The sequence below is a fragment of the Paraburkholderia sp. EB58 genome (assembly GCF_050436665.1).
Lineage (GTDB): Bacteria > Pseudomonadota > Gammaproteobacteria > Burkholderiales > Burkholderiaceae > Paraburkholderia.
Window position 1 is genome coordinate 172,514 of record NZ_JBNDMQ010000004.1, and the last position, 57,549, is coordinate 230,062.

At 62.4% G+C, this 57,549-nt stretch carries 50 protein-coding genes (2 of these 50 only partly in view); 26 read left to right on the forward strand and 24 right to left on the reverse strand.

Going from position 1 to position 57,549, the window contains the following annotated elements; genetic code table 11:
- On the reverse strand, positions 1-477 hold the 5' portion of the coding sequence (locus P3T40_RS07960) for a glycosyltransferase family 2 protein (RefSeq protein ID WP_429267138.1). The gene continues 273 nt to the left of window position 1, outside the view; only the first 477 of its 750 coding nucleotides appear in the window; its start codon is at positions 475-477; the stop codon falls past the left edge of the window.
- A gap of 254 nt (positions 478-731) precedes the next feature.
- Here P3T40_RS07960 and P3T40_RS07965 point away from each other — a divergent pair, with 254 nt between their 5' ends.
- On the forward strand, positions 732-1,631 hold the full coding sequence (locus tag P3T40_RS07965) for a LysR family transcriptional regulator (protein ID WP_429267139.1): 900 nt from the start codon (positions 732-734) through the stop codon (positions 1,629-1,631).
- A gap of 122 nt (positions 1,632-1,753) precedes the next feature.
- A complete protein-coding gene (locus P3T40_RS07970) occupies positions 1,754-3,007 on the forward strand; it encodes a D-amino acid dehydrogenase (protein WP_429267140.1) in 1,254 nt (417 codons plus the stop codon).
- Between the two features lie 49 nt (positions 3,008-3,056).
- Here the strand turns inward: P3T40_RS07970 and P3T40_RS07975 are convergent, their stop codons facing one another.
- On the reverse strand, positions 3,057-3,569 hold the full coding sequence (locus P3T40_RS07975; protein ID WP_429267141.1) for an N-acetyltransferase family protein: 513 nt from the start codon (positions 3,567-3,569) through the stop codon (positions 3,057-3,059).
- A gap of 13 nt (positions 3,570-3,582) precedes the next feature.
- Positions 3,583-4,872 carry an Nramp family divalent metal transporter gene (locus P3T40_RS07980; protein ID WP_429267142.1) on the reverse strand — a complete coding sequence of 430 codons (1,290 nt, stop codon included), beginning with the start codon at positions 4,870-4,872 and terminating at the stop codon, positions 3,583-3,585.
- Between the two features lie 202 nt (positions 4,873-5,074).
- Between P3T40_RS07980 and P3T40_RS07985 the strand changes: the two genes are divergently transcribed.
- A complete protein-coding gene (locus P3T40_RS07985) occupies positions 5,075-6,088 on the forward strand; it encodes a cytochrome D1 domain-containing protein (protein WP_429267143.1) in 1,014 nt (337 codons plus the stop codon).
- Between the two features lie 51 nt (positions 6,089-6,139).
- A complete protein-coding gene (locus tag P3T40_RS07990) occupies positions 6,140-7,156 on the forward strand; it encodes a sterol desaturase family protein (RefSeq protein ID WP_429267144.1) in 1,017 nt (338 codons plus the stop codon).
- 53 nt (positions 7,157-7,209) lie between these two features.
- Here P3T40_RS07990 and P3T40_RS07995 read toward each other — a convergent pair whose 3' ends face one another.
- The gene (locus P3T40_RS07995) at positions 7,210-8,424 is read right to left on the reverse strand and encodes a DUF2252 domain-containing protein (RefSeq protein WP_429267145.1); all 1,215 of its coding nucleotides are present in this window, start codon (positions 8,422-8,424) and stop codon (positions 7,210-7,212) included.
- Positions 8,425-8,851: 427 nt separating this feature from the next.
- Between P3T40_RS07995 and P3T40_RS08000 the strand changes: the two genes are divergently transcribed.
- On the forward strand, positions 8,852-11,065 hold the full coding sequence (locus P3T40_RS08000) for a DUF6600 domain-containing protein (RefSeq protein ID WP_429267146.1): 2,214 nt from the start codon (positions 8,852-8,854) through the stop codon (positions 11,063-11,065).
- Positions 11,066-11,101: 36 nt separating this feature from the next.
- Here P3T40_RS08000 and P3T40_RS08005 read toward each other — a convergent pair whose 3' ends face one another.
- The 3 genes from P3T40_RS08005 to ftrA all read right to left on the reverse strand — a co-directional run bounded on the left by P3T40_RS08005 (position 11,102) and on the right by ftrA (position 13,914).
- Complete coding sequence (locus tag P3T40_RS08005; protein WP_429267147.1) at positions 11,102-11,857, reverse strand: hypothetical protein; 756 nt, start codon at positions 11,855-11,857, stop codon at positions 11,102-11,104.
- Positions 11,858-11,901: 44 nt separating this feature from the next.
- On the reverse strand, positions 11,902-12,816 hold the full coding sequence (locus P3T40_RS08010) for a hypothetical protein (RefSeq protein WP_429267148.1): 915 nt from the start codon (positions 12,814-12,816) through the stop codon (positions 11,902-11,904).
- Positions 12,817-12,945: 129 nt separating this feature from the next.
- Positions 12,946-13,914, reverse strand: a complete 969-nt coding sequence (gene ftrA, locus P3T40_RS08015) for a transcriptional regulator FtrA (protein WP_429267149.1) — start codon at positions 13,912-13,914, stop codon at positions 12,946-12,948.
- Between the two features lie 97 nt (positions 13,915-14,011).
- Here ftrA and P3T40_RS08020 point away from each other — a divergent pair, with 97 nt between their 5' ends.
- The 5 genes from P3T40_RS08020 to P3T40_RS08040 all read left to right on the forward strand — a co-directional run bounded on the left by P3T40_RS08020 (position 14,012) and on the right by P3T40_RS08040 (position 19,239).
- Complete coding sequence (locus P3T40_RS08020; protein ID WP_429267150.1) at positions 14,012-14,431, forward strand: rhodanese-like domain-containing protein; 420 nt, start codon at positions 14,012-14,014, stop codon at positions 14,429-14,431.
- Positions 14,432-14,530: 99 nt separating this feature from the next.
- Complete coding sequence (locus tag P3T40_RS08025; protein ID WP_429267151.1) at positions 14,531-14,680, forward strand: hypothetical protein; 150 nt, start codon at positions 14,531-14,533, stop codon at positions 14,678-14,680.
- A complete protein-coding gene (cfa, locus tag P3T40_RS08030) occupies positions 14,670-15,845 on the forward strand; it encodes a cyclopropane fatty acyl phospholipid synthase (protein ID WP_429267152.1) in 1,176 nt (391 codons plus the stop codon). Before P3T40_RS08025 ends, cfa begins: the two co-directional genes overlap by 11 nt.
- 52 nt (positions 15,846-15,897) lie before the next feature.
- Complete coding sequence (hemH, locus tag P3T40_RS08035; protein ID WP_429267153.1) at positions 15,898-16,983, forward strand: ferrochelatase; 1,086 nt, start codon at positions 15,898-15,900, stop codon at positions 16,981-16,983.
- A gap of 177 nt (positions 16,984-17,160) precedes the next feature.
- A complete protein-coding gene (locus P3T40_RS08040) occupies positions 17,161-19,239 on the forward strand; it encodes a putative bifunctional diguanylate cyclase/phosphodiesterase (protein ID WP_429267154.1) in 2,079 nt (692 codons plus the stop codon).
- A 248-nt stretch (positions 19,240-19,487) separates the two neighbouring features.
- Here P3T40_RS08040 and P3T40_RS08045 read toward each other — a convergent pair whose 3' ends face one another.
- The 4 genes from P3T40_RS08045 to dapA form a co-directional block, all read right to left on the reverse strand.
- A complete protein-coding gene (locus P3T40_RS08045) occupies positions 19,488-19,913 on the reverse strand; it encodes a bactofilin family protein (RefSeq protein ID WP_429267155.1) in 426 nt (141 codons plus the stop codon).
- Positions 19,914-20,022: 109 nt separating this feature from the next.
- Positions 20,023-20,391: a hypothetical protein gene (locus P3T40_RS08050; RefSeq protein ID WP_429267156.1), complete on the reverse strand. Its 369-nt coding sequence runs from the start codon at positions 20,389-20,391 to the stop codon at positions 20,023-20,025.
- Complete coding sequence (locus tag P3T40_RS08055) at positions 20,384-21,340, reverse strand: M23 family metallopeptidase (protein WP_429267157.1); 957 nt, start codon at positions 21,338-21,340, stop codon at positions 20,384-20,386. The genes P3T40_RS08050 and P3T40_RS08055 overlap by 8 nt, the downstream gene beginning before the upstream one ends.
- Positions 21,341-21,634: 294 nt before the next feature.
- Positions 21,635-22,492: a 4-hydroxy-tetrahydrodipicolinate synthase gene (gene dapA / locus P3T40_RS08060; RefSeq protein WP_429267158.1), complete on the reverse strand. Its 858-nt coding sequence runs from the start codon at positions 22,490-22,492 to the stop codon at positions 21,635-21,637.
- Positions 22,493-22,839: 347 nt separating this feature from the next.
- On the opposite strand from dapA, the gene P3T40_RS08065 reads away from it, so the two are divergent.
- Positions 22,840-24,132 (forward strand): aspartate carbamoyltransferase, encoded by a 1,293-nt coding sequence (locus P3T40_RS08065; RefSeq protein ID WP_429267159.1) that lies wholly within the window; start codon positions 22,840-22,842, stop codon positions 24,130-24,132.
- A gap of 117 nt (positions 24,133-24,249) precedes the next feature.
- Here the strand turns inward: P3T40_RS08065 and P3T40_RS08070 are convergent, their stop codons facing one another.
- The 5 genes from P3T40_RS08070 to P3T40_RS08090 form a co-directional block, all read right to left on the reverse strand.
- Complete coding sequence (locus P3T40_RS08070) at positions 24,250-25,806, reverse strand: methyl-accepting chemotaxis protein (protein WP_429267160.1); 1,557 nt, start codon at positions 25,804-25,806, stop codon at positions 24,250-24,252.
- 92 nt (positions 25,807-25,898) lie between these two features.
- A complete protein-coding gene (araH, locus tag P3T40_RS08075) occupies positions 25,899-26,909 on the reverse strand; it encodes an L-arabinose ABC transporter permease AraH (protein ID WP_429267161.1) in 1,011 nt (336 codons plus the stop codon).
- Between the two features lie 30 nt (positions 26,910-26,939).
- Entirely contained in the window at positions 26,940-28,508 is a 1,569-nt protein-coding gene (gene araG, locus P3T40_RS08080) for an L-arabinose ABC transporter ATP-binding protein AraG (RefSeq protein WP_429267162.1), read from the reverse strand.
- Between the two features lie 124 nt (positions 28,509-28,632).
- Positions 28,633-29,637 (reverse strand): arabinose ABC transporter substrate-binding protein, encoded by a 1,005-nt coding sequence (locus tag P3T40_RS08085; protein ID WP_429267163.1) that lies wholly within the window; start codon positions 29,635-29,637, stop codon positions 28,633-28,635.
- Between the two features lie 59 nt (positions 29,638-29,696).
- Positions 29,697-30,626 (reverse strand): Gfo/Idh/MocA family protein, encoded by a 930-nt coding sequence (locus tag P3T40_RS08090; protein WP_429267164.1) that lies wholly within the window; start codon positions 30,624-30,626, stop codon positions 29,697-29,699.
- Between the two features lie 181 nt (positions 30,627-30,807).
- On the opposite strand from P3T40_RS08090, the gene P3T40_RS08095 reads away from it, so the two are divergent.
- On the forward strand, positions 30,808-32,550 hold the full coding sequence (locus tag P3T40_RS08095; RefSeq protein ID WP_429267165.1) for an IlvD/Edd family dehydratase: 1,743 nt from the start codon (positions 30,808-30,810) through the stop codon (positions 32,548-32,550).
- 87 nt (positions 32,551-32,637) lie between these two features.
- Here the strand turns inward: P3T40_RS08095 and P3T40_RS08100 are convergent, their stop codons facing one another.
- On the reverse strand, positions 32,638-33,720 hold the full coding sequence (locus P3T40_RS08100) for a zinc-binding dehydrogenase (protein WP_429267166.1): 1,083 nt from the start codon (positions 33,718-33,720) through the stop codon (positions 32,638-32,640).
- Between the two features lie 99 nt (positions 33,721-33,819).
- Here P3T40_RS08100 and P3T40_RS08105 point away from each other — a divergent pair, with 99 nt between their 5' ends.
- The 7 genes from P3T40_RS08105 to P3T40_RS08135 all read left to right on the forward strand — a co-directional run bounded on the left by P3T40_RS08105 (position 33,820) and on the right by P3T40_RS08135 (position 40,894).
- On the forward strand, positions 33,820-34,731 hold the full coding sequence (locus P3T40_RS08105; protein ID WP_429267167.1) for a LysR family transcriptional regulator: 912 nt from the start codon (positions 33,820-33,822) through the stop codon (positions 34,729-34,731).
- A 228-nt stretch (positions 34,732-34,959) separates the two neighbouring features.
- The gene (locus tag P3T40_RS08110) at positions 34,960-35,676 is read left to right on the forward strand and encodes a 2Fe-2S iron-sulfur cluster-binding protein (RefSeq protein ID WP_429267168.1); all 717 of its coding nucleotides are present in this window, start codon (positions 34,960-34,962) and stop codon (positions 35,674-35,676) included.
- A 12-nt stretch (positions 35,677-35,688) separates the two neighbouring features.
- Positions 35,689-36,690 (forward strand): FAD binding domain-containing protein, encoded by a 1,002-nt coding sequence (locus tag P3T40_RS08115; RefSeq protein ID WP_429267169.1) that lies wholly within the window; start codon positions 35,689-35,691, stop codon positions 36,688-36,690.
- Complete coding sequence (locus P3T40_RS08120; RefSeq protein ID WP_429267170.1) at positions 36,687-38,933, forward strand: xanthine dehydrogenase family protein molybdopterin-binding subunit; 2,247 nt, start codon at positions 36,687-36,689, stop codon at positions 38,931-38,933. The genes P3T40_RS08115 and P3T40_RS08120 overlap by 4 nt, the downstream gene beginning before the upstream one ends.
- 251 nt (positions 38,934-39,184) lie before the next feature.
- Entirely contained in the window at positions 39,185-39,772 is a 588-nt protein-coding gene (locus tag P3T40_RS08125; RefSeq protein ID WP_429267171.1) for a nucleotidyltransferase family protein, read from the forward strand.
- A 242-nt stretch (positions 39,773-40,014) separates the two neighbouring features.
- On the forward strand, positions 40,015-40,737 hold the full coding sequence (locus P3T40_RS08130; protein ID WP_429267172.1) for a PIG-L deacetylase family protein: 723 nt from the start codon (positions 40,015-40,017) through the stop codon (positions 40,735-40,737).
- 16 nt (positions 40,738-40,753) lie between these two features.
- A complete protein-coding gene (locus P3T40_RS08135) occupies positions 40,754-40,894 on the forward strand; it encodes a hypothetical protein (protein WP_429267173.1) in 141 nt (46 codons plus the stop codon).
- Between the two features lie 85 nt (positions 40,895-40,979).
- Here the strand turns inward: P3T40_RS08135 and P3T40_RS08140 are convergent, their stop codons facing one another.
- Genes P3T40_RS08140 through aepX form a run of 3 tightly spaced genes read right to left on the reverse strand, consistent with a single transcriptional unit; the run spans position 40,980 to position 44,922 of the window.
- Complete coding sequence (locus tag P3T40_RS08140; protein WP_429267174.1) at positions 40,980-42,047, reverse strand: 2-aminoethylphosphonate aminotransferase; 1,068 nt, start codon at positions 42,045-42,047, stop codon at positions 40,980-40,982.
- Positions 42,047-43,222 carry a phosphonopyruvate decarboxylase gene (aepY, locus tag P3T40_RS08145; protein WP_429267175.1) on the reverse strand — a complete coding sequence of 392 codons (1,176 nt, stop codon included), beginning with the start codon at positions 43,220-43,222 and terminating at the stop codon, positions 42,047-42,049. Before aepY ends, P3T40_RS08140 begins: the two co-directional genes overlap by 1 nt.
- A complete protein-coding gene (aepX, locus tag P3T40_RS08150; RefSeq protein WP_429267176.1) occupies positions 43,219-44,922 on the reverse strand; it encodes a phosphoenolpyruvate mutase in 1,704 nt (567 codons plus the stop codon). The genes aepY and aepX overlap by 4 nt, the downstream gene beginning before the upstream one ends.
- A 5-nt stretch (positions 44,923-44,927) precedes the next feature.
- Between aepX and P3T40_RS08155 the strand changes: the two genes are divergently transcribed.
- The 3 genes from P3T40_RS08155 to P3T40_RS08165 all read left to right on the forward strand — a co-directional run bounded on the left by P3T40_RS08155 (position 44,928) and on the right by P3T40_RS08165 (position 49,794).
- Positions 44,928-45,251, forward strand: coding sequence for a hypothetical protein (locus tag P3T40_RS08155; RefSeq protein ID WP_429267177.1), 324 nt, complete (start codon positions 44,928-44,930; stop codon positions 45,249-45,251).
- A gap of 852 nt (positions 45,252-46,103) precedes the next feature.
- A complete protein-coding gene (locus P3T40_RS08160; RefSeq protein ID WP_429267178.1) occupies positions 46,104-47,654 on the forward strand; it encodes a methyl-accepting chemotaxis protein in 1,551 nt (516 codons plus the stop codon).
- Positions 47,655-48,024: 370 nt separating this feature from the next.
- Positions 48,025-49,794, forward strand: a complete 1,770-nt coding sequence (locus P3T40_RS08165; RefSeq protein WP_429267324.1) for a peptidoglycan D,D-transpeptidase FtsI family protein — start codon at positions 48,025-48,027, stop codon at positions 49,792-49,794.
- 1 nt (position 49,795) lies between these two features.
- Here the strand turns inward: P3T40_RS08165 and P3T40_RS08170 are convergent, their stop codons facing one another.
- A complete protein-coding gene (locus P3T40_RS08170) occupies positions 49,796-50,437 on the reverse strand; it encodes an MAPEG family protein (RefSeq protein ID WP_429267179.1) in 642 nt (213 codons plus the stop codon).
- Positions 50,438-50,643: 206 nt separating this feature from the next.
- On the opposite strand from P3T40_RS08170, the gene P3T40_RS08175 reads away from it, so the two are divergent.
- Complete coding sequence (locus P3T40_RS08175) at positions 50,644-50,937, forward strand: GYD domain-containing protein (RefSeq protein ID WP_429267180.1); 294 nt, start codon at positions 50,644-50,646, stop codon at positions 50,935-50,937.
- A gap of 235 nt (positions 50,938-51,172) precedes the next feature.
- Here P3T40_RS08175 and P3T40_RS08180 read toward each other — a convergent pair whose 3' ends face one another.
- A complete protein-coding gene (locus P3T40_RS08180) occupies positions 51,173-51,685 on the reverse strand; it encodes a lipocalin-like domain-containing protein (protein WP_429267181.1) in 513 nt (170 codons plus the stop codon).
- Positions 51,686-51,968: 283 nt separating this feature from the next.
- Here P3T40_RS08180 and P3T40_RS08185 point away from each other — a divergent pair, with 283 nt between their 5' ends.
- On the forward strand, positions 51,969-52,457 hold the full coding sequence (locus P3T40_RS08185; protein ID WP_429267182.1) for an SRPBCC family protein: 489 nt from the start codon (positions 51,969-51,971) through the stop codon (positions 52,455-52,457).
- An 18-nt stretch (positions 52,458-52,475) separates the two neighbouring features.
- On the opposite strand, the gene P3T40_RS08190 is transcribed toward P3T40_RS08185, so the two are convergent.
- Positions 52,476-53,393 (reverse strand): LysR family transcriptional regulator, encoded by a 918-nt coding sequence (locus tag P3T40_RS08190; RefSeq protein WP_429267183.1) that lies wholly within the window; start codon positions 53,391-53,393, stop codon positions 52,476-52,478.
- Between the two features lie 139 nt (positions 53,394-53,532).
- Between P3T40_RS08190 and P3T40_RS08195 the strand changes: the two genes are divergently transcribed.
- Positions 53,533-54,297, forward strand: a complete 765-nt coding sequence (locus P3T40_RS08195; RefSeq protein ID WP_429267184.1) for an SDR family oxidoreductase — start codon at positions 53,533-53,535, stop codon at positions 54,295-54,297.
- A gap of 173 nt (positions 54,298-54,470) precedes the next feature.
- On the opposite strand, the gene P3T40_RS08200 is transcribed toward P3T40_RS08195, so the two are convergent.
- Positions 54,471-56,702: a SulP family inorganic anion transporter gene (locus P3T40_RS08200; RefSeq protein WP_429267185.1), complete on the reverse strand. Its 2,232-nt coding sequence runs from the start codon at positions 56,700-56,702 to the stop codon at positions 54,471-54,473.
- Positions 56,703-57,007: 305 nt separating this feature from the next.
- Here P3T40_RS08200 and P3T40_RS08205 point away from each other — a divergent pair, with 305 nt between their 5' ends.
- On the forward strand, positions 57,008-57,549 hold the beginning of the coding sequence (locus P3T40_RS08205; RefSeq protein ID WP_429267186.1) for an adenylate/guanylate cyclase domain-containing protein. Its footprint extends 2,740 nt past the window's final position; the window shows 542 of its 3,282 coding nt (coding positions 1-542); the start codon lies at positions 57,008-57,010; the stop codon falls past the right edge of the window.

Below are 57,549 nucleotides of genomic sequence, written 5' to 3' on the forward strand. Positions count from 1 at the left end.
GCCAAAGCGCGGCAAGCCATGAATTTCTTTGAGCGCTTCGTCCAACAACTGCTTGCGAACGACACGCTCCCCGGACACGAAATCGAGGCCGATAAAGCGGAAAATCAATAGACTGTTTTGCCGCAGACTCATGCTGACATCGGCGCGGCCGTTGAGCACGGGAGCGGCAAGGGCGGCGATGTGGTCCGGCGCCAGTCCCTTCAGATCGGCATCGAGCAACATGAGCCATTCATGTTCGGCAGCCGCAATGCCAACCGCCATTGCTGCGCTCTTGCCGCCGTTCGCCGGGCATTCGATCAATCTGACTGAGGGGAAGTGTCTGACGATGTCAGCGGTGCCGTCGGTCGAACCGTCGTCGACGACAATAACTTCGCCTAGCAGCGGATGGACTGACGCCACGGCCAGTACAGCCGCAATACGCGGGGCTTCGTTATAAGCGCAAATGATGCACGAAACTCGGTGACCTCTGGATGGCATAGAAGTAGTCGTCGTATTGCGGGAGAAGGACGGCCCAGTCAAGCGGCCTTTGGGAACGGCGGACAGCCGATTTTGGCGGCGCTTTGTGACAGTGTCATCTGTTTCAGGACTGCCGTGCAGAGGACCACATGAAGAAGTCGCCAGCGTGACAAATGGCTGGGAAATTCGCTCCCGCTTTACATCCACTGTAATATAACCGCGGGCTATAGGTGCGTCACGTTCCGCGCCTGGGCATCACTCCACAGGAGCCTCGGGTGCGTTTGCGACATATCGAAGTATTCAGTGCAATCATGCTGACCGGCTCCACCAATGCCGCGGCCCGGCTCCTGCACATTTCGCAACCGGCCGTCAGCAAGATGCTTCAGCACGCGGAACGCACGGTGGGCTTTCCCCTTTTCCTGCGCAGCAAGGGCAAACTCGTGCCGACTCAGGAAGCGTTGCGCCTGCAGCAGGAACTGATGCCCTTCGACGAGCAGTTGAAGCGCATCCGGCGGCTCGTCACCAGTCTTTCGCAAGGCGTAGTACGTCCGTTGCGCGTCGCGGCGACGCCCGCTCTCGCACATCATCTGTTGCCTCAGGCCGTGGTCCGCTGGTCGCAAGCGTTTCCGCAATCCCGCTGCGAGTTGTCCGTCTCCCATACGCGCGAGATCGAACAGGCCTTGCTGCTCGACGAAATCGAACTCGGCCTGACGATGCGCCCGGTTTCACACCCAAACCTTGCGCTCACGCCGCTGCGCCGCTGCAGCCTGTGCGCGATTGCGCCTGCCGGTTGGTGGTCCGAGGACTTGCTCTCGCGACCGCTGCAGGCGAAGGAACTGGCCAAGCAGCCCACCATCACGATCGACACCAACGACTACCTCGGCGCGATTTTGTCCAACTGGCTGGCCGATGCCGGGCAAAGTCCGGCGAGCACCATCTCGGTACAGACCTACCCGCTCGCGAAGTCGCTGGTGCAAGCCCGTGCCGGCGTGGCGCTGGTCGATTCGTTCACCGCGAACTATCCGCCCGGTGGCGCGGACATTCAGGTGCGGCCCCTCGATATCGACGCCAGCCTGACCGTCTACGCGGTGACCCAGCACGCGCACCCGCCATCACAAACCGCAGAGCGCCTGATCGAATTGCTGCGAGAAGACAGCGAAGCGGTTGATGCCTGACGCGTGCGAGGCCGTCTATAACCCGTGGCTATAGCCCACCTGCTGAACGGTATTGGACGACCTCAGGCGCGCTGCGAAACAATGGGTGCTCCTTCACCTGGGTCTCCCATCTATCTATCGCCATGCACGTACTTGTCATCGGAGCCGGCGTGATCGGGCTCGCCACCGCATGGTATCTGCGCGCCGACGGACACGAGGTCACCGTTGTCGAGCGCAACCAGGACGTCGCGCTCGAAACCAGCTTCGCTAATGGCGGCCAGCTCTCTTATAGCTACGTCGCCCCACTTGCCGGCCCAGGCGTGCTCGCCAAGCTGCCCGGCTGGCTGCTGCGCGACGATTCGCCGGTCCGCTTTCGTCCACGCGCCGACCCCGAGCAGTGGCGCTGGCTGCTACAGTTCATGCGCGCCTGCACGCTCGAACAGAGCGATGCGTGCACCCGCAAGCTGCTTTCGCTATCGTTTTTCAGCCGCGACCTGATGCATGAGCTGCTCGTGCATGAACCCTCCTTAAGCTTCGAACACGCCAACGCGGGCAAGCTCGTGGTGTATCGCACCAGCGCTGCTTTCGACGCGGCGCAACGTCTGCTGGACTATCAACGTTCGCTCGGCTGTGAACAGGAAGCGCTCGATGTTAAAGCGTGCGTCGCGAGAGAACCCGCACTCGCCCATCTCGGCACGCAGTTGCAAGGAGGCGTCTTTACCCGCAGTGAAGACAGTGGCGACTGTTACCAGTTTTGCGTGAGCATGATGCGGCTACTGCGCGAGCGCGGGGCGAGTTTTCGCTTCGGCACTACGGTGACGCAACTGCGTGAGAGCGCGGCACAGAAAGTCGCAGCGTACGCGGGCGACGAACGTCTCGACGCGGATCACATCGTGCTCGCCACCGCTGCGCCGAGCGTGCCGCTGCTTCGAACGCTGGACATTCGCGTGCCGCTCTATCCGCTCAAAGGCTACAGCCTGACCGCGCCGGTCGTCGCGGATGCGGCTGCGCCGCGCGTCAGCATCACCGACTTCGAACGCAAGATCGTCTACGCACGGCTGGGCAACAGACTGCGGATCGCCGGCATGGCCGATATCACCGGCCGACGCGCCGACATCGACCCAAAACGGGTAGCGACGCTGCGTGCGCAATCCGCTGCCACCTTCCCCGGTGCGGCCCATTTCGACAGCGCCGCCGTGTGGTGTGGACTTCGCCCCGCAACGCCGAAGAGCATGCCAATCATCGACGGCACGCGCTTTACAAACCTTTGGCTAAACCTGGGCCAGGGCGCGCTCGGATTCACATTGGCGCTGGCCTCGGGACGCCTGATCGGCGACCTCGTCGCGCGCCGCGAACCGGCCATTGCACTCGATGGCTTCGGACTCCGGAATATGTAAAGCCGCCGCACGGGTCGCGCACGGCTCGCGCGCGTGTCTCACGCTTGTCTCAACCGGGCAGTCCAATTCCATTGGCCGGTTGGATCGCCCCCACCTGCAACGCATAAACCACGTCGGGGCATCCTTCCTGGTTATCGCTGCCGTCGCCGAAGGCAATCGCGACAAATCCGTGGCGCTCGTAAAAGGCCCGCGCCCGCGCGTTCTCGGCAAAGCAATGCAGATGGACCGGCAAGCGCGCGTTCGACAACACCTCGGTCAACAGGCGCGCGCCGATACCTTGACCCACCCTAGGCGGGAAAACATAGAGCTGATCGAGCCACAGCACGCCATCGGCTTCGGAAGTCGCCGCCATGCCGACGATCAACCCGTGCGCGCCGACCGCCACCGTAACGCGGCCGGTTGGGATCAACCAGTCCGCGATCCAGCGGCACACGTCGTAATCGGTGTGTGCGAGCGGCGCAAACGGCATCAACACCTTGCGGGCTCTGAGAAATACATCGGTGATACCACCGAGATCTGCGGACGTCGCCGCGCGTGTGATCACGTCTGCGTTCAACTTCATTGTGGTTCAGATGTCAGGTTTGCAGCAGGAGCACGACATTCAGCACCAGCACGGCGATCGCCGAGGCGCAAGCCGCAACAATCATCAGTAACCGGTTGCGATACTGGCCCATCACACTCTCGCGGCAGGTGAACCATACCAGAGCCGCCATCGGCACAGGAAGCGCAAAACTCAGTACCACCTGGCTGAGCACGAGCGCATGCGTCGCATTGACCCCCAATCCGACGACCACAAACGAAGGCACCATCGTGACGAGGCGTCGCAGCCACAAAGGAATCTGAAAGCCGACGAAGCCCTGCATGATCATCTGCCCCGCCATGGTGCCGACCACCGAACTGGAAATGCCTGAGGCAATCAGCGACAGCAGAAAAATTCCCGCCGCGCCGATGCCGAGCAGAGGCGCGAGCGTGTGATACGCCGTTTCGATTTCAGCCACCTCCGGATGGCCTGCGTGAAACGCGCCCGACGCCATGATGACCATGGCCATATTGATCAGACCCGCAATGGTGAGGGCGATTACTACTTCGATATTGGAGAATTTAATCAGCTTTACGCGCTCACCTTCGTTTCTGGCGATCGTGCGGTTTTGCGTCAGGCCCGAATGCAAAAAGAGCGCGTGCGGCATAACGGTCGCGCCAATAATGCCGACGGCAATCGTCACAGCATCCGCATCCGGCAATTGCGGCGTAAAAAGGTGCCTGAAGACGCTGGGCCAAGCCACCGGCGTGATGAAGAGTTCCGCCAGATAGGAGAGGCCAATGATGCCCACCAACGCGCCGATGGCCAGTTCGAGGGGTCGGAAGCCGGCCTTCTCAAACAGCAGCAGGCCGTACGTGACGATGGCGGTAACAATCATGCCGGCCATCAACGGCATGTGAAACAGTAGCGCGAGGCCGATTGCGCCGCCCAGAAACTCGGCCAGATCGGTCGCCATGGCGGAGACTTCGCTCACTGCCCACATCGCCAATACGAGCGGCGCGGGGAAATTTTCGCGGCACAATTCCGCGAGATTGCGTCCCGTGACAATGCCCAGTTTGGCGGAGAGGCCCTGAAACAGCATCGCCACCACATTGGCCAGCAGGACCACCCACAGCAACGCGTAGCCGTAGCGGGCGCCGGCCTGGATGTTGGTGGCGAAGTTGCCCGGATCCATATACGCAACCGAGACCACTATCGCCGGCCCGGCGAACGGCAGCACCATGCCCGCGCCGCGGCGACGGCCTTCCAGCACCTCCCGGATTGCGAGAGCGGTACGCCCTGTGATTGTCGCGCGAGAGGTTTTGTCGCGAACGCGTTCGTCCATCCGTGCCTCGCCCGGTTCGCCCGGACAGTAAAAGAACGTATCCGGGCGTTTTGAATCGGCCCATGCGTGCTAATTTCTCACATTTGCCGCGAGCGTGCGTCATCGAAAACCGCACGCGAAGCGTTAATGAGTGCAACTACGCTGCACTTCCATGAAGGCGCAGCTTTTTGGTGTCGCTTCACACCTTCGGATACTTTACAGAATGCCTTACTCGCCGGTTACATTTCTTTCGAGAGCAACCCTATCCGCCGCGGTCGTCTTCTCCCTGATCGGCCATCTGAACACCGCTTACGCCGCTGACCGTGTGATCGTGCTCGATTCGGGCGAGTCCGAACTCTCGCTGATCGACGAAGCCACCCACAAAGTGGTCGGCACCGAGCCGACCGGCAAAGAACCGCACCACCTGATGATCACGCCGGACGGCAAATCGCTGATCGTCGCCGATTCGATCTCGAACAACCTGATGTTCGTCGACCCGCACACCGGCCAGGTGCAGCGCACCGTCGAAGGAATCGAAGACCCGTACCAACTCGGTTTCTCGCCGGATCACAAGTGGTTTGTCACTGCGGCACTGCGCATGGACCGCGCCGACATCTACCGTTATGACGGCACGAACATGACGCTCGTCAAGCATATTCCGTTGGCGAAGACGCCGAGTCACATGACTTTCGCCTCCGACAACCGCACCGTGTTCATGACGCTGCAGGACTCCGGTGAGCTCGCCGCCATCGACCTGCCCACGCAAACCGTGCTGTGGAAAATGCACGTGGGCAACGAACCGGCGGGTCTCTGGATGACGCCTGGCGACAAGTACCTGCTGGTCGGCATGACCGGTGAAGACGACGTGGCCGTGGTCGACTGGCGCAAGCAGCAGATCGTCAAGAAGATCCACACGGGCCGCGGCGCGCACAACTTCCGCAACCTCGACGACGGCAAGCACGTCGTAGTCTCCAACCGCGTCGAAAGCACCATCAGCATCATCGACTACACCACGCTCACCAACGTCGGCGACATCACCGGCTTGATGCCTGGACCGGATGACATGGAACTTACTCCGGACAAGCGCTATCTATGGGTGGGGTTCCGCTTCGCGAAGCACGTCGGCATCATCGACATGACCACGCACAAGCTGATCGAGACCATTGCGGTGGGACGCTCGCCGCACGGCATTTATTTCGACAATCGCGCGCCGGTCATTGCGCCGAACCCGGACTAAGCCGCTTGATTGTTGCAAGCCTTGCATGACTAGTCACTCACGAGGATTCTGATGTTCCATGAAATCGTCGCGCAACTCGACAACATGGTGTCGGCGCTGCAGACGCTGCTGTATGTCGATGTGGTGCAACCGTTCTTCTATCGTTTCGGCTTGATGGGTTACGATGAAGACACCTATGACGCGCTCTATTGGGTGATCATCGGCGCGATCGAGATCGTCGTCACGTATCTCGCGTTGCGGCCGCTCGAAGCACTGCGTCCCGTGGAAGAATGGAAGGATCGCAAGGCGCTGCGCGCCGACGTGATCTACACCTGGATTGCCAAGCTGGGCGTCATCAATATCGCGTTCTTTTTCATGCTCCAGCCACTGTTCGATCACTGGCAGAGTCTGATCTCGATCTACAACATCCCGAACATCGATATCGACAGCCTGTGGCCGGGTGTCACCGATCAGCCGATCGTCTCGTTCCTGATCTACCTGGTCATACTCGATTTCGCCGGCTACTGGTATCACCGCTGGCAGCATCGGTTCGGCGTGTGGTGGGAACTGCATGCGGTGCATCACAGCCAGCAGCAGATGTCGTTGTGGAACGATGACCGCAACCACTTTCTCGACGATATCATTCAGGCTGCGTTCTTTGCGGCGATCTCGCTGTTTATCGGTGTGCAGCCCAATCAGTTTGTGGTGCTGATCGCCGTCAGCAACTTCATGCAGAGCATCCAGCACGTCAATGCACGCTTGCCGTACGGCTGGTTGCTCGAGCGCATTATCGTCAGCCCGATTTTTCATCGCCGTCACCACGCAGTGGGTTACGGCCATGAAGGCACATCGTACGGCTGCAACTTTGGCGTGCTGTTTCCGTGGTGGGACATGATGTTAGGTACGGCTTCGTGGAACCGCACGCTCGAGCCGACCGGCATTCGCGACCAGTTGCCGGCACCGCATGGCGACGGCCGCCCCTACGGCCAGGGCCTGCTCGCGCAGCAATGGCTGGCGTTCGGCCGCATTGTCGCGCGCCTGACCGGCCGGCGTGCTTACGCGCCGGGTACCACTGACGCAGCGAACTGATTCACCCGCGCGGGGCGGCCTCCTGCCCCGCGCTCTACATCCTCTACGCCTACTTACGTCTTCGTAGGCGCGCCAAACGCGCCGCTGTCGTACGCGGCGCTATACGTCTTCCAGTCTTCGATCACCTGCGCCTCGCATTGCACCGCCAGTTCCACCAGCGGCATCTGCCAGTCCTTGCGGCTACCAAACTCGATCAGCTCATCGGCAATCGCGGAGCCCTGCCGGCCGCCGCTGCGCAACTGCGCCCAGGCACTGAGCTGCGCCATGTTATTGACGACGGCTTCGAGCCGCGGCAGCTTGCCGTCCCAATCGCTCAATGCAACGCGGTCCTCGGAAGGCTGCAGACTGCGCAAGACATACGGCTGCTGATGAAACTCGACGGCATGCAGAAAGGCCTGCGAGACGGCCTGGCTACGCCGTTGGATCGCCACGACGCGCTGCGCTTCGGCATCCCATACGGGCTGCTGCGTCTTGACGCGCGGCGTCACTGACGAAGGCAACGCCTGCTTCAGATCGAGCAGATAGTTGCCGTCGGGCGAGCCCTTGCCCTCCACCAGCATCACATAGCGGTCGACGCCCAGACTGCCCGTGCCGGCAATGCGGCGGGCCACGTCGATGACGCGGTAAAAGTCCGAGCTCTCCTGATGGCTCGCGAACTCGTTCATGAACGCAGTAACCTCGGCGCGCGCCTTGTCGCTGACCGGCAACGCCTTTTTCCCATCCACACGCAGTACCCGCTTCTTGCCCTTCAACTCGGTGCGCCGGTTCAGCAGGTCGACGCGCGAACTCTTGCGCAATGCATCGAACAGATCGCGCACCATGCCTTGCGAGGTTTCCTCCTCGATCCAACGCGCCTTACCGAAGCTCAGCGCGGTGGCATACGCATCGACCGCGGTGTGGCAGAGTGCGAGCGCTTCGGCGCGGCTTACGCGCAGATCGGCGGCGCCGACCAGCACACTGGTCAGCAGGCGAATCAGTTCAAACAGACTCGGCGCGAGACACGCTTCGTCGAAGTCGTTGATGTCGAAGTAGACGAGACGGTTGTCGGCCTTGTAGCTGCCGATATTCTCCAGATGCATGTCGCCGCAAATCCACACCGGCGGCGCGGCTTCCAGCACGCTGCTGTTCGGCAAGCGCTGATAGAAAAGATGACACGTACCGCGCAGGAAGACGAACGGCGAGGTACGCATGAGCTGGTATTTCATCGCTAAGCGCTCGGGCTCCCGTCCTGCATTGAAGCTTGCAATCTCCTTGGCGATATCGAGCATGTCCGGTTTCCTTTGCGTGTTTCGATGAGCGTCATTCAGTGTCGTTAGGCATTGGCCAATGCGACCAGGGCATCGACCATACCACCAACACGCGCGAATCGCGCAGCGCTTCGCGCGAGTCACGACGTCACACGCTATACGTTACGCGCGCGGCAACCAGAATTCATCCTATTACGCGTTGATTGCATGTCCTTACAATTCGGCCTGCATCGCGACATAGCTCCTAACGAACGAAACGTGCCGCCGCGAAACCCGTGCTTACGTCGTGCTCACAGTCACTATGCAGCGCTCACATTTCGTTGCAAACTCGCGTCCCGGTTACAACGCGAATGTCATCCGCTGCCACACTCGCGACGTTAGCCAGTTGAACGTACGCATAAGGGCCGCCTTCGGGCCTGACAAAATGAAACCTTCGGAGCAGCCGATAATGACAACAACCTTCCACCGCATTCGCGCCACCGCGCTTTCGGTCTCTGCCGTTCTTGCCATGATGCCGCTCACGGGCCTGGCTCAGGTTCCGTCACCAACGGCCCCCGCCGCTGCGGCGGCCGGTGACCCGCCTGATCGCGTGGCACGTCTAAACTATTTCGCCGGCACCGTCACGCTGGAACCGGCCGGCCTGACCGATTGGTCGTACGCGGTGCTGAACCGGCCGCTCACAACAGGGGACCAGTTGTGGGCCGACGCCAATGCGCGCGCTGAACTACACGCGGGTTCCACCGCGTTGCGCCTCGATCAGCAGACCGCCCTCGACATCGTCAACCTGAACGACACGACCACGCAGTTGAAGGTCACTCAAGGCACGCTGTCCGCGCACGTCCGCGCGCTGCCGGCCGGCCAGAACTTCGAAATCGACACCCCGAATGTGGCGCTCGTGGCCACGAGCCCTGGCCTCTTCCGCGTCGATGTGGCGGCCGACGGCAGTTCGACCATGGTCACGCTGCGCGCCGGTAACGCCACGCTTTACGGTGACGGTGGTTCGTTCCAAATGAGCGCGGGTCAGCAGATCCAGTTTGTCGGCAGCAACCTGCAACAACGGGCGGCCGGTTCCGCACCGGCACTCGACGCGTTCGATCAGTGGATCGCCAGCCGCGATCGCGCAGAAGACAATTCGATCTCCGCACGCTACGTATCGCGCGAAATCCCCGGCTACGAAGATCTGGACGCCAACGGTACATGGCGCAGCGTCCCGAACTACGGCGAAGTGTGGGTGCCGACAACCGTCACGACCGGCTGGGCGCCGTATCACGAGGGCCATTGGGCGTGGGTCGCGCCGTGGGGCTGGACGTGGGTGGATGATGCGCCGTGGGGCTTCGCGCCCTTCCACTATGGCCGCTGGGCGTATATCGACCGCTCCTGGGCATGGGTGCCGGGTCCGGTGGTCGTGACGCAGCCGCCGGTGTATGCACCCGCACTGGTGGCCTTTGTGGGCGGCGGTGGAGGTGGCGGCGCGCATTGGGGCGTCGATCTCGCCATCGGCGGCGCAATCGGCGCAGGCGTAGCGTGGTTCGCACTCGGGCCGGGAGAGCCGTGGCATCCCGCGTATCACTACAGCCCGACCTACTACAACCGCATCAACAACGTGAACATCACCAATGTTCACAACACGACGATCATCAACAACGTCACCAACATCCACAACACATACATCAACCAGAACGCACCGGGCGCCATCACCGCCGTGCCCGCGAACGCTTTCGTGCGAGGCGAGTCGGTCGCGCAGGCGGCTCGACCGTTCAATGCCCAGGCGCTCGCCCATGCGCAGATCGGCGCAGGAGCGCCGGCCATCGCGCCGGTTCAGCAAAGCTTTGCCGGTGCCTTGCGGCCGGCCAAGGTCGGCGCACCGGCGGCGCTCGCGCAACGCCAGGTCGTGGCGACCCGTGCACCCGTGGTACCGGCTGCGTATCACGACACGCTCGCTCAACGCTTTGCGGCGGGCGGCGGCAAGGTGGCGGGCGCGGGCGAACCGGTGGTGCGCACCGCAGCTCCCGCTGCGTTCGCCGCAGCGGCACACCCGGGCAAACCGGGTGCGGTTGCAGCTCCGGCAGGCTTTCGCGTGATCAACCGGGCGCAGGTCCGCCCCGTCGGTCCGCAAGGCGCGCCAGGACACGGCAATGAAGCGCAAGCGGCTCATGCGCCGAACCCGGCTGAGCAGCAAGCGCACGCACCGAATGGCGCAGCGCCGAAGCCGCAAGCCGAGGAGCAGCCGCGCGCAAACGAGGCGAACGAAGCGCACGAGAACGCTGTGCCGCGTCCGCAAGGCGAAGCTGAACACGCCCAACCGGAAGCGCATGACGCGCGGCCGGCCGAGGCCGGTGCTCAGCCGCCGCATGCACCGGAAGGCGAGCACGCGCAGCCCGAGCCGCAACACGCAGCCGAGGCACCGCGCGGCGAAGCGCGGGGCGGCCAACCGCAGCAAGCTGAAGAAGCGGCTCCGAAGCAGCACGCAGAGGAAGCCGCACCGGCGCCGCATGCGAACCCGCGTCCGGCAGAGCATCCGGCAGAACAGCAGCATGCCGCTCCGCACCCGGCGCCACATCCGGCACCGGCACCGCATCCGGCGCAACATGCTCAGCCGCAGCAACATGCTCTGCCGGAGCACAAGCCGGAGGATGAGCATAAGGACGAGCATTCGCACTAAGCTCGTCGCGACTGCCCGCCATGCGGCGGGCAGTCGTCAGCTTGGGCGCAGCGATTGCGCCGTGCTGACCAGGTTGATCGGATTCACACGAATGATGCCGCCACGCGGGCTGTCGATATCCGCAATCAGCGCAAACGAAGTGGCCACCACCACCGGCAATATCACCAGCAGCGTCAGGCCCACTTTGGTCGTGCGCGCGCCATAACCGACCAGCAGATTGCAGCACACCGCAATCCCCACCATCAGCCCCCACGCAGCAACCGGAATGCGATTCCACCACGCGGCCTGCGTGTACCCCTGCGAGTTCAGCACATCGTTCATGCCGGCCACCGCCAGCGCGGTAACGGGGTTCGGCTGGACGGCAGCGGCGTCACGCACCGCGGCCCATAGCCCGGTCTGCAGTTGCGTGGTCTTGGTGTTGATCTGTTCGAGCTCCTGCACATCGCGCGTCTCGTAGAACAACACGCGTTGCTCGATGTAGCGTGTCAGCAGCGCACGCACCTGCTGCGCATCCGCGGACGGCAGCAAATCGGCCCGCACGTATTCCGTACCGATTGCATTGGCCTCTTCTTCTTCGTAGTTCTTACGCTGATCGTAGCGACCCACTGCCATCGAAAAGCTGAAGCCGATCATCAGCGCAAGCAGCGTCAAAGTAGCCGCCTGGACCACATTGAAGTCTTCACGCGATTCCGCCGTGAGACTCTTCACGCGTCTAAGCACGCTCGCCCCGATCCACGCCGAGAAAGACATTGCCACCAACGCCGAAAGAAAGACCACCAATGGATAGTCCATTGCGTTCCGCATACGCTCTCACCCCGACAAGTTGGAACACAGGTTTAAGAACCCGTCTTTAGATAATATCGGCCGTCGGGGATCAACTTTGGACCGAACCCGCATGCAGCCGCCGAACCGTGCGTGGCCACATCGAGCGTCTCCGGCTCGCTGAGCCTGAACTCGACAAGGCACCTGTCCGCGTGTCCGTCGTACGCCCCGAGGTTGGCCACTCTCGCGGTGCCCTCGAGCGGTACGCCTTGCGGCTGATCCGAAACGGCCACCCGCGCGATGGCGCCGTAGAACCGCACGTTTGCCAACAGGGTACCGGTGTTGGCCACCGGCTCGCCGTTGCTGCTGACACTCGGGTAAAGAAATTCAGCCGCGAGCCGGTACACGCCGTGACGCCCTTTGACCGGCGTCAGCGTGATGCTGCTCCACGCGCCCAGCTTCAGATAGCGCGCAAACTGCACGCCGGATGCAGGCAAACCCTGCACCACCTGCTTGTCTGCGATCGCCGCAAGACGTTGCTGCGCGAGCCCGCCAACGCGGCTCAGCATGACGTCGTCAGGCGCTTCCTTGCCACGGCTTGCGGCACTACGGTAATACGCGCGCGCATTCGAAAACGCGCCGAGGCTTGCCTGCACGTCGCCCTGATGGATCAGCGCCATCGCCACCCGCGCATGCGCCGAGTTGATCGCCTTCGGCGAGTTGTCCTCTTCGGACTGCAAGGTGGCGGCATCCGCCAACATGGATTCCATATCGACCAGCGACTGCGCATCCTTGATGCGCCCCGCATCGAGCGCAGCCACGCCAAGCGCCGCGCACGAGGCATTGGTGCGGCACTGCACATCTTTGCCGGCAAGCACGTAGCGCCGGTACAACTCCGCGCGCGAACCGCTCTCGAACGCCTGGGCGGCAACGAGCGACGGCACTAGCACGGCGAGAGCAGCAACGACGGCGAAAAGTTTTGCACGCATGGGTGGAAGGGTGGTAATCACGCACTCGCTAACAAACGCCCTGCATGAGCGTCCGCTACGCGAAGGCATCTTCACAGATTCGAGCGCCGCTAGTGATGCTGACAGAAAATTGATGAATGCGCGACATGATTACCCGCCGCCAGGATCCGCGCCAAACTTCTTCCGGTATGTACCCGGGCTCGTCAATGCAATGCGTCTGAAATGACGGCGCAGCGACTCCTCCGAGCCGAACCCGGCGGTTTGTGCGATCCATGCCATTGACTTCGCGTTCTGCGATTCCAGCAACTCCCGCGCGATCGCCACACGTTCACGTACGAGCCACTCATAGGGTGCCATTCCCGTCGCGTCGTGAAACTGACGCTGCAAAGTGCGCGGGCTCATGGCTGCGCGTTCGGCGAGCGAGCGCAATGTGTGCGGCAACGCAGGGTTAGCCCGAACCCAGTCCATCAGTCTTGCGACGCGGCCACCCTCGTCCGGCAGCATGGGCCGCGGCACGAACTGCGCCTGACCGCCCTCGCGATGCGGCGGCACCACCAGCCGCTGTGCCACCCGGTTGGCTATCGCACTGCCGTAGTCGCGCCGCACCAGATGCAGCAGCATGTCGAGTCCGGCAGCCGAACCCGCTGAGGTCATGATCTGCCCTTCGTCGATATACAGCGCGTCTGGCTGCACCCGTAGTTGCGGATAGCGCCGCTGTAACTTCTCGGCATAGCGCCAATGCGTGGTGACGGTTTTGCCGTCGAGCACGCCGGCCGCGGCAAGCACGAAGACCCCCGAGCAGATCGAACACAACCGCGCGCCACGCAGGTAGGCAGCGCGGATTTTCTTTAGCAACGGCGCAGGCGGTACTTCATCGGCATCGCGCCAGCCAGGCACGACAATCGTCGCGGCGCGATCGAGCAGCCGGAGCGAATAAGGGGCCGCCACGGTGATGCCGCCTGCAGCGCGCAGCGGCCCTGGCTCGACCGCGCATGCCGCGAAGCGGTACCAGTCGAGTTCGAGTTCTGGCCGCTCAAGCGCGAACAACTCGGTCACGCAGCCGAATTCGAAGGTACAGAGCCGGTCGTAGACCAGCGCGACGACGAGATGATCTTGCATGGCGTAATGTTACCGGAGATTGACGATTGCGCCACTTCTGCGTGGACGGGGCATCCGTGACAATGACAGCTTATCCATCATCTACAGGAGTCCGGCCATGTCGCCCACCAACGCCGTCACCGCCATCGCCGCAGCGGACAGCGCCAGCGCGCTCGCGCACTTTCAGGCATCGCTACGTTTCGAAACCGATTGCTCGGACGTGTTTGTCGCATTCGCCAGCGGCGCGCCCGGTTTCGTGCTGCTCGATGTACGCAGCCCCACGCTGTACATGCAAGGACACATCCCTCGCGCAATGAATCTGCCGCACGGCAAGATCGTCGCCTCGAAACTGGTGGATTACCCTGATGACACGCTGTTCGTCACCTATTGCGCCGGGCCCCATTGCAACGGCGCGACACGCGGCGCCATCCGTCTCGCGCAACTGGGGCGGCCGGTCAAGCTGATGATCGGCGGCATCACCGGCTGGCTGGACGAAGGCTTCGAATTGTCGACTGACAGCAGCAAAAAAATGCCTTGATAAGCCCCGCCAATCGCCTCGATTAACGATAAGCATTTCACGGCGACATGGATAGTATGTGAATATCGATTCCAACAAAACGATAGAAGGACTCGGGGAATGTCTATGCTGCGAAACCTCCGCACCGGCACGCGTATCGCGAGCGGTTTTGCGCTCGCGCCGCTCGCGCTCATAGCGCTGACGTTGGCCGGCATCGTACGTGTCAACAACAAAAACCACTCGCATAACTGGAACCAGCATGAAGCGTGATGAGCAGTCCCTTGCCCCATCTGAATACGACGTCCCGGAGCGAGCAAGCCATACACCCGAGATTCTGACGACACTGCTCGGGAAGGCAGACGTAGCGATCAACGGAAATCGTGATTGGGACATTCGAGTCTCCGATCCAGAAGTCTACAAACGCGTATTTTCAAGCTGGTCGCTTGGCCTCGGCGAGTCATACATGGATGACCAGTGGGATTGCGAGCAACTCGACGAACTGTTCACGAGGTTGCTCCGTACGGATATTGATTCGGCAGCGGTCGGTGTCGCAAAGTTTCGACTCGCCTTTGAGCATCTCCGTCACCGCTTTTTTAACCTGCAATCGCGAGACCGCGCGTTCCAGGTGGGCGAGCGCCACTACGACGCGGGCAATGACGTATTCGAAGCAATGCTGGATAGTCGCATGATCTATTCATGCGGCTACTGGGAAAACGCGACGGATCTGGAGCAAGCACAGTTCGACAAGCTGGACATGATTTGTCGCAAGCTCGAACTCCGCGCTGGAGAGACGCTACTGGATATAGGCTGCGGCTGGGGCGGGCTCGCCAGGTTCGCCGCAGAACGATATGGAGTACACGTGACCGGTGTCACGATCTCGAAAGAACAACTGACTCTGGCCCAGGAGCGTTGCAAAGGCCTCCCGATCAGGCTAATCCTGCAGGATTACCGCGATCTGCAAGGACGCTTTGACAAGATCGTCTCCGTTGGCATGTTCGAGCATGTAGGGCCCAAAAATTACCAGACCTATTTCGATACGGTCAGACGCCTGCTAGCGCCCGAAGGTCTGTTCCTGCTGCACTCAATCGGCCTGGCCTCGAGCAGCCAGGGAACCGATCCCTGGATCGACAAGTACATTTTCCCCAACGGAAAGCTTCCTTCAGCCAGGGAAATTGCCGATGCCGTCGAAGGCCGTTTCGTCATCGAAGACTGGCATAACTTTGGCCAGGACTACGACCGTACCCTGATGGCATGGTGGGATCGCTTCAACCAGGCGTGGCCACGTCTCCAGTCACGCTATAACAGGCGCTTCTATCTCATGTGGAAATACTATTTACTTTGCTGCGCTGGTTTTTTTCGGTCGCGGCAAGGGCAACTCTGGCAACTCGTGCTAACCCATGCCGACCGTGCGGAAACCTATCGGTCGGTCAGGTAGTTCAAAAGAGCCGCTCGACGTCCGTTAAATTGACTATGGTGGGTAACTTGACATGCTGAACGAACTTCACAACAAGGACGTACTCGACGGCTCCGGTCCAGACACCGCAGTTCTCCTTATTAATCTCGGAACACCCGACGAAGCCACCCCCAAGGATGTGAGCCGGTACCTTGCAGAGTTTCTCTCTGACCCTCGCGTGGTAGAGATGCCGCAGTGGCTGTGGCAGCCTATCTTGCACGGCATCGTGCTGCCGTTGCGCAGTCGCCCATCGGCGAAGAAATATCAATCCGTCTGGATGCCCGGCGGGTCCCCTCTGCGCGTCCACACGGAACGCCAGGCCTACGCTCTCAGATCGTGGCTCCGCGAACGAGGCCACGATATCCTCGTGGACTACGCGATGCGCTACGGATCCCCCTCGATTGCTGACGCATTGAGTCTGCTTCAGGCGAACGGCGCGAAACGGATCATTCTGATGCCGATGTACCCTCAATATGCGGCATCGACGACAGCAACAGCCTTCGACAAGGCGGCTCAGGCGCTCGCCAGGATCCGCCATCAACCGGAAATCCGGTTCGTCAAGCAGTACTACGACGACCCGGGATATATCGCATCGCTAAAGGAACAGGTAGAGAAATATTGGGCGCAGCATGGCCGACCGCATTTTGAGGCTGGAGATCAGCTCGTGCTCAGTTTCCACGGTCTACCGGCAAGGTCAGCGGACCTCGGCGATCCGTACCACCAGCAGTGCCTCGCAACAGGTCTTCTTCTGCGCACAGCACTCAATCTCGACGAAAAAAGCTGTCGGGTAACCTTCCAGTCCCAATTTGGCTATCAGGAATGGCTAAAGCCTCACACCGACCAGTTGCTGGCAGAACTGGGGACGATCGGAACAGGTCGCGTTGATGTCTTTTGCCCGGGCTTCACCGCTGACTGCATTGAAACGATCGAAGAGATAGGCATGGAGGGGCGCGACACGTTCCTGAAATACGGAGGTCGTGAGTTCCACCGAATCGAATGCGTAAACGCATCACCCGGTTTTATTGATTCGATCGGAGAGATCTGTCTTGAGCACCTCGTCGGATGGGGGAATCCTGGTCCCCAAAGGAAAGCTAACAAGGTTCTGACAGAGGTCGCCTGACGCTTGTCGTGCCTGGCGTGTTGAGTAACCTGGCACGACCAATCGCCGCACGGCAAATTGCCGCCTCGAAAATCGTGGATTACCCTGGCGACATCAAATAATACAATTTCATTAAATAAATCCTGCCAACGGTCGATAACCAGTTGAGCCGTCTCCCCTTATACGGCTGGACTAAACATGCTCGGCACATACAACTTTTGGCTGGTGGCGGTGTCGTTCATCGTCGCGGCGCTTGCGTCGTACACCGCCCTTGACCTGACCGGACGCATCGCGCTGCTGGCCTCGTCACGGCTGCGGCATGCATGGCTGGCCGGTGGCGCAGCCGCGATGGGTGTCGGCATCTGGTCGATGCATTTCATCGCCATGCTGGCGCTGTCGCTGCCGATTGCACTCGGCTACGATTTTGCGCTAACGGGCGACTCGCTCGCCATCGCGGTGGTGGTGTCGTACTTCGCGCTCTTCGTCACCACGCGTGCGCGACTCACGCCATCCCATCTCGTGGCCGGCAGCGTGCTGATGGGACTCGGCATTGCCGGTATGCACTATACCGGCATGGCGGCCATGCGCATGCATCCCGGCATCGATTACCAGCCGGCGTGGTTCGCCGCGTCGCTGGCCATTGCGATCGCCGCCTCGATGGCCGCGCTGCTGATCGCCCGCAAGCTGCGCGATGACGCCGGGCACCACGTCAAACGGACCCGCTGCGGCGCGGCGCTGGTCATGGCCTTGGCCATCAGCGGCATGCACTATGCCGGCATGATGGCGGCCAAATTTCCCGTTGGCGCTATTTGCGGGGCCGCCAAGGGCGTCAACACCGAATGGCTCGCCACGGCGGTGACCCTGTTCACCTTCGCGATCCTGATCGTGACGCTGATGATGTCGCGCTTCGATGCGCGCACCACCTTTCTGGTGAGCGCCGTGTCGACCCTGAACGGACAGATCGTGCGCCTCGCCACGCTCGACACGCTGACCGGCCTGCCGAACCGCGCCACCCTCACCGAGCGGATCGAAACGGCCATCGAGTTGGCGCGCCGCCGCCACAACGTATTCGCGATCCTGTTCATGGATCTGGATGGCTTCAAGACCATCAACGATTCGCTCGGTCATTCGGCCGGCGATCAGGTACTCGCCGCCTTTGCGCAGCGCCTGCAGTCATGCGTGCGCGCCACCGACACGGTCGCGCGGCTGGGTGGCGACGAATTCGTGGTGATGTCGGAAAATCTGGTCGCGCGGCAGGACGCGGGGCTGATCGCCGAAGGCGTCCTCGAACGGATGCGTGAAGGGGTGTGGAGCGACAACGAACCCTTGCAGGTCATGCCGAGTATCGGCATTGCGCTGTATCCGCAGGACGGCGACAGCGTCGACACGCTACTCAAGCACGCGGATGCCGCGATGTACGAAGCCAAGCGCGCCGGACGCAGCACCTATCGCTTCTTCGAGGCGAGCATGAACGAGGCGGCCACGCGGACGCTGCAAATCCAGCATGCGTTGCACGAGGCGCTCAGCGCGGGCTATTTCACTCTACATTTCCAGCCCAAATTCCGCGGTGACAGCAATGATCTTGCAGGAGCAGAGGCGCTGATCCGCCTCAACCATCCGCTGCTCGGCGTGCTGGCGCCGATGGAGTTCATCCCGATTGCAGAACGCTCCGGACAGATCGTGCAGATCGGCTACTGGGTAGTGCGCGAGACCTGCCGGCAGATCCGCCGCTGGGTCGACGCCGGGCTGCCGTCGATGAAGGTTGCGATCAACCTGTCGCCGCGTCAGCTATCGCAGCCGAATCTGGTCGCCACCGTGCTCGAGATCGTGCAGGCCGAACAGGTTAACTGCGACCGGATCATGTTCGAGATCACCGAAACCGTCGCCATGCAGGACGCGCCCCGCACGATCGAGATGATCCACGAATTTCAGATGAACGGCTTTGAGATCGCCATCGACGATTTCGGCACCGGCTACTCGAGCCTTGCCTACCTGCAACGCTTCCGCGTCAAGCAATTGAAGATCGACCGCTTTTTTACCAACGGTCTCGATGACCAGGGTCCCGAAGGCACGGCGATCGTGTCCGCGATCATCGCGCTCGCCCATTCGCTCGACATGGACGTGGTGGCCGAAGGCGTCGAGACCGCATCGCAACTCGGCAAGCTCAAAGCGATGATGTGCGACGAGATGCAGGGCTTTCTGCTGGGCAAACCGCTCGAAGCGGATGCCTTTAGCGCCTTGCTGAAGGCACGCATGGCGGTAGCGTTGGGAACCTGACCGATATAGCAAGTCTGTCGCCAGTCGGTTCGCCGATTCAATCGAGCCGCCGAGTTCCGGCGCAAACGTTTTTCCAACCACGCGTTGAAGCACACAGGTTTCGCCCACTTCGGCGATGTATGTCGTTGTGTTTGCCTGCGATCTGCTGCTGAGCATCGGCCTCATCGTGCTCGCCTTGGAGCATGTGATCACCGAACAAGGCATGCTCGCCAATCTCGACAAGGGTGCCTCGCAGCGGCCCAATCTCCTTACACCAACTGCGGTTCCGGGTCATCCGTCTCACGGCCGATCAACGTAGGCGCGAGCGCCGGGTCGCGGCGCGTCAGCTTACCATCCACCGACGCGCCACAATCCATGCGCAGTTGCTGATAATGGATGTTGCCGGTCACATGCGCGCTGGGCTGCAGTTCGACGAAATGATCGGCGATCACATCGCCGACGATCTTCCCGTTCACCACCACGTCGTATCCGTGCACGTTACCCTCTATCGAGCCGCGGTCGCTCAGGACGAGCAGCGTCTGCGCGCCCGCCTTGCCGGTGACGTTGCCGTGCACGTGGCCGTCCATGCGCAGACCCTCGCTGAATTCGAGGTCGCCGGTAATGCGCACGTCGTGGGCGATCAGGGTGGCGAGCTTGGTGTGCTGGATGCTCGTGGTTTTCTTCTTGCTGAACATAAATAATCTCTAACTGATGAATGGAACGGTTCGTCGCATCATGCGTGACCGGGCGACGAGCCGGCTTGATGAGTCAACCGCGAGGTCAACCGCGCGTTTAACGGCACGGTCAGCGGCGCTTCTGGCTCTGGCCGCGCAGAAACAGCAATTCGGTATTCAGCCGGCCGACTTCGGCGGCTGAGGCGTCGGCGGCCTTCTGGACGGCGGCGCGGGCCGTGGACTCCTGCGCCAGCGCGAGCCGGGTGCGTTCGAGTTCGGCTTGCACGCCATCCGCGGAGACCGGCGCGCTCGCGCACGGGGCCGGCAGCGCGGCGCGCTGCGTCGCGTACCAGCCCATCGCTGCGGCGCCCAAAGCAACACTGCATGCGCACACGCCGGCCCAGAGCGCGACGCGAACGGCGCGCGAGCGCACCGGCTGCAGCGCATAAACGCGCTGCGTAAGACTGCCCGCATCGCGGGTCGAACGAAGATCAACCATGAGGATGGGCGCCGAAAAGCGCAAGGTAGCCAGTCGGATCGACCGGAGCGCCGTTCACCAGCACTTCGAAATGCAGATGCGGTCCAGTCGAGCGACCGGTGGTGCCAATATCGGCGACATGCTGGCGCGGCAGCACCAGATCGCCTTCATGCACAAGGATGCGCGACGCATGACCGTAGCGCGTGATGAGACCATTGCCGTGATCGATTTCGACCGCGTTGCCATAGCCGCCTTTCGGCCCGGCGAAGATCACGCGTCCACCGGCGGCGGCGAGAATCGGCGTACCGCTCGGGGCGACCAGATCAACGCCCGGATGAAAACTGAGCTTATGCGTAAACGGATCGATGCGGTTGCCGAACGGCGAGCCGAAGCGGGCGCCGTCGGCCGGCATGCGACCTGGAAAGGCGTTAAACGCGACCTCGTGTACGTCGGTCTCATGTTCGAGCGCGGCGAGCGTGGCGCTCATACACGCGAGTTGCTCCCGGGTCGAAGCGGCATCGCCGCGCGACGGCCGCGTAGTGATTTCCACACAGGACCTTGGCGGCAGTGACGGGCCACCTTCACCGTCCGCGTCAGAGGTTTCCTGATCTGCCGGATTGGCAGGCGCGCGCAGCGGCGCTTTCGGCATGTTCAAACGGGCTTCGAAATCGCGCAGGGCGCCGACCTGATTCGTCAGTCGCTCGATACGCGGCTCGATCTGCGCTACCGACGCATTCAGCTTACCGAGCTGATCGATCGCATAGTTGTGCTCGACGCGACCCACCGTCTGACTGGTCGGGGCCGCCGCATCACGCGCAGGCAGATGGATGCCGATGACGATGCCCGCCGCGAGCGACAGCGCCGCCGTACCGACCGCGGCCGCGATGGCGATCGTCAACGCCGTGCGCCGGGTGACGAAGCGGATCTCGCCGCTGCTGAGCTGACTGCCTGCGCCGAGGATAGAAGACATCAGCAGCAGCTCCCCGTCTGCGGCGCGCCGCGTAACGCGGACTTGCAACGGCACCGGCGAATCCGGCACGCAAACGAAACAGGGAAGACATCAACAGCGAAGGGGGGACGAACCGGCATGCAGCGTGAGTCGGACAACCGCCGACGTGAGATGAAAGACAAGGGCGCAAATTATCCTCCTGTCTCGCCAGGCATCATCTCAAATTCGGAAGCCTTGGAAACGGGACGTCGTCCCGTCTCCACACAATTTCACAGGATACCGAAGCAATGGGCTAACCCACCCGCGCGATTGCGCTCAAGCCGCAACCAGGTGACGCAGACGCTCGCGCAGCTCGTCCGTCGCACGCGTCATTGGCGCGCGCAGTTCGTCGCGGATCAGCCCTTGGCCCGCCAGCGCCGCCTTCACAGGGCCGGGATTGGGTTCCGAACACAACGCCCCGATCAACGGCGCGAGCTTATGAAAAATCGCCCGGCCTTCTTCCAGGCGCCCTTCCGACAGCGCACGGTGCAGCGCCACGAAGCGCGCCGGATGCACATGCGCCGACGCCGCAATCGCACCGCTGCCGCCCAGGCACAACGTATTGAACAGATTGAGGTCGTCACCCGCCAGCACCTGCAGCCGGCCGTCGAGGATCAGCGCCAGTGTCGTCTCGAGCGAACCGGCGCAGTCCTTCACTGCCTGAATCCGAGGATGCGCCGCCAGCGTCAGCAGCGTCGCGAGTTCGAGACGCACGCCGGTGCGATACGGAATGTCGTACAACACGACCGGCTTCGCGCTCAGATCGGCCAGCGCGGTGAAGTGCTCGACCAGTCCCGCCTGCGAAGGCCGGATGTAATAAGGCGCCGAGATCAGCACACCGGCCACCGGCAGATCGTTCAACTGGGCGATGCGGGTGCGCAGCCTTGCCGTCTGATTGCCCGACACGCCCGCCAGTACCGGCAACGCACCGGCCTCGGCGAGGATGGTCGCCAGCACCGCGTCCTGCTCGGCGGCCTCGAGCGCCGCCGGCTCGCCGGTAGTGCCGAGCGCGACCAGACCCGCGACGCCCGCGTCGGCATAGAAGCGAACCAGACGGCGCAGCGCGGCGTGATCGACGGCGCCGTCGGCGAACGGCGTGATGACAGGAACCCAGATACCCGAAAAGATAGACATGACTAAACCTCGAACGCGACCGTATCGATTCCGTTCAGCGGTGCGAGGCAGAGGTCAAAAGCGGGAAATGAAACGCGGGCCCTGGCTGACTGTTCCGTCGCACATCTGACGGAACAGCAGGCTCCGGTCAGATGAGCAGCTGTTTTTTGGCTTTGGCGCTAGCGGCCGCGCAGGCAGACACCACGCTCGCAAGCGCGAGGCGGGTAGCGGTTGAGCGGAGCATGTGGCCGGTTTCCATGTCCGGCAGTGTAACCGGCATTGGCGAAAATCTCAAAATTGCTTGACTTCTCCCGTCGTCGAACTAATATACGCACCGCGTACATTAACCTGACCGAGAGGTGACCTGCATGAGCGTCCCGCAACAAGCCTTCCTCCGCGACGCCATGCGTCGCCTGAACATGACCCGCGACACCTTCGCGAGCCGCATCGGCGTATCGCGCCGGGCTTTGGACACATGGCTGCTGCCGGACGATTCGGCGGAATCGCGGGCGATGCCGGAGATTGTCGAGCGGTTCGTGTCGGAAATCGTCGTGAACGGCGAACCTGGCGACAAATATACGCAAAGCGTAGACTCGCAATCGCTCGCCAGCCAGATGCTGTTCGAGGGCAAGCCGCAGTTGCTGTCGGTCGATCAGTTCTCGCGCGACTCCGTCGAAGCCCTGTTTCGCGTCGCGGACATCATGCAGCCCATCGCGCGGCGCCGCAAAATCTCCCGCGTGCTCGAAGGCGCGGTGCTTGGCAACCTGTTCTTCGAAGCCAGCACCCGCACGCGCGTGAGTTTCGGCGCAGCGTTCTGCCGGCTCGGCGGCTCGGTGTGCGACACCACGGGTTTCACGTTCTCTTCAATGGCCAAGGGCGAGTCGATCTACGACACCAGCCGCGTGATGAGCGGCTACGTCGACGCACTGGTGATCCGCCATCCGGAACAAGGCTCGGTGGCCGAATTCGCGCGCGCCACCAACGTGCCGGTCATCAACGGCGGCGACGGCCCCGGCGAGCATCCGAGTCAGGCGCTGCTGGACCTGTACACGATCCAACGCGAATTCTCGCGCCTCGGCAAGATTGTCGACGGTGCGCATATCGCGATGGTCGGCGACCTCAAGTACGGGCGCACCGTGCACTCGCTCGTCAAACTGCTGGCGCTGTATCGCGGCATCAAGTTCACGCTGATCTCGCCGCCTTCGCTGGAAATGCCCAGCTACATCGTCGAGCAGATCTCGCGCAACGATCATGTGATCGAGCAGACTCACGACCTGAAAGCGGGCCTGCGCGGCGCGGACGTGGTGTACGCCACGCGCATCCAGAAAGAGCGTTTTGCTGACGAATCGTTCGAAGGCTACACGCCGGACTTCCAGATCAACCAGGCACTGGTCGACAGCGTGTGCGGACTCGATACGCTGATCATGCACCCGCTGCCGCGCGACAGCCGGCCGGGCGCCAACGACCTGAGCGTCGACCTGAATCACGATTCGCGTCTCGCCATCTTCCGCCAGACCGACAACGGTATCCCGGTGCGGATGGCGATTTTCGCGGTGCTGCTTGGTGTCGAAAAACTGGTTCAACACTCCATGCGCGATGCGGCATGGCGTCCGCCGGCGTATCTGGGCCCGGACGATGCGGTGTTTCACGGTATCGACTGAGCGCGATCAGCAGTAACAGGCTATGCGCGCTCGCGTGGTGTCTATCGTCGCGCGAGCGCGGGTGCTCGCGGGTGCTCGCGGGTGCTCGCGGGTGCTCGCGGGTGCTCGCGGGTGCTGTCAGGCAGCCGCAACCTTGAATACGGACACGGCTTCCATCAGCCGTGCCGCCTGCTCTTCCAGCGACTGCGAAGCCGCTGCCGCCTGCTCGACGAGCGCCGAGTTCTGCTGTGTGGTCTGATCCATCTCCGTCACGGCAAGACTCACCTGCTCGATCCCCTTGCTTTGCTCGCCGGCGGCGTGCGAGATTTCGGCGATGATCGCCGTCACCTTCTGCACTGAATTGACGACGTCGTTCATCGTCGAACCCGCGCGTTCGGCAAGCGCCGAGCCCTGCGCAATTTGCCCCACCGAGTCGTTGATCAGTTGCTTGATCTCCCGCGCAGCCGAAGCGCTGCGTTGCGCGAGATTGCGGACCTCACTTGCGACAACTGCGAAACCACGTCCATGCGCGCCTGCACGCGCGGCTTCGACGGCCGCGTTCAGCGCGAGGATATTGGTCTGGAAAGCGATGCCGTCGATCACCCCGATGATCTCGGCAATCTTGCGCGAGTGCGTGGAAATCCCCTGCATGGTCTCGACGACATTGCCGACCACCTGGCCACCAAGCACTGCCGTATCCGAGGCGCTCAACGCGAGCGTATTGGCCTGACGAGCGTTGTCCGCGTTCTGCTTCACCGTCGACGTGAGTTGTTCCATGCTGGACGCAGTGCGTTCGAGCGACGCAGCCTGTTGCTCAGTGCGATGCGACAGGTCGCTATTCCCGCTGGCGATTTCCTGTGCACCGACGTTGATCGATTCCGTACTGCTGCGCACCGTCGCAACCGTGGTGACGAGAGCGTGCTGCATTTTCTTGAGCCCGGCGAACACCGCGCCCATTTCATTCTGGCTCTTGACCGTAATCCTGGCGCGCAGGTCGCCAGAGGCAATCTCTTCAAAATGCCGAATCATGTGCGTAAGCGGTTGTACGACGGCACTGATCAACACGCGCCGCGCAAGAAAGCCCAGCAACAGCGCAACGAGCGCCACTGCGCCAAGCACGCTGACCATGGAGCGAAAACGCCCCTGCGCATCGGTATAGCGCGCCTTTTGCCGTTCGGTGAGCACATTTTCGAGGCCAGACATCGCACCCTGGTAGGCGTCGGACAAGGCCTTGGTGTCCTTGCCTTGCAGTGCCTTGAAGGCGCTGAAGTCCATCTGTTCAAGGGCATCGAAAGCGGGCAGCACCGCCTGTTTGACGAAGGCGCTGCGCTTGCCCTGCAACTGCGTCGATAAATCCCTTACCGCTTGATCGGACGGCTGGTGTGCGAGATAGTCGGCGAATTGCCGGTCGGACTCCTTGATATCCTCGCGCGCGTTGGCGAGCAACTGCGGTTCGGGGTCGCCGATGCCATAGAGCGCGTGGTAGCTGTCGAGCGATACGCGCACGCGTTGCAGCAGTTCACTGCTGGTCTTCAGCTCCACCAGGATCCGGGTGTCCTCCTCGTACATCTTGCTCATGCCGTCATTGCTGAGCTTGAGCATGCCGACGCTGACACCGATCACGATCAACAGGATCACGACGAAGGCCGTGATGACGAACGTGATGTTCCCGCGGATACTGGTGTTTCTGAACATGTTGTGTTTCCCCGTTATTCTTTTTTTGAGTTCTGTGTCGGCGTGCAATGACGGGGCCGCCACGCCGTATGACGGCGCGGCGGAAAACGCAATCACCCCACCCGCTTGCTGCGCCGGTACCGGTCGAACAACACCGCGAGCAACAGAATGCCGCCGCGGATCAGGTATTGATAGAAGGTCGGCACGTTCAAGAGGCTCATGGCATCCTGCACCGAACCCATGATCAGCACGCCGACGAGCACGCCGGAGATCGTCGCGACGCCACCGGTCAACGACACGCCGCCGAGCACACAGGCCGAAATCACGCCGAGCTCGAGCCCGACCGACGTCTTCGGATCCCCAAGGCTCATCCGCGATGCGAGCATCACGCCGGCAAAACCGGTGACCAGACCTTGCAGCACGAACACCACGATCTTGATGCGCGTGACAGGCAACCCCGCAAGCCGCGCAGCTTCGCTATTGCCGCCAACGGCCAGCACGTTCTTGCCGAACACGGTCTTTCTGAGCAGGAATCCGAACAGCACAAAGCCGACGATGTTGCTCCAGATCGGATACGAAATGCCGAGGAACGAGCCACCGCCCAGGTCGAAGAAGCTTTCTTCGGAAATCATCACCGCGTCGCCGTTCGACGTGATGTACGCCAAACCCCGCACCACTTCCATCATGGCCAGCGTCACGATTAGCGAGTTGATCTCGTAGCGAGCCACGAGCACGCCGTTCACGAGGCCAACAGCGCCGCCTGCCAGCACGCCCCCGGCAATACCGAGCGTCACGCTGTGCGTCGCGGTGATCAATGTCGAAGCCACGACGCCGGAGAACGCGACGATAGACGCCACCGACAAGTCCACTTCACCCAGCGCCAGCACGAACATCATGGTGACGGAGATCGAACCGATCAGCGTCACCGAGAGCAGCAGACCCTGAATATTGCGTGAGCTGATGAAATCCGGCACCGTCAGGGATAACGCGCCAAACAGTATGATGAAGACCATCACAATGCCTGACTTGTTGATAAAGTCCCACGCCTGCATGGCACGCGGACGCGCGGCCACGCTGGCCGCATTCGCAGCAGCGGTATTAGTAGGTTGATCTTGTGTTTGCATTGTGTCTGTTTCCATTCCGTGAGTCCGGCCTCAGCGCGGGAGGGCGAGCTTGATCAGCGCGTCGGGCGTCGCCTGTGCTTTCGGCAAATCGCCGACGATGCGGCCTTCCTTCATCACCAGCACCCGATCCGCGATACCAATCACTTCCGCCAGATCGCTCGATACGACGATGACCGTGCGACCTGCTTCGGCCAACGCATAGAGCAGGCCATAAATTTCACTGCGCGCGCCCACGTCAATGCCGCGAGTCGGCTCATCCATCAGGAACACGTCAATCTCCTCGGCGAGCCAGCGCGATAGGATCACCTTCTGCTGATTGCCGCCGGAGAGCGTGCCGATGGGCGTCTCGCCATTGCGCGTCTTGATTGCCAGCTTGGCAATGAAATCCTTCGCGGTCTGCGCTTCCTTGCGGCTGTTGAGCACGTTGAAGCGGCTAAAATGCCGGCGGCAGCTGATATTCAGGTTGTCCGAGACCGACGCGATCGAGACGATGCCTTCCTGCTTACGATCTTCCGGGCACAGCGCGACGCCCGCTCGCACAGCATCGCGTGGCGTCGTAAAGCGTACTTGCTTGCCTTTCAGCATGATCTCGCCGGCGCCCGGTTTCACCGCACCGTAGATCAGCTTCATCAATTCGGATCGGCCCGCGCCCACGAGGCCAAAGAAACCGACAATCTCACCCGCGCGCGCGGAAAACGATGCGGGCTCCTTGAGACCCGGTCCCATCAGCCCCTTCACCTCGAGTTGCACATCGCCTGTGGGGCGCGGCCGGTAGCCGTAGACGTCGGCAATCGAACGGCCCACCATGCAACTGATCAGGCGGTCGCGATCAAGTCCTGCACCTGCTTCGAACGTATCGATATGGTGCCCATCGCGAAACACCGTCACGCGATCGCAGAGTTCGTAGACTTCCTCCATGCGATGCGTCACGTAGATGATGGCGCGCCCTTCCGCCTTCAGCGCGCGGATGATACGGAAAAGCTGCGTTGTTTCACGCGACGACAGTGAACTGGTCGGCTCGTCGAACGCAATCACTCGGGCATCGCGCATCAACGCCTTGCCGATCTCGATCATCTGGCGCTGACCGATGGACAGATGCTTGACCTGCTGCGACGGATCGATTTTCTCGCCGAGTCGCTCGAGCTCGCGCATGGCGCGCGCCAGCAGCGCTTTTTCGTCCAGTACACCGAAGCGGTTGGGCAGCGCGCCAAGCATCAGGTTTTCCGCCACCGTCAGTTCCGGCACCAGATGCAATTCCTGATAGATGATCGCAATGCCGGCCTCGATCGCGGCCTTGGTCGTGGTGAACTGCTGCACCGCGCCGTTCAGCGAGAGCGTGCCCGCCGCCGGTTGATTCACGCCGGACAGCACCTTCAACAGCGTGGATTTGCCGGCGCCGTTTTCGCCCATCAGGCCATGCACTTCGCCACGCCGCACGTCGAGCGAGACCTGGTCGAGCGCGAGCACACCCGGAAACTGCACGGTGATGCCGGCAAGCTGGAGATACGCCTCAGTGTCCGCGGAAAAACCGGTGGACACAGTGGCGGACGCAGCGGCACTGGAGCCCAGATGCGCTGCGTCTGGTTGAGAAACCGTCATCGAATGCCTCTTGCTGGTGAACACAACCCGCGGGCCGGTACGTTAAACCTTCGCTGTACCGCCGCCCGCGCCGTGAGCGTTGCCAATCACGCTGGCATGCTCACGCGAACGCTAATTCGAACTCTTAGATACCGAGTTCTTTGCGCACGTCTTCCCAGTTGCTGCGCACCATCAGCTTGCCCGTGGTCTGCGTGTCTGCAGGCGGCTGCTTACCCGTCTTGATCCAGTCGACGAGGTTCTCCGTGCTGTCCTTGCCGTGGTTCGTCGAGCTGACGGCGATCGTGCCGTAGAAGCCGGTCGGCTGTTTCTTCTGGAATTCGGCGAACGCTTCGCCAGCACCATTGATGCCGACGCCGATCACATCGGAGGCGGGGATATGCAGTTGCTCGGTTGCGCGCACGCCGCCCAGCACGGTCTCTTCGTTGAGCGCGTAGATCACCCACTTCTTGATGTTCGGATGCTGCGCGAGCACAGGCGACGCTGCGTTGAAGCCGCCTTCGTCATCAGTCGTCTTTTGCGGTGCGTCGAAAATGTTATCTTTCTTGAATCCGTTGGCGAGCAGTGACTGCGTGGCGCCGTCGGTGCGCAGCCGGGCCGTCGGCAGTTCGTTGCTCGTAATGCGCAACGCGCCGACTTCTTCCGGCTTCCAGCCGCGACGCTTCATTTCATCCGAGATCGCCTGGCCCACCTGATTGCCGATCTTGAAGGCCGACATCCCGAGGTGTGGCACGTCTGCGAGCGGCTTGCCGGTGGAGTCCACCAGTTGATCGTCGACGGTGACGAACTTCATGTTGTAGCGCTTGGCGCGTGCCTCGATGGCCGGTCCGAGCCGCACATCAGGCGCGCAGATCACAAAGCCTTTTGCGCCTTGTGCGCCGAGGTTATCGATCGCAGCCAGCACCTTTTCGCCGTCCGGCGTGCCGATGTTCACCACCGAGAAGCCATCCTTCTGACCGAGCGCGGTCGCGGCTTTCTGTTCGTTGATGAACCATGCCTGTTCCGGCATCTTCACCAGAAAGCCGATCTTGAGCGGTTCATCTGCGCGCACCGAAACCTGGGCCGCGAACGGTACCACGAGGACAGCCGCCGCGATGGCGGACAGGGTCAAACGGCGAAGCTTCTGGTTCATGTAGGTCTCCTAAAATTAATAACTTAAGTTTGACTGCGTGTGATTTTTAGCGGCGTCGTTTATTCGACGAAGGGGTCCACCGCGTGCCGGTGACCTAGCAGCAAAGCATCGGCCACGTGCTCAAGCGGCCGGAGATCCACGTCGCTCTGACCGGAGGTGATCAACTCATAAAACCGCTCGTACAAGCCGGGGTATTCGCGTTCCGGGCCAACGTCCACGGCGGCGCCGTCGATGTGCAACTGCTTGCCCCCCTGCGAGAGACGCAGAACGCCGTCGCCGGTCGTCACCTCGATCTGCCACAATTCTTCGGGACCATGGCGCCAGTCGAACTCGGCGCGGACCGGCGTATCGTGGTCGTCGGTGAAATTCAGGTTGGCGGCAATCGGCGTCTGCCGGTTGGACGGCACCCACAGTTCGGCGGACTTCAGGAAAAATGCGCGCGGCAGGATGCGCGTCATGATCGACAACGCATTGATACCCGGATCGAAGATGCCCAGTCCGCCCGGTTGCCAGATCCAGTCCTGATTCGGATGCCACTTGCGGACATCCTCTTTCCACAGCACCTGCACTGACTTGATCACACGCGCCGTGAGCCATGTGCGAGCAGTCTCGACGCCAGGTGCATAGCGGGAATGCCACGACGCGAACAGGCTTCGACCGTGCTCTTTGGCAAGCTCGGCGAGCAGGGTCACCTCAACGACGCTCGCGCCCGGCGGTTTCTCCAGCATGACATGCTTGCCCGCGACGAGTGCGTCGCGGGCCTGCTCGAAGCGCACTTGCGGGGTCGCGCACAGCGAAACGGCTTCCAGCTCAGGCTCGGCCGCAAGCATCTCCTGAACCGTCTTGTAGTTGCGCAGGCCGTCAACCTGCGCGTTGCGGCTCGCGCCCGCGACGAGATCAAATCCCTCGTTTGCCGCGATAGCCGGCAAGTGCTGATCGCGTGCGATCTTGCCCACGCCCACGATGCCTATCGAAATTTGCTTCGCCATGTTTCGGCCTCAATGATTGTCACGCTGCATCCGGACGCGCTTCCTCTACCGAGGTCGCACCCGTTCACCATCACTTTTTTAATAGTCACACTATATTGCGCGCGATTTGGCGCAAATATCCGTGAATACCCTAGTGAACGCGCTAAATAGTCTTACTATAATGTGGGATCAGGAGGGCACCATGCCAGACAAAAAACGAGCGCTGCGCTCGGCGCAGTGGTTCGGTTCGGCCGACAAGAACGGCTTCATGTACCGCAGCTGGATGAAGAATCAGGGTATCCCTGATCATGAGTTTCAGGGCAAACCGATCATCGGAATCTGTAACACGTGGTCGGAGTTGACGCCGTGCAACGCGCACTTCCGCAAGATCGCCGAGCACGTCAAACGCGGCGTGTTCGAAGCGGGTGGATTCCCGGTAGAGTTTCCAGTCTTCTCGAACGGCGAATCGAATCTGCGCCCCACTGCCATGTTTACGCGCAACCTCGCGAGCATGGATGTGGAGGAATCGATCCGCGGCAATCCGATCGACGCGGTCGTGCTGCTCGCGGGCTGTGACAAGACCACGCCGGCGCTCCTGATGGGCGCGGCGAGTTGCGATGTGCCCGCCATCATGGTGAGCGGCGGACCGATGCTCAACGGCAAGCACCAAGGCCGCGACATTGGCTCGGGCACGGTCGTCTGGCAGCTCAGCGAACAGGTGAAGGCCGGCAAGATTTCGCTGCATGAATTCATGTCCGCGGAAGCCGGCATGTCGCGTTCGGCAGGGACCTGCAACACGATGGGCACCGCCTCGACGATGGCCTGCATGGCCGAAGCCCTGGGCGTCACGTTGCCGCACAACGCGGCGATTCCCGCCGTTGACGCGCGCCGCTACGTGCTCGCTCATATGTCGGGCATGCGCATCGTCGAGATGGCGCTCGAAGACCTGCGTCTGTCGAAGCTGTTGACGCGTGAGGCGTTCGAGAACGCCATCCGCGTGAATGCGGCGATTGGTGGTTCGACCAATGCGGCGATCCATCTGAAAGCGATTGCCGGGCGCATCGGCGTTCAGCTGGAACTGGACGACTGGACGCGCGTAGGCCGCGGCACGCCCACGCTCGTCGACCTGCAACCCTCGGGCCGCTACCTGATGGAGGAGTTCTATTACGCAGGCGGTTTGCCGGCCGTGCTGAAGCGCCTCGGCGAAGCAGGCCTGCTGCCGCATCCGGATGCGTTGACTGCGAACGGCCAGTCACTGTGGGACAACAACAAGGAAGCGCCGATCTATAACGATGAAGTGATTCGTCCTCTGGACAAGCCGCTTCTCGCAGATGGCGGCCTGTGCATCGTGCGCGGCAACCTCGCGCCGAACGGCGCGGTGCTCAAGCCCTCTGCCGCCACGCCCGCCCTGCTCAAGCACCGCGGCCGCGCCGTGGTATTCGAGAACTTCGACGACTACAAGGCGCGCATCGGCGACCCCGATCTCGACGTAACGGCCGACTCCGTGCTTGTCATGAAGAATTGCGGACCGAAAGGTTATCCGGGCATGGCTGAGGTGGGCAACATGGGCTTGCCGCCGAAATTACTCGCACAAGGCGTGACGGACATGGTTCGGGTGTCGGATGCGCGCATGAGCGGCACCGCCTACGGCACCGTTGTGCTGCACGTCTCGCCGGAAGCGCGCGCGGGCGGCCCGCTCGCGGTAGTCCGCGAAGGCGACTGGATCGAACTGGATTGCCACGCTGGACGCCTTCACCTGGACATCAGCGCGGAAGAGCTGACGGCCCGTCTGGCCGATTGGGCGGAAGTGCAGCAGAAGAGTCCGGCGGATTCGAGCGGCTATCGCCAGCTTTACGTCGAGCATGTTCTGCAAGCCGACCAGGGCTGCGACTTCGACTTCCTGGTGGGTTGCCGTGGCGCCGAGGTGCCGCGCCACTCGCATTGAACGTAGCTTAGCCTTGTAACGCCCACCGCTAAATGCCGACGCGACGCAGCATCAGACGTGCTGCGTCGCGCGCGGATGGGCAACGCATCAAACCCAGGCTTGCCCCGCGCCTACCACGGTGCACTGCAGGCCCGCCATCTGCCCTGCCGCATCGATCGCCGCTTCTAGCCCGGCAAACGGGTACACCTGCAACTCCACCGCATCGAGCGGCAACTGGCCGGAAGCCACCAACGCGACCAGCGCGAGATAGTCAGCACGCGTGTACATGAAATTGCCGATCAGCTCCCAGTTATTGAGCAACATCTCCTGATAGCGAATCGGCAAATCCACCTGCATGCTGCCCATCAGCACCAGTCGTCCGCCCCGGCGCAAGCTGCGCAGCGCGGCGAGCGTCGCATGCGGGTCGGTCGCCTGCCCGACCATGTCGAACGCGAGATCGGCACCGCCGCCTGATGCGGCGCGGATCGCCGCCACGTCCTGCTCGGCATCGCCCGTCAACACGACCGGCACCACCCGCCCCTTGCCGAGTTCGATCAAGCTCTGCAGCGGTTGCACGCGCCTGCTGAGCGCCACCACCCGGCTCGCGCCCATGGCGAGCGCGGCCAGCACCGCGGCCGAGCCGAAGTAGCCGATCGCGCCGTTCACCACGACGACCTCGCCTGCCGCCAGCCGGCCACGCCGCAGCCCGCCGAACGGCACCGCGAACTTGCCGAGCACCGCCAGCCGCTCCGACGGCTGGTCGTCCAGACCGTCCAGCGCAATCAGCGTCGAGGCCGGAAATTCGGCGAACTCGCGCAGCGTGCCGTGCGGGAAATCGGCCATTAGCGCGCCGCTGTCGGCGCTGATCGCCGTCAACCCGATTAGCGCCTGCGCCGGTTCGCGTACCGCTTCGTCGGCGACCCAGTAGGGGTTCACGGCCACGCGTTGACCGGCCCGCAACGACACCACGCCCTCGCCGACTGTCTCCACCCGGCCGACGCCATTGGTCCCTGGCGAGAACGGTCCCGGCGGATAGGCATACGGCAACTTCCCTTCCAGATAACTGCGCGTGTAACTCAAGAGCGGCACAGATTCCATGCGCACCAGCACCGCGCCACGGCGCGGCTGCGGTTGCGTGACTTCGCGCAGGGCCAACGGCTGGCCGGGTTCATCGAGCATCCAGGCTTTCATGTTTGACTCCTCAGTAGATTCACAGGTCGGTTGCATGCTTGAACTCTAGGGGCCCGGTACGTATTCTTGAAATCAATTACTGGAATGCGACCCATAAACATGATTGATCTCCGTGGCATCGATCTGAACCTGCTGGTGTCGCTGGACGCCTTGCTCGCCGAGTCCAATGTCACCCGCGCCGCCGAGCGCCTGCACCTGACGCAGCCGGCGGTTTCGACGCAGCTTGCGCGACTGCGGCAGATCTTCGGCGATCCGCTGCTGATTCCCGCCGAAACCGGCCGTGGCATGACGCGCAGCGCGCGAGCACTGGCATTGATGGAGCCGTTGCACGCGGCGCTGAAAAATCTGGAAGTGGTGGTGTGCCATCAGCCGGCCTTCGATCCGCACAAGGACACACGCCACTTTGTCATTGCCGCCAACGACAACGGCACCTCGGTGCTCGGCCTGCCGTTGATGGAGCGGCTGCCCGAACTCGCCGGGCCCGGCGTGCGGGTCGCGTTCATCGTCGCGGACCAGCCGTCGACGGCGGAGCGCCTCGAACGCGGCGAAATCGATCTGCTGATCGGCTCCGAGCGGATGATTCCGGCGTCGATGAAAGCCCGCAAACTGTTCGACGAGCGTTTCGTCTTCGTGCAGCGCAAGGGACATCCGCGCGGCACCGCGCCACTAGACCTGGATACGTACTGCGCGCTGGACCATGTGCTGGCGTCCACGAGCGGCGGCAGTTTTCACGGCTTCATGGACGAGCATCTCGACGCGCTCGGACGCGCACGAAGGGTCGCGGTATCGGTCCAGCATTTCACGCTGGTGCCCGAATTGCTGGCGCATACCGATTACGTCTCGACGCTGCCCTCGCGTTTCGCCGCCCGCCATCTGGAACGGCTCGACGTCTTCGATCTGCCGTTCGAGGCGCGCGGCTTCACCGCATTCGCCGCCTGGCACCCACGCAATCACGCCGATCCGGCGCTCGTGTGGTTGCGCGAGACCTTGACCGCGTTGGCCGCGGCATAGATCCTGGTCTTGCAAAGCGGTCCGCTGTATCGCACAACACTGTGTTTCGCTTTTGCCCCGGTCAGCGGTGCCTGATCCTGTCTTACATTGCATATAGTTAAGCGCTACTCACAACCGTGCTGCGCCGACGGGGCATTGAAATTGCTGCTGAGTCGCTGTACGCGCATGCATCGGACTGCCGACGTGTCGCGGGTTTGCATCGACCTTTCATGGAGCAAACAGAACGTTATGTCCAGGAATCGAGTCCCTCCGGGTTCGGACGAAGAACCCGATGCCACGCCCAATCAACCTTCGCGCCGGCGCTTCCTGCAATCCGCGGCCGCGGCCGCGACGGTCGGCGTGGCGCCGCATGTGCGCGCGCAGACCCAGCCTGCCGCCTCATTACCCAGCGCACCACCGGCAGAAACGCGCGCACCCGAGCCGCCGCGACCGGTCACGCTCAGCGTCAACGGCCGCGCTTACACGTTGCAACTGGAGCCGCGCGTGACGTTGCTCGACGCGCTGCGCGAATACGCCGGCCTGATGGGCACCAAAAAAGGCTGCGACCGCGGGCAATGCGGCGCGTGTACCGTGCTGATCGAAGGCCGGCGCATCAACTCGTGTCTGACACTTGCGGTGATGCACGAAGGCGAAGCGATTACGACCGTCGAAGGCCTTGCGGGTAACGGTGTGCTGAGTCCGGTCCAGCGCGCCTTCATCGAACACGACGCGTTCCAGTGCGGCTACTGTACGCCCGGGCAGATCTGTTCCGCGACAGCTCTGCTCAGCGAATTCAATAGCGGCACCGCAAGCACTGTCACCGCCGATGTCCGTATGCGTCCGCCGCAACTCTCTGACGACGAAATCCGCGAACGCATGAGCGGTAACATCTGCCGCTGCGGCGCGTACGCCAACATCGTCGCCGCCGTGCGTAGCGTGCAGGGCGGCAATTCCGGCAACGCCTGACGGAGCGCCGACATGGACGCGATTTCCTATGAACGCGCTGTGGACGTCAGCAGCGCGCTGCGCGCGGCGCAGCAACCCGGCACGATGTTTATCGGCGGCGGCACCAATCTGCTCGATCTGATGAAAGGCGGCGTGGAGCAGCCCGTGCACCTCGTCGACATTACGCACCTGCGCGGGCTCGACACCATCGGCACGCTGCCCGACGGCGGTCTGCGGATCGGCGCGCTGGTGCGCAACAGCGACGCCGCCAATCACGCGCTAGTGCGCGAACAATATCCGCTGCTCTCACAGGCCTTTTTGTCGGGTGCTTCGCCGCAGTTGCGCAACATGGCAACGGTGGGCGGCAATCTGATGCAGCGCACCCGTTGCGGCTACTTCTACGACACGGCCTTTACCCAATGCAACAAGCGCCAGCCAGGCAGCGGCTGCGCTTCGATAGAAGGGCAAAACCGCACGCACGCGATTCTCGGCGCCAGTTCGCAATGTGTCGCCGTGAACCCGTCTGATATGAGCGTCGCACTCGCGGCGCTCGATGCCGTGGTGCGCGTGAGCAGTCTGCGTGGCGAGCGCACGATTCCGATTGCAGAGTTTCACCGCCTGCCCGCTGACCGACCAGAAGTGGATACGACGCTGCAGCCCGGCGAGCTGATCACGGCGGTTGACCTGCCACCCCCGCTGTTTAGCGAGCATTCCCACTACCTGAAAGTGCGCGACCGCGCGAGTTACGCGTTTGCGCTCGTCTCAGTGGCCGCGGCGCTGCAGATGGATGGCAATACGGTGAAGACAGTGCATATCGCGCTAGGCGGCGTCGCACATAAGCCGTGGCGCGCGAGCATCGCGGAGCAGATGCTGACGGGACAGGCGCTCACCAGCACGGCGCTGCGCAACGCCGCCGCGGCCGCGATGGGCGAGGCGCAGCCGCTCAGCGGCAACCGCTTCAAGGTGCAACTCGCGCAACGCTCAATCGTGCGCGCCGTGAATCAGGCCGCGGGCCGGACGGGAGGTGTGGCATGACTACGAATGTGAACACGAATGCCCCACTGATCGGTCAACCGATGGACCGCACCGACGGCCTGCTGAAAGTCACCGGCGAAGCCCGCTATGCTGCGGAATTCCCCGAGGCACGCATTGCGCACGCGGTGTTGGTGACGAGCACCATCTCGAGCGGCAGCATTGCGTCGATCGACACGAGCCGCGCGCAGTCCCTGCCGGGCGTGCTGCTGGTGATGACGTATCAGAACGCACCGCGCCTGCCCAACGGCGGGCGCCCGCCGCTGGCGCCGCCGGCCGGCCGTCATCTGTCGCTGTTGCAGGACAATCAGATTCACTACAGCAACGAGCCGGTAGCGGTGGTGGTCGCCGACACGCTCGAACGTGCCACCGACGCCGCGCAGCAAGTACGCATCGCCTATCAGGCCACGCCCGGCGCGCACGATTTCACCAGCGCCAAAGCGAACGCGCACGCGCCGATCAGTCCGCAGGGTCGCCAGACCGACACGCAGCGCGGCGACTTCGATGCGGGGCTGGCAAGCGGCATCGTGCGCGTCGATGAGGTCTATACGACGCCGGTCGAACATCACAACCCCATGGAGCCGCACGCCACCATGGCGCACTGGGATGGCCCGCAACTGACGCTATACGACTCCACCCAGGGCGTGAGCGGCGCGCGCACCGCGGTGGCGAAAACGCTCGGCGTATCGCCCGATGACGTGCGCGTGATCTCGCCGTTCATCGGCGGCGGTTTCGGTGGCAAAGGTTCGTCCTGGTCGCACGTGATGCTCTGCGCGATGGCGTCGAAGCAGACCGGACGTCCGGTGCGTCTCGTGCTAACGCGCCCGCAGATGTTCGGTTCGGTCGGTGCGCGGCCGCGTACCGAGCAGCACTTCACGCTCGCCGCACGCCACGACGGCACGCTCACGGCGATGCGACATGACAGCTTCTCGAACACGTCGATGATCGAGGACTGGACCGAGACCTGCTGCATGGTCACGCGCATGCTCTACGCCGTGCCGAATCAGGTGACGACGCACCGCCTCGTGCAGTTGAACCTCGGCACTCCGACGTTTATGCGCGCGCCTGGCGAGACGACCGGCTCGTTCGCGATCGAATCCGCGATGGACGAACTCGCGTGGAAGCTGAAGATGGACCCCGTCGCGCTGCGGCTGAAAAACTACGCGGAGGTCGATCCGCAGGAGAACAAGCCGTTTTCGAGCAAGGCGCTACGTCAATGCTATGAGATTGGCGCGGAGAAATTCGGCTGGTCGCGGCGCACCTCGACACCGCGTTCGATGCGCTCCGGCAACACGCTGATTGGCTTGGGCATGGCGACCGCTACGTATCCCGCCAACCGCAGCCCTGCTGCGGCGATTGCGCGCATCCTGCCCGACGGAACCGCGATGGTCGCCTCCGGTACGCAGGATCTCGGCACCGGCACCTACACCGTGATGACCCAGGTGTGCGCCGACGCGCTCGGCTTTCCGCCCGAAAAAATCCACTTCGCGCTAGGCGATTCGAGTCTGCCGCAAGCGCCCGGCTCGGGCGGCTCGCAGTCTGCTGCGAGCGTGTCGCCGGCGGTGCACGACGCCTGCATGCAGGTGCGAAGCCGTTTGATCTCGCTGGCGGTGGCCGATAACGCATCGCCAGTGCATGGCATGGATCCGTCCGATGCGAGCGTGGAAAACGGCTGGGTGGTGAGCCGCTCGAATCCGTCCCAGCGCGATCCTGCGGCCGCGATTATCGCGCGCGCGGGTGGCCAGCCCATCGAGACCGTGGTGAGCGTGAAGCCCGGCCAGGAGCGCAGCGAGTATTCGATGCATTCGTTCGGCGCGGTGTTCGCCGAGGTCCATGTGGATGCGGACCTCGGCACGATCCGGGTGCCGCGTATCGTGGGCGTGTATGACGTAGGCCGCGTTCTCAATCAGAAGACCGCGCGCAGCCAGATGATGGGCGGCATGGTGTGGGGCATAGGCGCCACGTTCGAAGAAGACACGCTACTGGATGAGCGCTATGGCCGCTTCGTCAATATGAATCTCGCCGAGTATCACGTGCCGGTCAATGCGGATATCGGCACGCTCGACATCAGCTTTATCGACGAGCCCGATCCTCATATCAATTCACTCGGGGTGCGCGGGATTGGCGAGATTGGACTGACCGGTGTGGTGGCCGCGCTGGCGAACGCGGTTTATCACGCCACTGGCGTCCGGGTGCGTGACTTGCCGATCACGCTCGACAAGGTGATGACGCCGGTCCGGGTTTGACAAGGTCAGCTTTGGCTCGGGAAGCCTTCTAGAAGGGTATGGCAGGATCGAGCAGCGAACGGCCGGCGTTACGCGTTTATGCTGGCACGTTTGCGCCGGCGCGTTTGCGCTGGCACACCGGTGGGCGTGACGTTGATGTCGGGGTGGTACTGGCACGTTCGGACTGGCCAATTGCCACCGCCACATTGCCGCTTGCCTGCTCGCCGGTTGCACCGCACAATTGGCGTCATCCCCTTTCCAGGTGCCGCCCCATGGCCTACGCCTCACTCGCCACCGGCCTGCTGCTTGCCGCCGGCTACGGGTCGCGCTTCGATCCGGACGGCCTGCACAACAAGCTGCTCGCCCGCATGCCGGACGGCGGCGTGGTCGCCCACGAGGCAGCGCATCGACTCCTGCTGGTGGTGACGCGCGTGCTCGCGGTGGTGCGGCCGGGGTCAGAGGCGCTCGCCCGCATGCTGAACGACGCGGGCTGCGACGTGGTGTTCTCGACCGACGCCGAACGCGGCATGGGCGCGAGCCTCGCCGCGGGCATCGAAGCCAGCGCCGACTCGGAAGGCTGGATCGTCGCGCTGGCCGATATGCCGCGCATTGCCGTCACGACGGTGGAAGCGGTGGCGCGCTCTCTCGACGGCGGCGCATCGATCGTGGTGCCGTTTTATCAGGGCCAACGCGGACACCCGGTTGGCTTCGGCCCGGAGCATCGTGATGCCCTGATGGGACTCGACGGCGACACCGGCGCGCGTAACTTGCTGGCCTCGCATCGGATCGCACGGCTCGATGTCGACGATCCCGGCATTCTGCGCGATGTGGATACGCCCGAGGATCTGCAGGGCCTGTGAGCGGGTATGCTGGACGTATGAGCGGGTTGTGCGGAACCTGCGAGCGGGGTGTGCGGGGGAACCTGCAAGCGGCGTTTGCCGCAGCTACGAGCAGCACGCCGCGTCAGATCAGGCACACGCCTTGCGGCAGGAACAGGTTGCGCGCAATAGGCCAGAATACGGTCTAAGCTGATGTGACGAATTCCTGTCGTCATGCCGGATGCCGCCGCCCGCGCGCGTGTCCGAGAACCATTGCAATTCCCATGAGCGAAACCAATCCGCGTCTTTTTATCGTCTCGCCCCATTTCGACGACGCCGTATTCAGTTGCGGCGCCTTGCTCGCCACCCACCCCGATGCCGTCGTCTGCACTGTCTTCGCAGCAGCGCCCGAGCAAAATATGCAGACTGAATGGGACAGCCTGGCCGGATTTACCAGCGCGCACGAATCGGTCAATGCGCGTACGCTGGAAGACAATCGTGCGCTCGAGTTGCTCGACGCGGTCCCGGTGAGGATGCCGTTTCGCGACGGCCAGTATCTCGACTCGCCGTCGATCAGCAGGCTGGCGGCTGCGCTCGAAGAAACCATTTACCGCTCGACCGCGAACACGCTGGTGATGCCCCTCGGTCTGCATCATGCCGATCACGCGCTGGTGTACGACGCCTGCTGCGAAATCCTGCCGCGGCTGTCGCACCTGACGTGGTTTGCCTACGAGGACGCGATCCACCGGCGCCAGCCGGGCGTCGTGGAGGCGCGCCTCGACGATCTGGAGCAACGCGGCATCGTGGCGACGCCGGCCCATCCGTCGGCTGATCACACGATCGACGCGGAGCGCCAGGCGTCGCTCAAACGCGAGGCGGTCGCTGCATACGAAAGCCAGTTACGCGCGTTCGGGCCGCAGGGTTACGAGGATGTGTTTAACACCGAACACTATTGGCAGTTGAGCGTGGCCCGAACGCCCGTCCGCCGCTCCCATCCCGCGAGGTGATGTCATGATTTGCCGCATGCATACCAGTCCGATTCCCGACCCGCTGGCGGACCCGACGCGCGACCCGGAGGGCGATCCGCTCTCGCCGCCCTCGCCGGGCCATCACAACGACGAGCCGCAGCGGCCCGAAGGGCCGCCGGATAAAGACCCGGTTTGAAACGACGTGACGAGACGCGCGCTGTGAAGAAAGAAGGGCCGCCGGTATTGCGCGGCTAACCTTCTCGCAGCAGCACGTGCCTGCTTTAGCGCGTAAGTTCGATAAAGCCTTGCAGCAGGCGGTCGACATCCGCGGGATGGATGTTGCCCATCGTCGAGATACGGAACAGCTCCGCCGATAGACCGCCCTGCCCCGCATAAATCACGAAGCCGCGCGCCTTCAGCGCATCGTGCAGTTGCACATAGCTGACACCAGCGGGCAAGCAATAGGCACGCAACACCACCGACGACTGCTGCGGCGGCAGCACGCTCTCGATACCGCGCGCAGCCAGACCCGCGCGGGCCTGTTCGGCGAGTGCCGCATAGCGCGCGTGACGCGCCGTCCAGCCGCCTTCGTCTTCGAGCTCACGCAACGCTTCCACAAGCGCGTAATAGGCATGTACCGACGGCGTGAACGGCGTATTGCGCTGATCCTGCAGTTTCGCCAGACGGCCGAGATCCAGATAGTAGGTACGGCTGGCCGCCTGCTTCAGCGCCTCGCGCCGCACCACCACAAACGATGCACCCGGCACGCCATGCAGACACTTGTTGGCGGTCGCCGCGACGGCGGCAATGCTGCTATCGGCGAAGTCGATCGCCTCGGCGGCAAAGCTGCTGACGCCGTCCACCAGCAGACGCACGCCGCGCTCGCGGCACACCGCCGCCAGCGCCTGCAGGTCGTTCAGGCGGCCGGTGGTGGTCTCGTGATGAATCACCGCCACATGCGTAAAACCTTCGCCGGCATCGAGCCGTGCGGCGATCCGCTCGAGGTCGGGCGCTTGCATCCAGTCATGCTTCAGCGACTCATGCGCGATACGGTACTGGCTGGCGATCTGCGTGATGCGCTCGCCGTACACACCGTTTTCGATCACCAGCAGCTTGCCGCTCTCCGGCACCAGCGCAGCGATCATGCTTTCGACCGCGGCCGTGCCAGAACCGGTCATCAGCACGGCTTGCCATTCGGCGGGGTCGAGCTTGTAGATGTCCAGGAGACGCGTGCGCGCTTCTTCCTGCAGATCGAAGAACTCGCTCTCGCGATGGCACAGGTCGGGTTGCAGCAGACTCTGCCGCACGCGCTCCGTCAATGTCACCGGACCGGGATTGAGCAGCAGCATCATTGGGCTCCTTGAGCGGTGCCGATGTGGCGCATCAGGCGCGTCTTCACATCCGGCGGGGTAATGGTGGGACGCGGCAGACCATCGGGCGTGCCGCGGCGGATCGCGAGGCGCACGAAACGCGGGCCTTCGAGCTTTGGCGACGCGAGAACTTCGTCGAGTACGGCGAGATCGTCGCTTTCGACTGCCGACACATAACCGCAAGCCGCCGCGACGCCGGCAAACGAGACCTGCGCGGACACCGTCGCCTGGCCACCGGTCGAATCGTGGGCGCCGTTGTCGAGCAGCACGTGCGTGAGATTGGCTGGGCCGTATGCACCGATGGTCGCAAAGACGCCCATGCGCATCAGCGCGGCGCCGTCGCCGTCGAGCGCGACCACGTGCAGGTCGGGACGCGTGAGCGCCAGACCGAGCGCGAACGGCGTCAGGCAGCCCATCGAGCCGACCATGTACAACTGGTTGGAGCGGTCGTCGAGCGCGTAGAGTTCACGGCCGCAAAAGCCGGTCGACGCGAGCACTACCGTCGACTCGGGCGGCGTGTGCGCGATCACGCGCTGCAGGGCAGCCTGACGCGTCGGCAAAGCATCCGCCGCCACACCCTTCCACTGCGCCTGCGGTATGCACGGCGTGCGGCGCGCGGCGCTGTCGCCCTGCTTCAGTCCATACGGTGCCACGCTGCCCTTCTGCATCACGAGCGCATACGGACGACCCGTCTCGTCCATGTGGGCGATCGCGCGATCGAGCGCCGGGCCGATGGCATCGGCTTTCGTCGGGAAGGTTTCCCACGGAATTTCCATGGTATCGAGCATCGCGGGCGTGACCGGGCCCATCAGCGCATGCTGCGGCTCGTCGGCGACGCCGGGCTGGCCGCGCCACGTGACGATCAGCAGTTGCGGCAGACGGAACGTCCACGTCAGCGACGTCAGCGGACTCACCGCGTTGCCGAGGCCGGAGTTCTGCATCATCGTGACGCCGCGACGGCCGTTCTGCGCGCCGAGCGTGACGCCGGCGATCAGCGCGACCGCGTCGCCCTCATTGGCCGCCGAGACGTAATGCAGCGACGGGTCCTGCAGCACGTAGTTGATAAACGGCGTCAGATACGAGCAAGGCACGCCGGCATACCAGTCGAAGCCCCGTTTGCGCGCCGCCTCGACAAACTGTGCAGCCTCGATCATTGCGCCTCTCCGCCAGCGGCACCCGATGCGAGTGGCGTTTGCGCGTGTGCGAAATCGCCAGCACGGCGGAAGTCTTCCAGATCGTTGACGCCGCGCCAGTGACCGTGCACGTACTGCACTTCGATCGCCTCACCGGCTTCGATCAGCGCGTTGAGCAGCGCGGGCATATCGAGCTTGTCGAAATCGGGCCGTGCGCGCAACGTCGTGAGCACGGCTTGCAGACGCTCACGGCCCTCGCCGCGCACATTCAGCAGACCGACCCAGCGGCCGTCCGGCAGCTTCGCATCGCTCGAACCTGCGTCCTGCAGCTCGCTCGAAACGCGGCTCAGCAGGATCTTGTTGCCGAACAGACCGCGATCGTCGGGCGCCGAGCACCATGCGAAATCGCGCACGCTTTTATTGACCGGCTCGGTCAGCGACGAATCGACGACGACGCTGAACGGCGCTTCGCTTTCGACCAGATCGCGCACGATGTAGCTGCGGAACAGCAGGTCGCCATAGGAGATGACCGTGTCCGACTTGAGCGCGTCGACGGCGCAGGCGAGCGACGCCAGTTCGCCGGTTTCCGCATGACGTTCGTTGACGACCAGCTTGATGCCGGCGGTCTCGATGGCATCGGCGCGATAGCCGCCGACCACGGTGATGTCGTTGACGCCCTGCTTCTTGAACGCGTCGACGAGCCAACGCAACAACGGCTTACCGGCGATCGGCAGCATGACCTTGGGACGATCCGCCGTCACGGCTTCGAGACCGACGCCGCGGCTGGCGGCGAGCACGACGGCGGAAGCCGAGGCGCGCGAAGCCGACAGGTAGCGGTCCTCGGCTTCCGAGTACTCATCGGCGTCTTGCAGACGGAAGATTTCGTTGACAGAGGCGATGCGGTCTTCGACGTCGACGAGCGTTTCGCTGGCGTGGATTTCCTTCGCGACGGCCTGCATGGCGGAGGTCGAAGCGCGGATCAGATGATTCGCCCAGATGACGGTGCTGATACCGGCTTCGCGGAACACTTCAGTGGGGGTGCTGTAGTACTTGGTCGGCACGATGACAAGCGGACCACGGCCGGCCCATTCGCGGGCGAATTCGAGGATCTCGTCCGGGCGCGACAGCTTGCTGTGAATCAGGATCGCGTCGGCGCCGGCCTGGCGATAGGCTTCGGCGCGACGCAGGGCCTCGTCCATACCCCAGCCGGCGATGAGCGCTTCGACGCGCGCGACGATGGAGAAGTCTTCATCAGACTGGGAGTCTTTACCGGCTTTGATTTTGCCGCAGAACTCGTCCATTTCAGCGAGCGGCTGACGTTCGCCGTTGATGAAGCTGTTGGTCTTGGGGAACTGCTTGTCTTCGATACAGACGCCGGCGATACCGCGTTGTTCTAGCTTGCGGACGAGGCGACGGACGTTATTGAAGTTACCGTAGCCGGTATCGCCATCGAGGAGGATGGGGAGATCGCTGGCATCGGCCATGAATTCGAGGTTATCGACGACCTGGGTCCAGCTGGCTTCGTTGTTGTCGCGCACGCCGAACTGGGCGGAGATGGCGAGACCGGAGCCCCAGATGGCCTTGAAGCCGGCTTCTTTGACGATGCGGGCGGAGAGGCCGTTGTGGGCCTCCATCATGAATTCGAGCTGGGTGCTGGTGAGCATTTGGCGCAGACGGCTGCTGCGCGAGGCGGAGACGAAAGCGGGTTCGCGGGCGTTCATGTTCGTTGATTCTCCTGCATGTTGGGGTTGCTGGCCGGCGGCTTTTAATGGTGAGTTACGGGGTTTGCTTTTTTTGCCGTGCGGCGCGGGTTGTAGTTGGTTTAGGTGCCCTGTTGGCGGTTCGTGTGGTGGGCTGTTTTCATGCCCATGTCACTCACGTATGCGCTCTTCGGCTAGTGAAAGAAAGTGACTATAACGGATGCGGTTGGTTTTTGCTTTTTTGTCGTTTGTTTATGGCGATTTTTGGTGAAATGTGGGGTTTTTTGTTGTTCACCATATGGTTTTTTCGTTTTTCTGATCAAGGTTTGAACGTTATTCTGATTTTTTGATTTTTCTCATTTTTTATCATTCTAGTGGTTTGCTTTTATTTGTTTTTTCTACGTTAGTCATTCTGGGTTTTTGGTTTGTTGGTTTTATTATGGTGTTGGCCTTTCCTTGATTTCTTATCGGTCTATTAGCTTCGCCCCTGTGCGGGGCGGCACTTACTTTCTTTGCCGCCGCAAAGAAAGTAAGCAAAGAAAGCGGGCTTCAAACCGCCAGCTTATAAGTGTCCACCACTCAAATTAATCCGGAGTGGTCCGAAAACAAGACGTGCCCTCGCATTAATCACGTTAGTGACAAAGCACTCATCCACCCCACTCCGCACTCCGTGCGTCGCGGATGGGTCTACCAAGGAAAGCCGCTGGCGGCGTTGTACCCGACGGCGGGGCGCGCAGCGCGACGCCGGAACGGATGAGTGCTTTGTCACTAGCGCGTGTGGTGCGAGGGCAGGTCTCGTATTGGGCCGTTTCCGGTGGCCGATTGAGATGGCTCACTACGGGCTAGCGGTTGCAGCCCGCTTTCTTTGCTTACTTTCTTTGCGGCGGCAAAGAAAGTAAGTGCTGCCCCGCACAGGGGCGAAGCTAATAGACCGATAACAAAGCAAGGAAAGGCCAACACCATAAGAAAACAACCAAAAAACGCGGCACAGCCAATAAGACAACCCAAACCCCAGTCAGACAAAACAAAAACCCAAAAATCAGACAAATAAAAAAGCGAAAAACTAGGGTTCCCCCCTACTACACCCCAAACCCGGCGAAGCCGTTAAACAGCATAGGCAAACCCTGCAGCAAAGCCCGCCGCAGGCGAAAAAGCGAAACCTTGACCGACCACCCCCCAAAAAACAGATGGAACCCGCGCAAATGCACACCTGGACCTTGAACAGAAAACTCGGGTCGATGATCGTCGTGTTATGGATCGGCCTGATCCTGATCGGCGGCTTCGGCGCGTGGCAGAACCGCGCATCCATGATCGCCGAGCGCCGCGATCAACTCACGGCCGTCGTCCAGGAAGCCGTCAGCATCATCAACCACTACTACACGCTCTCCCAGCAACACACCCTCAGCGAACCCGACGCCCAGAAACAGGCCCTCGCCGCGCTCTCCTCCTTGCGCTACGGCAAAGACGGCTATGTCTCCGTCAATGACTCGCAGCCCGTCGTGCTGATGCACCCCATCAAGCCCGAACTCGACGGCAAGAATGTGGCCCAGTTCGCCGATCCGAACGGCAATCATCTGTACGTCAACATCGTCAACGCCGGTAACCACGACGGCGGCGGCTTCGTCGAGTATCTGTGGGCCAAACCGGGTCACGATCAGCCGGTCCCCAAAACCAGCTTCTCGCTGCGCTTCGCCCCCTGGGACTGGTACGTCGTCAGCGGCATGTACATGGACGACGTCCAGGCAGCGTTCTACTCCAATCTGGCCCTGTGGCTCGCCATCACCGCCGTGCTCGGTGGCGCCGCCACGCTCGTCATGATCCTCGTGCTGCGCAGCGTGCGCCGCTCCCTCGGCGGTGACCTCGAAGTCGCCGTCGTCGCCGCGCAACGCATGGCGAGCGGCAACCTCGCCGTCCGCGTGCCGGTCAATCATCGCGACACCGGCAGCCTGCTGCATGCCCTGCACACCATGCAGGCCGGTCTCGTCGAAACCGTGTCGCGCGTGCGCACCGGCACCGAAAACATCAACGTGGGCGCGACCGAAATCGCCGCCGGCAATACCGATCTCTCGCAACGCACTGAAGAGCAAGCCGCCGCGCTTGTCCAGACCGCGTCGAGCATGGATCAGATGACCGTCAACGTGAAGCAGAACGCAGAAAGCGCCAATCAGGCCGCGCAACTCGCCGGCCAGGCCGCCGATGTCGCCACACGCGGCAGCCGCGTGGTCGATGACGTGGTCCGCACCATGGGCGAAATCACCCACAGCTCGCGCCAGATCGGCGACATCATCGGCGTGATTGACGGCATTGCCTTCCAGACCAACATCCTCGCGCTCAACGCAGCCGTCGAAGCCGCCCGCGCCGGCGAACAGGGCCGCGGCTTCGCCGTCGTCGCCGCGGAAGTGCGCAGCCTCGCGCAACGTTCGGCCACCGCTGCCAAGGAAATCAAGGCGCTGATCGAAACTTCGACGCACACCGTCGAAGCCGGCGCGTCGCTCGTGGCCAACGCCGGTTCGACGATGGGAGAGATCGTGCAATCGGTGCGTCGCGTGAACGAGATTCTCGAGGAAATCAGCCACGCGTCGCGTGAGCAGAGCGCGGGCATCGAACAGGTCAATCGCGCCGTCGGCGAGATGGATCAGGTCACGCAGCAAAACGCCGCGCTCGTCGAACAGGCTGCGGCCGCCGCTCATTCGCTGAAGGACCAGGTCGGCTCGCTGCGCGAGGCCATCTCGAGTTTTGCGCTGCCGGCCTGAGCGCCTGACTCCAAGACGCACGCGACACCGAAAAAAAAGGCGCCCGCGAAGCGCTTCTTGCGAAGCGCTCCTTACTCGGGCGCCTTGAACACGCCGCGTCGGAGAAGACGCATTGATCGGACGAACCAGCCGCACGGATTTTTCAATCCGTGCGGCTTTTTCTTTGGGCGTGCCGGGCGAACGCTCTCGCATCCAGATTACGTTCTCATTACAATCACGGCTGCTGCTGGTGCCACCGGCGGCGCACACTAACCCGGCACACGCCCAGCGCGTGTGCCGCCGTACAAGGAGCACGCTCGAGCAGCGTCGAAACGACTATCTGGCCCAGCCTCGCTGCCGCCGTCCGCGTTCGTTGCCCGTACCCGTAGCCATGATCCAGAAGAAAAAATCGCAGCCGCACGACCCGTATGCACCGGTCGCCAAAAACCCTGTCCTCGCGTCGCGTCTGCCGATGTGGCGTTCGAAATTCGTCATCCTGCTGGTGTTCGCAGCGTTTGGGACGCTCGCGGCGCGCGCCTTCTGGGTGCAGGTGGTGAACCAGGATTTCTATGTCGTGCAGGGGCAGAAGCGCTACCAGCGCACCATCGAACTCGAAGCCACTCGCGGCCGGATTGTCGACCGCAACGGTTCGATGCTCGCGGTCAGCCTCGCGACATATGAAATCTGGGCCACGCCGAAGCTGCTCGACGAGGCCAGCTTTGCGCCGCTCGCCACCTTGCTCAAGGTGCCGCTGGTGGAGTTGCGCCGGCGTCTGGCCGGCGATAAGGCGTTTGTGCTCCTCAAGCGCCAGGTGGATGCGGACACGGCAAGCCGGCTCGACAAACTGGGGCTTGCAGGCGTCACGCAGATTGCCGATTCGAAGCGCTTCTATCCGGAAGGCGAGTCGGCGGCGCACGTGGTCGGCTTCACGGATATCGAGGACCAGGGCCAGGAAGGCGTCGAACTCGCCGCCAACCAGCAGTTGAACGGCGCGGCAGGACAGCGCGAGGTGATCCGCGATCGCCTGGGCCGCGCGGTGTCGGACACACGCCCACTCGTGCCGGCTCATAACGGTGCGACGATCCGCCTGACCATCGACCGCCGCATTCAGCAACTCGCCTACGCGCAATTGAAGGCGGCGATTGCGAAGCACAGCGCGGAAGCCGGCAGCGTGGTGGTGCTGGATGCGCGCAACGGCGAGATCCTCGCGCTCGCCAACTACCCGAGCTTCGATCCGAACGACCGCACTCGCCTGAGCGGCCGGCAACTGCGCAACCGCGCTGTGGTCGACACGTTCGAGCCCGGCTCGACGATCAAGCCGGTGGTCGTCGCCTTGTCCATGGATAAGGGCAAGGTTGGGCCGCAAACGCTCGTCGATACCTCTCCGGGCTGGTACAGGATCGGCCCGGCGGTGATTCACGACACCTCGAATCACGGCGTCATGACGGTTGCCGAAGCGGTCCAGAAGTCGAGCAACATTGCGCTCGCGAAACTCGCGCTCAACCTGCCGGCCGAGACAATCTGGAACAAGTATCAGGAATACGGACTGGGGCGCCGGCCGGAGCTGACCTTCCCCGGCGCCGCGGCGGGCAAGGTGCGGCCGTTCAAGCGCTGGCGGCCGATCGAACAGGCCACCATGGCTTACGGTTATGGACTATCGGCGTCGCTGCTGCAGCTCGCGCAGGTGTACACCGCGTATGCCGGCGACGGCACGCTGCATCCGGCGCGCTTGCTGCTGAGGGACGCGGCGGATCGGCAGGGCAATCTTCAAACAAGTGGGCAAGCCGATGAGACCGACGCGCCGCTCGCCGCCGGCGCGGAGCACGTGGTGACGACGCCTGCGACCGCGCACGCCATCCGCGCGATGCTCGAAATGGCCACGGGACCGGGCGGCACGGGACAGGCGGCGGCAATCGAAGGCTACCGGGTTGGCGGCAAGACCGGGACCGCGCGCAAGCAGATCGGTGCGTCGTATGCGAAGAACCGCTATCGTGCGCTGTTCGTCGGCATGGCGCCGATGAGCGACCCGCGCGTCATTGTCGCCGTTATGATCGACGACCCGGCTGGCCGGGCGTTTTACGGCGGGACGGTAGCCGGTCCCGTGTTCGGCGCGGTGACGGGTGGATCGCTGCAGTTGCTTGGGGTGCCGCCGGATGCGTGAATCAATCATCTTCGAGCGGCCGCGTCCCCCAAAACAAGACCGCTTCCACCGCGAAGAAAACAACCACCGGTACCATCGCCCCCGCCGTCCCGGCAATCTCACGTCCAAACCGGCTCGTCACATAAAGCAGCACGATCATGCTGATCGCCATGCCCGGTGCTCCCAGCCCGCGCAGCGCCGCGCTGCGATGATAGCCAAGCCAGAACGCGAGCCGTGCGACGATCCAGACCATGGTCGTCGCTACGACCGCGCGCATGGCCGAGCCGTCGGGGGAGTAGGCGGCGAGACCGAACAGCGACGCCGCAAACACGATGATCTGCTCTACCGTATTCTGCAGGTACCTTTGATTGACCCGCAATCTGCGTGTCTCGAAGCCTGCCAGCGGATCGAACGCGGGCGACATCAATCGCTCATGCGCCACGGCTTCGATACCCGTCACGAGGCAAAACAGCACGGCAACACAGCAGCATTTGAGCGTTAGCAGCATCCGCGCGCCGAGGCTATCCATGCCCGGGAGGGGTGACATCAAATAATCGATGCCAAGCCAGAGCCCCAAGGCAAGAGTCGAGGCAACCGCGATGCCGACAATGCCGACTGTGCGCTGCCGGCGAAAGTCGAACGGGTCATGAGCCGGGTTCGTCATAAATTTTTTCCCCTTGGTGTTTCGTTCGATGGCATCGGCCGCGGTCCTCGCGCCTGACTCATGCGACGTAGTGTATTGCGTCGCCCAGCAGTGTTTCCATTGCATAAACTCTGATTGCGCGCACAACACTTTCGAGTAATCCGATAGCGTTCGCGATCGGATTTGCGCGTGTGGATTCCGTCACAGTAATCGTAAGGGGAATCGTCATGGCGACTTATGTGGTTCTTGCACAATTCACGGATCAAGGTATCCGCACCATCAAAAACAGCCCACAGCGGGCCAGTCAAGCGGCGGAGTTAGCCAAGTCCTTTGGCTGTGAAATGAAGGACATTTATTGGACGTTGGGCGAATATGACATCGTCACACTCATTGAGGCACCCGATGAGAAAAGCTTCATGTCATTCGGTTTAGCGCTTGGCTCTGCCGGAAACGTCCGCACAAAAACGCTCCGCGCGTTCACGAAGGATGAATGCAGCGCGATTATCGGCAAACTCCCATAAAACAGGCCACCAGCTGGCAAGCGAGCGGTTATCTTTTCGCGATTCATATTCAGGAGTGCAATATAAACGAGAACGAAGACGAAAGACGCGCACGTATTCGTGCGAACGCTCAACCTTCCCGGCGCGATGCCTGGACCATCACGCCGGTCGACTTTAGGCGCACAAAAGGTTAAGAGTTCACTGGCTTCGGACAACACCAGAAGTTCGCGCGAGCGTGTCCGATGCCGCAAGCTGCTTACTTCATCCGTTGCCACACAACTTTCGATGCCCCATATCCGAAGCTCCCGGGTGTTATGTAGGTCAGCCGGTCTCCATCGAGGGTAAACGGGCGCCGTTGAACATCGCCGTCCCAATTCGGAAAGGTACTGTCCTGAATGTGGAAAACAATCACTTGTTCGGCGCGATCGACGGTATACGTGCCGAAGTGCGCGAAGTTGCCCTGGGTGATGCGCTGGTTTTCCTCGGCGGTACCCAATAACCGGTTACCCAATGCGAACTTTGGCAAATCTGCACGAAGTCCGAGCAGAATGTAGCGGCCGTCGCTGCCGAAGATGAGTTGGCCGTGCGGATGCGGACCGAGCACCTCGACTTCGCTACCGCTTCTGGATACGGTCAACGAAACCAAAGACCACGAACCCGCCAGGTCAGGCGCTGCCTGCGCAAAAGTCTTTGGCACGGCCAGACACAGTGCAAGGGCCACCAGCGCGGCTGCGAGCAGGGTTCGGAGCATGGACTTCATGGCATTCATTCTCCAACACACGTGACGATACGATATGCGTCCCCGATCGCCGAAAGATACGCTTGTAGGATAGCTTTCCCGGCCACGACTTCCAATGACCATCGACACCAAGGTTGATACCTCCTGGATATGAGCGCGACGGCGCTGTCGACTGCCTCTGGCGGTCTTATGTTTTGCAGCAGACGCCTCGACGAGACATCAGATACGTAAACGCGGTGCAGTTTCGCCGCTGATGGCAAGTGCGGTGAGCATCTGACAAAATCTCTAGAAGAATACGAAGAATGGAGGTCGCTTGCGGACGATCGAATACCGCTTTTCCACCATTTGGCGCATCGATGCGCCCGTGCAGGAAGTTTGGGAGGCAATCCAGGATTCGGCGCGCTGGCCCGAGTGGTGGAACAACGTCGAGCGCGTGGACCAGCTAGAGGCGGGTTCCGATCAGGGCGTAGGCGCGGTACAACGCTATACGTGGAAAGGCTGGTTGCCCTATCGCCTCGTCTTTGATATGCGGGTGACACGCATCGACCCGTTGGTCGCGCTGGAGGGGGAAGCCAGTGGCGACGTCGAAGGCGCCGGCCGGTGGAGCTTTTCGACCGATGGGCGCGACATTACCGTGGTCCGCTATGACTGGTGCGTGCATACGAACCGCGCATGGATGAATGCATTGGCGCCGTTGTTGCGACCAGTTTTCCAATGGAACCACGATGTAGTGATGCGCGAAGGCGGCGCGGCGCTAGCGCGGCGGCTGGACGCGCGGTTGCTTGGCGTGGAGCATGGATGAAGCCGGCGCGGCACCCGCTCAACCTCCGTCATCCCGATCCCACGGGGGTACTCCGCCGAACGCATCCGCGAGGAAATCGATCATCGCGCGTATCTTGGCACTCAGGTGCCGGCGACTCGGGTACAACGCGAGTACGTCGATGTCAGGCATGCGATAGTCAGGCAATACCTGAACGAGCTTGCCGGCGCGCAGGTCCTTGCCGACCAGGAACGTGGGCTGCCAGATCACGCCTTGCCCGGCGAGCGCCGCCGCGTGTGCCGTATCGCCATTGTTGGAACGCATGTGACAGTTGACCTTCACGGTATGAGCGTTGCCCTCGCTGTCGATCAGTTGCCACTCGTCGCCGGTGGCCGCATATGAGTAGCCGATGCATCGATGCTCGATCAGGTCCGCTGGCGCAGCGGGGTATCCCCAACGCGCCAGGTAGGCCGGCGACGCACACAGGATGTTTCTCGACGGCGCCAGCTTGCGGGCTGCGTGGTTAGTTGAGCCGGCGCCAGAGATGCGAATGGCGAGGTCATAGCCTTCATCGACAATATCGACGACGCGGTCAATCAGCGTAACGTCGAGTTCCACTCGCGGATACTTGCGCATGAATTCGGGCCATAGCGGCGCCAGCTGCAAAATCCCAAAGCTCACGGGCGCATTGATGCGCAGCCGCCCGCGCGGTTCGACCGACGCAGATGACACGAGCCCCTCAGTCTCGGCGACCTCGTCGAGAATAGACTTGCAGCGGGCGTAAAGGGTCTCGCCGCCTTCGGTGAGAGAAAGTTTGCGCGAGGTGCGATTCAGCAGGCGCGTGCCGAGATGCGCTTCCAACTCATTCACGTAGCGCGTCACGTTGGCGGGTGACGTCTCGAGCATATCGGCCGCGCGCGTAAAGCTGCCGCGGCTCACCACGGTCACGAAGACTTCATAAGCGCGCAGCCGATCCATGGGCTTCCCCGATCATTCATAAATACTGAATGATATACCCATGTTTTGTGCCTTCCTGCATCTAAGGCTGAAGCCTATATTGCTTCCCAAGGGCCAAGGCATTGGGCACTGGCCAACACACTGCAGCAGGAGATTGAACATGCAACGCTTGACAGGAAAAGTCGCCATCGTGACCGGCGCCAGTGCGGGAATTGGCCGTGCCACCGCAAAACTGTTCGCCGCAGAAGGCGCAAAAGTGGTGCTCGCCGCGCGCCGCGAAGCAGAACTTGAAACGCTCGCTGCCGAGATCGTCAGCGAAGGCGGTGAGGTCGCGTTTCTCGCGGGCGACGTGCAGTCAGAGGACTACGCGAAAGCACTGGTCGCGCTCGCCGTCAGCCGCTTCGGCCGTCTTGACATCGCCTATAACAACGCCGGCACATTGGGCGAAATGGGCCCGACCACGGGCGTGTCAGAGGCAGGCTGGTCGGCCGCATTGACGACCAATCTGACGAGCGCTTTTTTGGGTGCGAAGCACCAGATCCCTGAAATGCTGAAGCAGGGTGGCGGATCAATCATTTTCACTTCGACGTTCGTCGGCTACTCATTCGCGTTTCCCGGCACCGCGGCATACGCTGCGAGCAAGGCTGGATTGATCGGTTTGACGCAGGCGCTCGCCGCCGAGTATGGCCCGCAAGGTGTGCGCGTCAACGCGATTCTGCCCGGTGCCGTGGACACACCTATGTATCGCGATATGAACGACACAGCCGAGTCGCAGGCCTTCGTGACCGGGCTGCATGCGCTCAAGCGGGTCGCACGGCCGGAAGAACTCGCGCGCTCGGTGCTTTATCTCGCGTCCGATGACTCGTCCTTCGTGACCGGAACCGCTTCGCTAGTCGACGGGGGTGCGTCGATCACACGTACGTGAACCACGGGGCGGCGTCCGGCGTTCAAGATAATTCGTTTGACGAGATCGCCGACGTGCGGGACGGCGAATTCTTCTGACCACCAATGGGTCACGGGTCGCATCGGTTTTGCGGCCCCAAACGCCTCTTTGAATCGCTCGAAGAGGGCCGTGGCCCCCCAATACCGATTTGCTGGTCAATAAGCTGCTCGCAATGCCTCGTCTGCGACCGAAAGCCGTGAAGCAATCGCCTTGACGATAAAGCGATGAAATTGCTGCGCGGTTACGGGATCGTCCTGCTCGAGTGCCAGCAGCGTCTCGAGTGACAGGCGCCGGACACGCGTGGGCACCTCGGCGAACACATCGGCACTGCGCCGGTTCTGCGTGTACATCGCCATTTCGCCGACGACCGTACCGGGCCCGAACGAGCGCAGCCGGACCGATCGTCCGTCCGCAAGCAGCAGCGATACGGCAACACGCCCCCGCTCGACGATGTACAGGGCGTCACCCGTGTCGCCGCGAAGGAACAGCGCCTGCCGGACGTTGAGATCGCGCACCTCCAGGCATGCAGATAGCCTGTCCAGGGAACGTGGCGTGAAATGCGCCGCGAGCATTGCGCGGAAATTGTCGTCTTCATGAGGCGGGGCATGGACATCCGACGCAAGCAGCTTGTCTTCGATCCATTCCAGACCCACGTCGAGTGTCGCGAACTCGTGTATCCGGAGGTTGAGCGTGCCGGTTTTCACAAGCAACTCACGCGAGCGCGCCGGCAATCCCGTCACTACCAGATCAGCGTCGATCGACGCACAAAGCTGTCTGAGCTTGACGAAGCTGACCGATACCGACGCGTCCATCCCGTTGGTGGCAGCGAAGTCGAGTACTACGAAGCGTACCGGTGCGGAGCCGCTCGTGGCCAGTCGTTCGCGCATGCGCTGCAAGATCGAATTGGCCGTGCCGAAGAACAGGAATCCTTGCAGGCATGTCCCACATACCTGCGTGCCGAGTTCCTGGAGTCGCTGGGTATCCTCGATGCTGCGCTCGACATTCGATGTCCGGGTGCTGGCATCGAACTCCATGCGCACGCAACTGACGCGGCCATAGAGCAACGCAAACATCACGCACGCGGCGACGACGCCCGCCACCACGCCAGCAACAACACCATAGAGCGCAATGACGCACAGAATGATCGGTACAAGGAGATACTCGTACCAGTTGAGCCTCCGGTATGAACCGAGCAGCCACTGGATCAACAGGCGTAGTCCCATGAAGAGCTGGAGGCCAACCAGCACCGGCACGGGGAACAGCGCGACGAGGTCCGGCGAGACGACCAGCACGAACAGGCACGCGAGGGACGCGAACACCGCAGCCATCCGGCTTGTCGCTCCCGCACGCGAGTTGAGCATCGACCGGTTGAACGATTGATAGCCGACCATTCCGCCCAGGATCCCGCTCGCAAGGTTGGCGAGGCCCGCAGCCCGCATCTCGCGGTTCAGGTCGATATCCTCGCCTGTCGCCGCGCCGATCGCTGTCGAGTTCATCAGGATCGTGATCGCCGACGCCGACGTAACCACGAGCGTCTCCGGCAGGTGCGTACCGATGGCCGCCCAATCGACGTTGCCGTGCACGAGCGGTTCCGGCAGATGCAGCGCGGGAATCAGGCTCAAACGCAATCCCGCATGAGGAAGCAATAAGCCCATCTTGCGCGCGTCATCGATCGACAGTCCGTCGACGTGCAACAGGAAGTAGAAAAGCGCGATACCGCACACCAGCACGAGCGGCAGCACGGCAGCGTGTTTCCAGGTGCGCATCAGAACCGTGATTAGCGCACCCACCAGCAAGGCAGGCATCCAGGCGAGCCAATGCAGATGCGTCAGGAACACCAGCGTGCGCCAGTGCAGCGGCGCTCCAGTCAGTACGCGGAACGCACCCGCCAGCAACAGGTAGCCTGTACCGGCGAGGAATCCCCCTACCACCGGATAGGGCAGGAACTGCAACGAGCGGCTGCGCCTCGACGAACCAATCGCGTAAAGGATGATGCCCGTCACCACCGAACACAGTGCGATGGCCATCAGCACGGTCAACAGGACGGTCTGTGTCGATCCTCCGTCCGCGCGCACGCTGCTGGCGACACCTGCCGCGACGCCCGCGAGAAAAGCTGTCGCATTGCTGTCGGGTCCCGCGATGTTCAGGCGCATCGAACTCGTGAGCGCGATGACCAGCGCGGTCACGACGCAACTGACGAGCGCGGTGGGCACGCCCAGCTCTGCATAACGGGCAAGATCGGCACTGAAGATCATCGTGCCGAGGCTCATCGCATAGCAGAGCATGACGAGCATCGATACCGCACCGCCAGTCAGATCGCCGAGCAGACCGGAGAGGTGCGAGCCTGTATGAACGTCGGAGGCTGAACCGGTCGTGTCTGGCTTCACGGTACTCCCCAACGAATGCAGGTGGTCGTGCTTCGGACGTCGCTAGAAGAGCGATTCAGTATCCGCCGCGGGTTTGGGTCCTGTCAAATTGCCTACGTCTGGCCGCGGGACGCCTACACTGGGTATTCACGGGCAAGCAAGGAACAAAGAACAGCCCATATGGGTTCGATGCTGCGAATCGTGCAGCGTCGATTCGTCTGATTTCTGGCCAGGCGGACAGATACGTTTCGCGCAGCCAGGAAAACCGAGCCGCGTTGCAGCCGTACGAGAAACGCCGCTTCGGGAAGCAGCTTTCGGCGACCGTGATGGATATTGAACGATGGCTGAGCCTATTAGGGCTTGAGCAATACGCGCGCGCATTTGCCGACAACGACGTCGATTGCGCAATGTTGCCGCGCTTGACCGATGCGGATCTGAAGGAGCTTGGGGTCCATTCGCTTGGCCACCGCAAGCGCATGCTCGCCGCCATTGCCGAACTGGCTAATGCGGCGTCCGGCGCGACGCCGTCCGTGGCCGACGTGCAAGCGGATGAGCGCCGACAGGTCACCATTCTGTTTGCCGATCTTTGCGGCTTTACGGCGCTGTCCCAGTCGCTGGATCCGGAAGAGTTGCACGACGTTGTCGGCCGCTACACTGCGCTCGTCGACGGCATCGTGCTCGCTTACGGCGGCACGATCGACAAGCACATCGGCGATGCCGTCATGGCGCTGTTCGGTGCTCCGCGCGCGCATGACACCGACACGCTGCGCGCGGCGCGTGCCGCGCTCGATATCCACGACGCGCTGGATCGGCTTGGCGCGCAGGCATCGCGTCCTTTGCAGGCGCACGTCGGAATTGCCAGCGGCGA

Excerpts from the sequence above, each read along its gene's own strand:
- araG (WP_429267162.1), bottom strand. The coding sequence starts at position 28,508 with ATGACGGTTTCTCAACCAGACGCAGCGCATCTGGGCTCCAGTGCCGCT.
- P3T40_RS07975 (WP_429267141.1), bottom strand. The coding sequence starts at position 3,569 with ATGAAGTTGAACGCAGACGTGATCACACGCGCGGCGACGTCCGCAGAT.
- P3T40_RS08140 (WP_429267174.1), bottom strand. The coding sequence starts at position 42,047 with ATGCTGCTGCTCAATCCCGGTCCGGTGACATTGACGGAGCGCGTGCGG.
- P3T40_RS07995 (WP_429267145.1), bottom strand. The coding sequence starts at position 8,424 with ATGCTCGATATCGCCAAGGAGATTGCAAGCTTCAATGCAGGACGGGAG.
- P3T40_RS08065 (WP_429267159.1), top strand. The coding sequence starts at position 22,840 with ATGAGCGTCCCGCAACAAGCCTTCCTCCGCGACGCCATGCGTCGCCTG.
- P3T40_RS07990 (WP_429267144.1), top strand. The coding sequence starts at position 6,140 with ATGTTCCATGAAATCGTCGCGCAACTCGACAACATGGTGTCGGCGCTG.
- P3T40_RS08135 (WP_429267173.1), top strand. The coding sequence starts at position 40,754 with ATGCATACCAGTCCGATTCCCGACCCGCTGGCGGACCCGACGCGCGAC.
- P3T40_RS08045 (WP_429267155.1), bottom strand. The coding sequence starts at position 19,913 with ATGTTCAGCAAGAAGAAAACCACGAGCATCCAGCACACCAAGCTCGCC.
- dapA (WP_429267158.1), bottom strand. The coding sequence starts at position 22,492 with ATGTCTATCTTTTCGGGTATCTGGGTTCCTGTCATCACGCCGTTCGCC.
- P3T40_RS08050 (WP_429267156.1), bottom strand. The coding sequence starts at position 20,391 with ATGGTTGATCTTCGTTCGACCCGCGATGCGGGCAGTCTTACGCAGCGC.
- P3T40_RS08130 (WP_429267172.1), top strand. The coding sequence starts at position 40,015 with ATGAGCGAAACCAATCCGCGTCTTTTTATCGTCTCGCCCCATTTCGAC.
- P3T40_RS08020 (WP_429267150.1), top strand. The coding sequence starts at position 14,012 with ATGTCGCCCACCAACGCCGTCACCGCCATCGCCGCAGCGGACAGCGCC.
- P3T40_RS08165 (WP_429267324.1), top strand. The coding sequence starts at position 48,025 with ATGATCCAGAAGAAAAAATCGCAGCCGCACGACCCGTATGCACCGGTC.
- P3T40_RS08090 (WP_429267164.1), bottom strand. The coding sequence starts at position 30,626 with ATGGCGAAGCAAATTTCGATAGGCATCGTGGGCGTGGGCAAGATCGCA.
- P3T40_RS08115 (WP_429267169.1), top strand. The coding sequence starts at position 35,689 with ATGGACGCGATTTCCTATGAACGCGCTGTGGACGTCAGCAGCGCGCTG.
- aepX (WP_429267176.1), bottom strand. The coding sequence starts at position 44,922 with ATGAACGCCCGCGAACCCGCTTTCGTCTCCGCCTCGCGCAGCAGCCGT.
- P3T40_RS07980 (WP_429267142.1), bottom strand. The coding sequence starts at position 4,872 with ATGGACGAACGCGTTCGCGACAAAACCTCTCGCGCGACAATCACAGGG.
- P3T40_RS08055 (WP_429267157.1), bottom strand. The coding sequence starts at position 21,340 with ATGTCTTCTATCCTCGGCGCAGGCAGTCAGCTCAGCAGCGGCGAGATC.
- aepY (WP_429267175.1), bottom strand. The coding sequence starts at position 43,222 with ATGATCGAGGCTGCACAGTTTGTCGAGGCGGCGCGCAAACGGGGCTTC.
- P3T40_RS08070 (WP_429267160.1), bottom strand. The coding sequence starts at position 25,806 with ATGTTCAGAAACACCAGTATCCGCGGGAACATCACGTTCGTCATCACG.
- P3T40_RS08110 (WP_429267168.1), top strand. The coding sequence starts at position 34,960 with ATGTCCAGGAATCGAGTCCCTCCGGGTTCGGACGAAGAACCCGATGCC.
- P3T40_RS08040 (WP_429267154.1), top strand. The coding sequence starts at position 17,161 with ATGCTCGGCACATACAACTTTTGGCTGGTGGCGGTGTCGTTCATCGTC.
- P3T40_RS08190 (WP_429267183.1), bottom strand. The coding sequence starts at position 53,393 with ATGGATCGGCTGCGCGCTTATGAAGTCTTCGTGACCGTGGTGAGCCGC.
- P3T40_RS08095 (WP_429267165.1), top strand. The coding sequence starts at position 30,808 with ATGCCAGACAAAAAACGAGCGCTGCGCTCGGCGCAGTGGTTCGGTTCG.
- hemH (WP_429267153.1), top strand. The coding sequence starts at position 15,898 with ATGCTGAACGAACTTCACAACAAGGACGTACTCGACGGCTCCGGTCCA.
- P3T40_RS08120 (WP_429267170.1), top strand. The coding sequence starts at position 36,687 with ATGACTACGAATGTGAACACGAATGCCCCACTGATCGGTCAACCGATG.
- P3T40_RS08195 (WP_429267184.1), top strand. The coding sequence starts at position 53,533 with ATGCAACGCTTGACAGGAAAAGTCGCCATCGTGACCGGCGCCAGTGCG.
- ftrA (WP_429267149.1), bottom strand. The coding sequence starts at position 13,914 with ATGCAAGATCATCTCGTCGTCGCGCTGGTCTACGACCGGCTCTGTACC.
- araH (WP_429267161.1), bottom strand. The coding sequence starts at position 26,909 with ATGCAAACACAAGATCAACCTACTAATACCGCTGCTGCGAATGCGGCC.
- P3T40_RS07985 (WP_429267143.1), top strand. The coding sequence starts at position 5,075 with ATGCCTTACTCGCCGGTTACATTTCTTTCGAGAGCAACCCTATCCGCC.
- P3T40_RS08085 (WP_429267163.1), bottom strand. The coding sequence starts at position 29,637 with ATGAACCAGAAGCTTCGCCGTTTGACCCTGTCCGCCATCGCGGCGGCT.
- P3T40_RS08000 (WP_429267146.1), top strand. The coding sequence starts at position 8,852 with ATGACAACAACCTTCCACCGCATTCGCGCCACCGCGCTTTCGGTCTCT.
- P3T40_RS08010 (WP_429267148.1), bottom strand. The coding sequence starts at position 12,816 with ATGCGTGCAAAACTTTTCGCCGTCGTTGCTGCTCTCGCCGTGCTAGTG.
- P3T40_RS07970 (WP_429267140.1), top strand. The coding sequence starts at position 1,754 with ATGCACGTACTTGTCATCGGAGCCGGCGTGATCGGGCTCGCCACCGCA.
- P3T40_RS08125 (WP_429267171.1), top strand. The coding sequence starts at position 39,185 with ATGGCCTACGCCTCACTCGCCACCGGCCTGCTGCTTGCCGCCGGCTAC.
- cfa (WP_429267152.1), top strand. The coding sequence starts at position 14,670 with ATGAAGCGTGATGAGCAGTCCCTTGCCCCATCTGAATACGACGTCCCG.
- P3T40_RS08100 (WP_429267166.1), bottom strand. The coding sequence starts at position 33,720 with ATGAAAGCCTGGATGCTCGATGAACCCGGCCAGCCGTTGGCCCTGCGC.
- P3T40_RS08175 (WP_429267180.1), top strand. The coding sequence starts at position 50,644 with ATGGCGACTTATGTGGTTCTTGCACAATTCACGGATCAAGGTATCCGC.
- P3T40_RS08005 (WP_429267147.1), bottom strand. The coding sequence starts at position 11,857 with ATGGACTATCCATTGGTGGTCTTTCTTTCGGCGTTGGTGGCAATGTCT.
- P3T40_RS08105 (WP_429267167.1), top strand. The coding sequence starts at position 33,820 with ATGATTGATCTCCGTGGCATCGATCTGAACCTGCTGGTGTCGCTGGAC.
- P3T40_RS08170 (WP_429267179.1), bottom strand. The coding sequence starts at position 50,437 with ATGACGAACCCGGCTCATGACCCGTTCGACTTTCGCCGGCAGCGCACA.
- P3T40_RS08180 (WP_429267181.1), bottom strand. The coding sequence starts at position 51,685 with ATGAATGCCATGAAGTCCATGCTCCGAACCCTGCTCGCAGCCGCGCTG.
- P3T40_RS08025 (WP_429267151.1), top strand. The coding sequence starts at position 14,531 with ATGTCTATGCTGCGAAACCTCCGCACCGGCACGCGTATCGCGAGCGGT.
- P3T40_RS08160 (WP_429267178.1), top strand. The coding sequence starts at position 46,104 with ATGCACACCTGGACCTTGAACAGAAAACTCGGGTCGATGATCGTCGTG.